Source organism: Ahrensia sp. 13_GOM-1096m (genome assembly GCF_000620605.1).
Taxonomy (GTDB): Bacteria; Pseudomonadota; Alphaproteobacteria; order Rhizobiales; family Rhizobiaceae; genus Ahrensia; species Ahrensia kielensis.
This window is the reverse complement of sequence record NZ_JIAX01000013.1, coordinates 1-57017: the sequence shown is the minus strand read 5'-3', so window position 1 is coordinate 57017 and position 57017 is coordinate 1. Positions and strand designations below refer to the sequence as shown.

General features: G+C 49.1%; 61 protein-coding genes and 1 pseudogene (1 of these 62 running past the window's edge). 16 read left to right on the top strand and 46 right to left on the bottom strand.

What is annotated here, in order from left to right; translation table 11 throughout:
* The 6 genes from N530_RS0111195 to N530_RS0111170 form a co-directional block, all read right to left on the bottom strand.
* Nucleotides 1-621, bottom strand: the 5' portion of a protein-coding gene (locus N530_RS0111195; protein ID WP_018689933.1) for a F0F1 ATP synthase subunit gamma. 264 nt of this gene lie to the left of the window's left edge; only the first 621 of its 885 coding nucleotides appear in the window; the start codon lies at nucleotides 619-621; its stop codon lies beyond the left edge, outside the window.
* A 33-nt stretch (nucleotides 622-654) separates the two neighbouring features.
* Entirely contained in the window at nucleotides 655-2184 is a 1530-nt protein-coding gene (atpA, locus tag N530_RS0111190; protein WP_018689932.1) for a F0F1 ATP synthase subunit alpha, read from the bottom strand.
* Nucleotides 2184-2741, bottom strand: a complete 558-nt coding sequence (locus N530_RS0111185; RefSeq protein ID WP_202899067.1) for a F0F1 ATP synthase subunit delta — start codon at nucleotides 2739-2741, stop codon at nucleotides 2184-2186. The genes atpA and N530_RS0111185 overlap by 1 nt, the downstream gene beginning before the upstream one ends.
* 196 nt (nucleotides 2742-2937) lie before the next feature.
* Nucleotides 2938-3330, bottom strand: a complete 393-nt coding sequence (locus N530_RS0111180) for a DUF4345 family protein (RefSeq protein ID WP_026480765.1) — start codon at nucleotides 3328-3330, stop codon at nucleotides 2938-2940.
* Nucleotides 3330-4232 (bottom strand): DMT family transporter, encoded by a 903-nt coding sequence (locus N530_RS0111175; protein ID WP_051540906.1) that lies wholly within the window; start codon nucleotides 4230-4232, stop codon nucleotides 3330-3332. The genes N530_RS0111180 and N530_RS0111175 overlap by 1 nt, the downstream gene beginning before the upstream one ends.
* A gap of 42 nt (nucleotides 4233-4274) precedes the next feature.
* Nucleotides 4275-5111, bottom strand: coding sequence for a helix-turn-helix domain-containing protein (locus N530_RS0111170; RefSeq protein WP_018689928.1), 837 nt, complete (start codon nucleotides 5109-5111; stop codon nucleotides 4275-4277).
* A gap of 126 nt (nucleotides 5112-5237) precedes the next feature.
* On the opposite strand from N530_RS0111170, the gene N530_RS0111165 reads away from it, so the two are divergent.
* On the top strand, nucleotides 5238-5444 hold the full coding sequence (locus N530_RS0111165) for a DUF2061 domain-containing protein (RefSeq protein WP_026480763.1): 207 nt from the start codon (nucleotides 5238-5240) through the stop codon (nucleotides 5442-5444).
* A 575-nt stretch (nucleotides 5445-6019) separates the two neighbouring features.
* Here N530_RS0111165 and N530_RS0111160 read toward each other — a convergent pair.
* A complete protein-coding gene (locus tag N530_RS0111160) occupies nucleotides 6020-6400 on the bottom strand; it encodes a VOC family protein (RefSeq protein ID WP_018689925.1) in 381 nt (126 codons plus the stop codon).
* A 39-nt stretch (nucleotides 6401-6439) separates the two neighbouring features.
* Here N530_RS0111160 and N530_RS0111155 point away from each other — a divergent pair, with 39 nt between their 5' ends.
* Nucleotides 6440-6982 (top strand): helix-turn-helix domain-containing protein, encoded by a 543-nt coding sequence (locus tag N530_RS0111155; RefSeq protein ID WP_026480762.1) that lies wholly within the window; start codon nucleotides 6440-6442, stop codon nucleotides 6980-6982.
* 21 nt (nucleotides 6983-7003) lie between these two features.
* Here N530_RS0111155 and N530_RS0111150 read toward each other — a convergent pair whose 3' ends face one another.
* Nucleotides 7004-9202: a primosomal protein N' gene (locus N530_RS0111150; protein WP_026480761.1), complete on the bottom strand. Its 2199-nt coding sequence runs from the start codon at nucleotides 9200-9202 to the stop codon at nucleotides 7004-7006.
* A 75-nt stretch (nucleotides 9203-9277) separates the two neighbouring features.
* Here N530_RS0111150 and fsa point away from each other — a divergent pair, with 75 nt between their 5' ends.
* The gene (gene fsa, locus N530_RS0111145; protein ID WP_018689923.1) at nucleotides 9278-9934 is read left to right on the top strand and encodes a fructose-6-phosphate aldolase; all 657 of its coding nucleotides are present in this window, start codon (nucleotides 9278-9280) and stop codon (nucleotides 9932-9934) included.
* Between the two features lie 75 nt (nucleotides 9935-10009).
* Nucleotides 10010-10699, top strand: coding sequence for an SDR family oxidoreductase (locus tag N530_RS0111140; RefSeq protein ID WP_026480760.1), 690 nt, complete (start codon nucleotides 10010-10012; stop codon nucleotides 10697-10699).
* Here N530_RS0111140 and N530_RS0111135 read toward each other — a convergent pair.
* The 7 genes from N530_RS0111135 to N530_RS18655 form a co-directional block, all read right to left on the bottom strand.
* Complete coding sequence (locus N530_RS0111135; RefSeq protein WP_035266987.1) at nucleotides 10696-11598, bottom strand: 1-acyl-sn-glycerol-3-phosphate acyltransferase; 903 nt, start codon at nucleotides 11596-11598, stop codon at nucleotides 10696-10698. The two genes, N530_RS0111140 and N530_RS0111135, sit on opposite strands and share 4 nt — an antisense overlap.
* A 142-nt stretch (nucleotides 11599-11740) precedes the next feature.
* The gene (gene msrA / locus N530_RS0111130; protein WP_026480758.1) at nucleotides 11741-12388 is read right to left on the bottom strand and encodes a peptide-methionine (S)-S-oxide reductase MsrA; all 648 of its coding nucleotides are present in this window, start codon (nucleotides 12386-12388) and stop codon (nucleotides 11741-11743) included.
* Nucleotides 12389-12568: 180 nt separating this feature from the next.
* Nucleotides 12569-13348 carry a succinate dehydrogenase iron-sulfur subunit gene (locus N530_RS0111125; RefSeq protein ID WP_018689919.1) on the bottom strand — a complete coding sequence of 260 codons (780 nt, stop codon included), beginning with the start codon at nucleotides 13346-13348 and terminating at the stop codon, nucleotides 12569-12571.
* 9 nt (nucleotides 13349-13357) lie between these two features.
* Nucleotides 13358-15205 (bottom strand): succinate dehydrogenase flavoprotein subunit, encoded by a 1848-nt coding sequence (gene sdhA, locus N530_RS0111120; protein ID WP_018689918.1) that lies wholly within the window; start codon nucleotides 15203-15205, stop codon nucleotides 13358-13360.
* Nucleotides 15205-15585, bottom strand: a complete 381-nt coding sequence (gene sdhD, locus N530_RS0111115) for a succinate dehydrogenase, hydrophobic membrane anchor protein (RefSeq protein WP_018689917.1) — start codon at nucleotides 15583-15585, stop codon at nucleotides 15205-15207. Before sdhD ends, sdhA begins: the two co-directional genes overlap by 1 nt.
* An 11-nt stretch (nucleotides 15586-15596) precedes the next feature.
* Complete coding sequence (gene sdhC, locus N530_RS0111110; RefSeq protein WP_026480757.1) at nucleotides 15597-15989, bottom strand: succinate dehydrogenase, cytochrome b556 subunit; 393 nt, start codon at nucleotides 15987-15989, stop codon at nucleotides 15597-15599.
* 214 nt (nucleotides 15990-16203) lie between these two features.
* Nucleotides 16204-16536, bottom strand: a complete 333-nt coding sequence (locus N530_RS18655) for a hypothetical protein (RefSeq protein WP_051540905.1) — start codon at nucleotides 16534-16536, stop codon at nucleotides 16204-16206.
* A 123-nt stretch (nucleotides 16537-16659) separates the two neighbouring features.
* Here N530_RS18655 and N530_RS0111100 point away from each other — a divergent pair, with 123 nt between their 5' ends.
* Nucleotides 16660-17607, top strand: a complete 948-nt coding sequence (locus N530_RS0111100; protein WP_026480756.1) for an AEC family transporter — start codon at nucleotides 16660-16662, stop codon at nucleotides 17605-17607.
* Here N530_RS0111100 and N530_RS0111095 read toward each other — a convergent pair.
* The 3 genes from N530_RS0111095 to leuC form a co-directional block, all read right to left on the bottom strand.
* A complete protein-coding gene (locus N530_RS0111095; protein WP_155851976.1) occupies nucleotides 17604-18797 on the bottom strand; it encodes a GGDEF domain-containing protein in 1194 nt (397 codons plus the stop codon). The genes N530_RS0111100 and N530_RS0111095 overlap by 4 nt on opposite strands.
* 142 nt (nucleotides 18798-18939) lie before the next feature.
* Nucleotides 18940-19428: a hypothetical protein gene (locus tag N530_RS0111090; RefSeq protein ID WP_026480754.1), complete on the bottom strand. Its 489-nt coding sequence runs from the start codon at nucleotides 19426-19428 to the stop codon at nucleotides 18940-18942.
* A 280-nt stretch (nucleotides 19429-19708) separates the two neighbouring features.
* Entirely contained in the window at nucleotides 19709-21115 is a 1407-nt protein-coding gene (leuC, locus tag N530_RS0111085) for a 3-isopropylmalate dehydratase large subunit (protein ID WP_026480753.1), read from the bottom strand.
* A 145-nt stretch (nucleotides 21116-21260) separates the two neighbouring features.
* Between leuC and N530_RS0111080 the strand changes: the two genes are divergently transcribed.
* Nucleotides 21261-22154 carry a DMT family transporter gene (locus tag N530_RS0111080; protein WP_026480752.1) on the top strand — a complete coding sequence of 298 codons (894 nt, stop codon included), beginning with the start codon at nucleotides 21261-21263 and terminating at the stop codon, nucleotides 22152-22154.
* A 3-nt stretch (nucleotides 22155-22157) separates the two neighbouring features.
* On the opposite strand, the gene N530_RS0111075 is transcribed toward N530_RS0111080, so the two are convergent.
* The 6 genes from N530_RS0111075 to rimM all read right to left on the bottom strand — a co-directional run bounded on the left by N530_RS0111075 (nucleotide 22158) and on the right by rimM (nucleotide 26839).
* Entirely contained in the window at nucleotides 22158-22985 is an 828-nt protein-coding gene (locus N530_RS0111075) for an amino acid ABC transporter permease (RefSeq protein ID WP_026480751.1), read from the bottom strand.
* Nucleotides 22986-23003: 18 nt separating this feature from the next.
* Nucleotides 23004-23807, bottom strand: coding sequence for a transporter substrate-binding domain-containing protein (locus tag N530_RS0111070; protein WP_026480750.1), 804 nt, complete (start codon nucleotides 23805-23807; stop codon nucleotides 23004-23006).
* Nucleotides 23808-23961: 154 nt separating this feature from the next.
* Nucleotides 23962-24489 carry a 50S ribosomal protein L19 gene (gene rplS / locus N530_RS0111065; RefSeq protein ID WP_018689908.1) on the bottom strand — a complete coding sequence of 176 codons (528 nt, stop codon included), beginning with the start codon at nucleotides 24487-24489 and terminating at the stop codon, nucleotides 23962-23964.
* A gap of 225 nt (nucleotides 24490-24714) precedes the next feature.
* On the bottom strand, nucleotides 24715-25524 hold the full coding sequence (locus N530_RS0111060) for a hypothetical protein (protein ID WP_026480749.1): 810 nt from the start codon (nucleotides 25522-25524) through the stop codon (nucleotides 24715-24717).
* Complete coding sequence (trmD, locus tag N530_RS0111055) at nucleotides 25521-26231, bottom strand: tRNA (guanosine(37)-N1)-methyltransferase TrmD (RefSeq protein WP_026480748.1); 711 nt, start codon at nucleotides 26229-26231, stop codon at nucleotides 25521-25523. The genes N530_RS0111060 and trmD overlap by 4 nt, the downstream gene beginning before the upstream one ends.
* A complete protein-coding gene (gene rimM, locus N530_RS0111050; protein ID WP_026480747.1) occupies nucleotides 26228-26839 on the bottom strand; it encodes a ribosome maturation factor RimM in 612 nt (203 codons plus the stop codon). The genes trmD and rimM overlap by 4 nt, the downstream gene beginning before the upstream one ends.
* Before the next feature lie 81 nt (nucleotides 26840-26920).
* On the opposite strand from rimM, the gene N530_RS0111045 reads away from it, so the two are divergent.
* The 3 genes from N530_RS0111045 (at nucleotide 26921) to N530_RS17950 (ending at nucleotide 29335) form a co-directional block, all read left to right on the top strand.
* The gene (locus N530_RS0111045; protein WP_026480746.1) at nucleotides 26921-27874 is read left to right on the top strand and encodes a tyrosine recombinase XerC; all 954 of its coding nucleotides are present in this window, start codon (nucleotides 26921-26923) and stop codon (nucleotides 27872-27874) included.
* A 74-nt stretch (nucleotides 27875-27948) separates the two neighbouring features.
* Nucleotides 27949-29043, top strand: coding sequence for a TraB/GumN family protein (locus tag N530_RS0111040; protein ID WP_035266982.1), 1095 nt, complete (start codon nucleotides 27949-27951; stop codon nucleotides 29041-29043).
* Between the two features lie 76 nt (nucleotides 29044-29119).
* Nucleotides 29120-29335: a hypothetical protein gene (locus N530_RS17950; RefSeq protein ID WP_035266980.1), complete on the top strand. Its 216-nt coding sequence runs from the start codon at nucleotides 29120-29122 to the stop codon at nucleotides 29333-29335.
* Nucleotides 29336-29573: 238 nt separating this feature from the next.
* On the opposite strand, the gene N530_RS0111030 is transcribed toward N530_RS17950, so the two are convergent.
* The 21 genes from N530_RS0111030 to N530_RS0110925 form a co-directional block, all read right to left on the bottom strand.
* Nucleotides 29574-31208 carry a BCCT family transporter gene (locus N530_RS0111030; RefSeq protein ID WP_026480744.1) on the bottom strand — a complete coding sequence of 545 codons (1635 nt, stop codon included), beginning with the start codon at nucleotides 31206-31208 and terminating at the stop codon, nucleotides 29574-29576.
* Nucleotides 31209-31422: 214 nt separating this feature from the next.
* Entirely contained in the window at nucleotides 31423-31569 is a 147-nt protein-coding gene (locus N530_RS19060; protein ID WP_155851974.1) for a hypothetical protein, read from the bottom strand.
* Complete coding sequence (gene lpdA / locus N530_RS0111020) at nucleotides 31569-32978, bottom strand: dihydrolipoyl dehydrogenase (RefSeq protein ID WP_026480743.1); 1410 nt, start codon at nucleotides 32976-32978, stop codon at nucleotides 31569-31571. Before lpdA ends, N530_RS19060 begins: the two co-directional genes overlap by 1 nt.
* Before the next feature lie 27 nt (nucleotides 32979-33005).
* The gene (locus tag N530_RS0111015; RefSeq protein ID WP_018689899.1) at nucleotides 33006-33512 is read right to left on the bottom strand and encodes a hypothetical protein; all 507 of its coding nucleotides are present in this window, start codon (nucleotides 33510-33512) and stop codon (nucleotides 33006-33008) included.
* A 9-nt stretch (nucleotides 33513-33521) separates the two neighbouring features.
* Nucleotides 33522-34733 carry a 2-oxoglutarate dehydrogenase complex dihydrolipoyllysine-residue succinyltransferase gene (gene odhB, locus N530_RS0111010; RefSeq protein ID WP_026480742.1) on the bottom strand — a complete coding sequence of 404 codons (1212 nt, stop codon included), beginning with the start codon at nucleotides 34731-34733 and terminating at the stop codon, nucleotides 33522-33524.
* Between the two features lie 37 nt (nucleotides 34734-34770).
* Nucleotides 34771-37761 carry a 2-oxoglutarate dehydrogenase E1 component gene (locus tag N530_RS0111005; protein ID WP_026480741.1) on the bottom strand — a complete coding sequence of 997 codons (2991 nt, stop codon included), beginning with the start codon at nucleotides 37759-37761 and terminating at the stop codon, nucleotides 34771-34773.
* 114 nt (nucleotides 37762-37875) lie between these two features.
* Nucleotides 37876-38796, bottom strand: a complete 921-nt coding sequence (gene sucD, locus N530_RS0111000; RefSeq protein WP_026480740.1) for a succinate--CoA ligase subunit alpha — start codon at nucleotides 38794-38796, stop codon at nucleotides 37876-37878.
* Nucleotides 38796-38999 carry a hypothetical protein gene (locus N530_RS0110995; protein ID WP_026480739.1) on the bottom strand — a complete coding sequence of 68 codons (204 nt, stop codon included), beginning with the start codon at nucleotides 38997-38999 and terminating at the stop codon, nucleotides 38796-38798. The genes sucD and N530_RS0110995 overlap by 1 nt, the downstream gene beginning before the upstream one ends.
* 4 nt (nucleotides 39000-39003) lie before the next feature.
* Nucleotides 39004-40197 (bottom strand): ADP-forming succinate--CoA ligase subunit beta, encoded by a 1194-nt coding sequence (sucC, locus tag N530_RS0110990; RefSeq protein WP_018689894.1) that lies wholly within the window; start codon nucleotides 40195-40197, stop codon nucleotides 39004-39006.
* Complete coding sequence (locus N530_RS0110985) at nucleotides 40194-40769, bottom strand: hypothetical protein (RefSeq protein ID WP_026480738.1); 576 nt, start codon at nucleotides 40767-40769, stop codon at nucleotides 40194-40196. The genes sucC and N530_RS0110985 overlap by 4 nt, the downstream gene beginning before the upstream one ends.
* Nucleotides 40770-40778: 9 nt before the next feature.
* Entirely contained in the window at nucleotides 40779-41741 is a 963-nt protein-coding gene (gene mdh / locus N530_RS0110980; RefSeq protein ID WP_018689893.1) for a malate dehydrogenase, read from the bottom strand.
* A gap of 218 nt (nucleotides 41742-41959) precedes the next feature.
* A complete protein-coding gene (locus tag N530_RS0110975) occupies nucleotides 41960-42346 on the bottom strand; it encodes a VOC family protein (protein ID WP_026480737.1) in 387 nt (128 codons plus the stop codon).
* Nucleotides 42347-42348: 2 nt separating this feature from the next.
* Nucleotides 42349-43485 (bottom strand): cell division protein ZapE, encoded by a 1137-nt coding sequence (gene zapE / locus N530_RS0110970; protein ID WP_026480736.1) that lies wholly within the window; start codon nucleotides 43483-43485, stop codon nucleotides 42349-42351.
* Between the two features lie 79 nt (nucleotides 43486-43564).
* On the bottom strand, nucleotides 43565-44137 hold the full coding sequence (locus N530_RS0110965) for an AprI/Inh family metalloprotease inhibitor (RefSeq protein WP_247869192.1): 573 nt from the start codon (nucleotides 44135-44137) through the stop codon (nucleotides 43565-43567).
* Between the two features lie 222 nt (nucleotides 44138-44359).
* On the bottom strand, nucleotides 44360-44785 hold the full coding sequence (gene rpsP, locus N530_RS0110960) for a 30S ribosomal protein S16 (RefSeq protein WP_026480734.1): 426 nt from the start codon (nucleotides 44783-44785) through the stop codon (nucleotides 44360-44362).
* 43 nt (nucleotides 44786-44828) lie between these two features.
* On the bottom strand, nucleotides 44829-46382 hold the full coding sequence (gene ffh, locus N530_RS0110955) for a signal recognition particle protein (protein ID WP_026480733.1): 1554 nt from the start codon (nucleotides 46380-46382) through the stop codon (nucleotides 44829-44831).
* 359 nt (nucleotides 46383-46741) lie between these two features.
* The gene (locus N530_RS0110945) at nucleotides 46742-47551 is read right to left on the bottom strand and encodes a hypothetical protein (protein WP_026480732.1); all 810 of its coding nucleotides are present in this window, start codon (nucleotides 47549-47551) and stop codon (nucleotides 46742-46744) included.
* Between the two features lie 81 nt (nucleotides 47552-47632).
* Nucleotides 47633-48304 (bottom strand): class I SAM-dependent methyltransferase, encoded by a 672-nt coding sequence (locus tag N530_RS0110940; protein WP_026480731.1) that lies wholly within the window; start codon nucleotides 48302-48304, stop codon nucleotides 47633-47635.
* Between the two features lie 27 nt (nucleotides 48305-48331).
* Nucleotides 48332-49216, bottom strand: a complete 885-nt coding sequence (locus tag N530_RS0110935) for an NAD(P)/FAD-dependent oxidoreductase (protein WP_026480730.1) — start codon at nucleotides 49214-49216, stop codon at nucleotides 48332-48334.
* A complete protein-coding gene (locus tag N530_RS0110930) occupies nucleotides 49206-49664 on the bottom strand; it encodes an Rrf2 family transcriptional regulator (RefSeq protein ID WP_026480729.1) in 459 nt (152 codons plus the stop codon). Before N530_RS0110930 ends, N530_RS0110935 begins: the two co-directional genes overlap by 11 nt.
* Nucleotides 49665-49735: 71 nt before the next feature.
* On the bottom strand, nucleotides 49736-50569 hold the full coding sequence (locus tag N530_RS0110925) for a LysR family transcriptional regulator (protein WP_026480728.1): 834 nt from the start codon (nucleotides 50567-50569) through the stop codon (nucleotides 49736-49738).
* A gap of 94 nt (nucleotides 50570-50663) precedes the next feature.
* Here N530_RS0110925 and N530_RS17945 point away from each other — a divergent pair, with 94 nt between their 5' ends.
* From N530_RS17945 to N530_RS0110910, 3 genes are all read left to right on the top strand, one after another.
* Complete coding sequence (locus N530_RS17945; protein ID WP_051540904.1) at nucleotides 50664-51569, top strand: MBL fold metallo-hydrolase; 906 nt, start codon at nucleotides 50664-50666, stop codon at nucleotides 51567-51569.
* A 203-nt stretch (nucleotides 51570-51772) separates the two neighbouring features.
* Nucleotides 51773-52363, top strand: a complete 591-nt coding sequence (locus N530_RS0110915) for a HupE/UreJ family protein (protein WP_026480727.1) — start codon at nucleotides 51773-51775, stop codon at nucleotides 52361-52363.
* A gap of 161 nt (nucleotides 52364-52524) precedes the next feature.
* Nucleotides 52525-53328 carry a lipid II flippase Amj family protein gene (locus N530_RS0110910; RefSeq protein ID WP_018689882.1) on the top strand — a complete coding sequence of 268 codons (804 nt, stop codon included), beginning with the start codon at nucleotides 52525-52527 and terminating at the stop codon, nucleotides 53326-53328.
* Nucleotides 53329-53382: 54 nt separating this feature from the next.
* On the opposite strand, the gene N530_RS0110905 is transcribed toward N530_RS0110910, so the two are convergent.
* Nucleotides 53383-54030, bottom strand: a complete 648-nt coding sequence (locus N530_RS0110905; RefSeq protein WP_035266977.1) for a carbonic anhydrase — start codon at nucleotides 54028-54030, stop codon at nucleotides 53383-53385.
* Between the two features lie 169 nt (nucleotides 54031-54199).
* Between N530_RS0110905 and N530_RS18885 the strand changes: the two genes are divergently transcribed.
* From N530_RS18885 to N530_RS17940, 4 genes and pseudogenes are all read left to right on the top strand, one after another.
* Entirely contained in the window at nucleotides 54200-54361 is a 162-nt protein-coding gene (locus N530_RS18885) for a DUF1328 domain-containing protein (protein WP_026480725.1), read from the top strand.
* Between the two features lie 75 nt (nucleotides 54362-54436).
* Entirely contained in the window at nucleotides 54437-55315 is an 879-nt protein-coding gene (gene dapF / locus N530_RS0110895; protein WP_026480724.1) for a diaminopimelate epimerase, read from the top strand.
* Nucleotides 55316-55493: 178 nt separating this feature from the next.
* Entirely contained in the window at nucleotides 55494-56786 is a 1293-nt protein-coding gene (gene mtaB / locus N530_RS0110890) for a tRNA (N(6)-L-threonylcarbamoyladenosine(37)-C(2))-methylthiotransferase MtaB (protein ID WP_026480723.1), read from the top strand.
* 11 nt (nucleotides 56787-56797) lie between these two features.
* Nucleotides 56798-57017, top strand: a pseudogene (locus N530_RS17940) (signal recognition particle-docking protein FtsY); the annotation flags it as partial.

The following is a 57017-nucleotide window of genomic DNA, read 5'->3' as shown; positions in this document are numbered from 1 at the left end:
ATTAGCAGCTTCTGTCTCGTCAACTTCCGGCGCAGCAGCTGGAATGAGTTGAAGACCCGTTGGCACCTGATTGATCACTGAGCGGAACTCAGAATAATACAATGTACAAACGTCAAACTCACCTGCAGCAAACATCGTCATAACGCGCTTGCCGATAGCATCAGCATTTGCAAAGCCGATATTCTTCACTTCACGCAAATCGATACGGTCAATAATCAACGCTGCAAATTCACGGCGAAGAATATCATAACCTTTTTTACCGACGCAGAGGATTTTCACCTCTTTGCCTTCAGCTTGAAGCTTACGCACATCATCACGCACAAAGCGCGCAATAGATGAGTTAAAGCCGCCGCAAAGGCCACGCTCGGATGTACAAGCGATCAACAAATGCGTCTTATCGCTTCCCGTACCGGTCATCAGTTTCGGCGCATCTTCACCCGATACAGTGGCTGCAATATTAGCAAGCACCGAACCCATGCGCTGCGAATAAGGACGCGCAGCTTCTGCCGCATCTTGCGCACGGCGCAATTTTGCAGCAGCAACCATTTGCATGGCTTTTGTGATTTTCTGCGTTGCCTTAACCGACGAGATGCGGTTTCTAAGGTCCTTCAATGAAGGCATATCTTATAACCCTTACCTAAGAGCCTCGCTAAATTAAGCGAAGCTCTTTGCGAATGCCTCAATTGCAGATTTCAGCGCTTCTTCTGTTGAATCAGTTAGCTTCTGTTCTTTTGCAATCGTTTCGAGAATGGATTTTCCTTCACCGCGCATATGCGTCAGAAGGCCTTGCTCAAACTCACCAACCTTGTTGACTGGAAGCTTATCAAGATAACCTTTCACGCCAGCAAAGATAACAGCAACCTGCTCTTCCGTTTTAAGCGGCGAGAACTGTGGCTGTTTAAGCAATTCTGTCAAACGCGCACCACGGTTTAGCAAACGCTGTGTGGAAGCATCAAGGTCGGAGCCGAACTGCGCAAACGCAGCCATTTCGCGGTACTGAGCAAGCTCACCCTTAATAGAACCAGCAACCTGTTTCATCGCTTTAATCTGCGCAGCAGAACCAACACGAGAAACCGATAGACCAACGTTCACAGCAGGACGAATACCCTGGAAGAACAAGTCCGTTTCAAGGAAGATCTGACCGTCAGTGATCGAAATCACGTTAGTCGGAATATAAGCAGAAACGTCGTTCGCCTGTGTTTCAATAACCGGCAAAGCCGTCAATGAACCAGAACCTTCGTCTTCGTTCAATTTCGCTGCACGCTCAAGAAGGCGTGAGTGAAGATAGAAAACGTCACCAGGATAAGCTTCACGGCCCGGAGGACGGCGAAGAAGAAGTGACATCTGACGATAAGCAACAGCCTGTTTTGAAAGGTCATCATAACCGATCAAAGCGTGCATGCCGTTGTCGCGGAAATATTCACCCATTGTACAGCCTGCAAATGGTGCAAGGAACTGCAGTGGAGCAGGATCAGATGCTGTCGCAGCAATGATGATTGAATAAGGAAGCGCGCCGCGCTCCTCAAGAACCTTCACAAACTGGGCAACAGTTGAACGTTTCTGACCAACAGCAACATAGATACAGTAAAGCTTTTCGCTTTCTGTGCCTGTCTCGTGTGCTGGCTTCTGGTTCAAGAATGTATCAAGAATGATCGCTGTCTTACCTGTTTGGCGGTCGCCAATGATAAGTTCGCGCTGACCACGGCCAACAGGGATCAAAGCATCGATAGCTTTAAGACCAGTAGACATTGGCTCATGAACAGATTTACGTGGGATAATACCCGGCGCCTTAACGTCAACGCGCATGCGCTTTTCAGCTTTGATAGGGCCTTTACCATCAATCGGGTTACCGAGCGGGTCGACAACACGGCCAAGAAGACCTTTACCAACCGGCACATCCACAATCGCGCCTGTACGCTTAACTGTGTCACCTTCTTTAATGTCACGGTCAGCACCAAAGATAACAACACCTACGTTGTCTTCTTCGAGGTTGAGCGCCATGCCACGAATGCCACCAGGGAATTCGACCATCTCACCAGCCTGAACTTTGTCCAAGCCGTAGATACGGGCAATACCGTCACCTACAGATAGAACTTGTCCAACCTCGGAAATCTCAGCTTCTTTGCCGAAATTCTTGATTTGGTCTTTAAGTATTGCAGAAATCTCTGCCGCGCGAATGTCCATCATCCGACCTCTTTGAGCGAAATCTTAAGTGAGGAGAGTTTGGTCTTTAGTGATGTATCGATCTGGCGTGAGCCGATCTTCACTATCAAACCTCCGAGAATTGACGGATCAACTGTTACGTTGAGCGTCACGTCTTTGCCGGCAACATCTTTCAATGCAACCTTCAATTCTTTTTCCTGAGCAGCGGTCAAGTTTGCGGCCACAGTCACATCAGCAGTCACTTCACCGCGGCCATCGGCTGCGATTTCACGAAATGCTTTAATGATGGAAGGCACTGCAAAGAGGCGGCGATTGCCAGCAACTACTTTGAGGAAATTTGTAACAAGCGGGTGAAAACCTGCTTTGGCAGTAATGCCGTTAATTGCTGCCACTTGATCGTCTGATGAAAAGACAGGACTTTCAATAAGGCGCTTTAGGTCGGCACTGCCGGAAACCATAGCTTCGAACGCATCAAGCGATGCTTCGACCTTGGCTGCAGCCTTCGCATCAACAGCAAGTTCATACAATGAACCCGCATAACGCGCGGCAACTTGAGAGGTAGGAGACGATGTAGCCACAGGCAATCACTTCTCTTAGCTAGATAATGTTAAAGGGCTCCAAAACGGATTAAAGCCCTAACACGTTGATTAAATTGTTTTTTTTAAACACTTAGGATCTACAAGCCGCAACCCCTAAGCAAGATGATGGCGATCTAGCATAGGGTTTAGCATGGTGCAAGGTGTTGAACCTACTCTTTTGTCGCATATAAAACGCCTAAAATAGCGCTGTATAGCCATAAATCAGTGGTCCAGCCGCCAATGCGGCCTCCATTGCTATCGAAATCCAGTTAAAACGTGTGTTGCCACGGTCAACGATAATCGAAACCAAACGGCCCAATGCGGTGAATGCCCAGCTTGCGCCCAGCGTCAGCCATAATAGCGGCTGGCTAAAGAGAATCGCTAGAATACCAACGCCAAAATAGAACCCAGCCATTGTCGCACGGCTTTCCGATAAAGCTTCCGGCACACCTTCAGCGGTGCGCAAGCGCAAAATCTTAAATGCCTTGCGCGGTGCCAAGAGAAGAATCAGTCCGAAGCCAATCGTTATATATGCCGATGCGAGCGCAAACCATTCGCCTGCAGGCTCATTAATAATCACTTCTTGCATTATGCCCTCTTTCTAAGTTTGTGTTCGCGGTACCACAGATAAAGGCCAGATCCCGCGACAACCATCATACCCAATACGGTCCAGCCGTCAGGCAGATCACCAAAAATAAGAAACCCGAGCAATGTCATCCATATTATCTGCGTATAGATGAACGGCGTAACCTTTGCCGCATCGGCAAGCTTGCTTGCTTTAATCAAGCCCATATGACCGACCATACCAGCCATGCCCGCCAGAGCAAAAGCAAACCAGTCAGACATGCGCTGCGGCATCTGCGCTTCAGGAATACCAAGCGGTGCAAAGATAAGCACACCAAAGAAGCAGGAATAAAAGATCAAACTTTCCGGCGTTTCAACCGAAGCCAGCTTTCGTGTCAGCACCAGATAGAACGAATTACACAGCATTGAGCAAATGATCAGCAAAATCGGCCAGCTAAAAACATCTGTTCCCGGCCGCACAACAATCAACACACCGATAAACCCGATAAAAATCGCAACCCATCGGCGCGGCCCCGCCCATTCACCCAGCATAGGCCCAGCCAGAACGGCAACCACAATAGGAGAGGCAAGCAGCACAGAAATTGTTTCGGCAAGTTGCAAATATTGAAGCGCAAGAAAATTGAAGCACGTCATCGCAGGCAGTAAAAGCCCACGGCATACCTGCAGCACAGGCCGTTCCATCTTCCATAGTTTTGGATTATTCCACCCCTTAAAGAACAGAAGCAAAAACAGGGCTTGAATCGCAAACCTGACCCAAACAACAAAAAACACGGCCTGCCCACCAACCACAAGCCATTTGGCCGATGTATCAAGCAGCGAAAAACAGAAGAACGAAAACAGCGCAATACCAATTGCAACCGGCGGCATTGGTATTTCTGCGATAGGAGATTTGTTTTGCAAGATCATATGTCCGAATAAGTGCTTCAATCGCTCTGGCAGATTTACCCCTTAAAGAAAAGACCGGATAACCTGCGCCGCCGAGCGTGCATCGACACTGGAGGCACGCACCAACTCATCAAAATGACGGGTTAAACCCTGCACCTGCTTGCGCTCTCGAAACACCATATAGAACTGCCCGACATAAACAGCGGCAATCAGCGGCCCGAAAATCACCAAGGGCGCTGAATGAACTTTTCGGCTAGAAAATAAATAAAGCCGCACAGACGGGTAAAGGTCGCCGCATTGTTTTGCCATATGCATTATCTGCTCAACACGCACATCCTTGGGTATTCCCTCAAAATAGCCCTCGCCGCGCGCCAGTGATTTTACAGTCTCTATCGGCACACAAATTTCATAATCCGACCCCGGCGCCTGCAGCCAATCGGCTGTATCGCGCATCGCCGCGCTTGCCTGTTCAGGCGTTTTGTCCTGAAACAACTCATATTCCCATTCCAGCATAGCGCCGGTTTTCAAAATATCAGGCAGCGTCGTCGGTACAGCGCGAATTTTATGCCCCGCCGCCTCGCGGTGCCAAGCGATCAATTGCTCATCGGCAGGCGTGCGCTGTGCATCGGCAAAATTCAAACCTGCGCTCAGCAATTGCGCTGCCCGCTCAGAGCGATCCGACAAGCCGAGCAACCAATCAGCACTTACACCGAGTGCCGCCGCAAATTCAGCCGCTATATGCGCATTGGGCAAGCGCGCATCTTCACCATTGAGAATTTGCGCAACAGTTGAACGGTCAATGCCTGCATCACGCGACAGCTGTGAACGGCTGATTTTCGCAGCAGTGAGCCGCTCGACAACACGGTCACGAAATAATGCGGCTCTATCCAGTTTGTTCATTTAATCTACTTTGGTGTTTTTTATAAACATTATGGAGTTAATGTTTCACTCTTTCCAAATTCCGGCAAGCCAAAAAACTCGTTAAGTAAATCATATCCGAACACATTCAAATCGAAGGAGTAAACATTGGAACTGCCGCGCAGAACATTTGTCAAAGCCATCACATGGCAATTACTTGGCATAGCGACCATGACCCTGCTTGCGCTTTTTCAATCCGGCAATCTGATTGATTCGATCATGCTTGCACTATCCGCCAGCGCGACAGGCTTTGTTTTCTATTTTATCCATGAACGATTTTGGTCAAAAATACGCTGGGGCCGCAAAACAATGTAATTATTTCTCATTTACGCCTTGAAGACAAAACAAGAACATCCTATCTTGTAATTGTTAATACTTTTAGAAAGGAGTTTTCTTTTGGAAGCGTTTTTCTATAGCCCAACCCATGATGCTTGAGCGTTACATCATTCAGGCTCTTTAAAGGGAATACAGGATTAGCAATGAATGAAAAGCCTCAATTGTAACGAATTGAGGTTCGCAGAAAGTCGGGCGATGCCCTGAGGAGTTTAAAGAAGTTTCGGAGCAGTGCTTCGAACTCCCGCAAACCAACCTCACCATAGCTGGTTGCGAATAAGTTGTGAGATGGCGGTGCTGTGAGCCGCATGAATTTGTCTAACACTTATGGGCGTTATGCGCCTGTCTGGATCCTTAGGCTTTTCATGTTCATGGGAGCCCGCCATCGCATCCACACTCACAAAAAGCTCTGCGGATCGACATCGATCTGCACTTTAACTGACCCGCGCCGAGCAATTTATGAATTCATCTATGACAGAGGCGAATTTTACCCTTTAAAAGAGTTCGGCTGCGGCAATATCCATCTGAATATATGCCGCAGCTTTTGCAGCTGCCAATCATGCGGCTCCATTGGTCAAATCTTGAGCGAGCATCATAGCATTGCCGTCAGGGTCATAGAAGGTTGCTGTCTTTACCATGCCTTCAATCACATCGGTTTCACCATCAAATTTGACTTTGGCCTGTTCCAGCTTTTGCCTTGCGGAATCCAAATCAGCTATGCCGAACACAGGAACACAATTGCCCGGCACGGGTTTAGTGTGCTCTCCAAGACCGATTGTAACCCCTTGAGTGTTTGTTTGCAGTTCTGACCAACCTGCATCGTCTGCGTGGTAGATCGTCTTAAAGCCGAGCATTTTTTCGTACCACGCAGCGCTTACATGCCGATCCTTAACCGATAGCGCGATGTTTATGGTGTTATCCAACGAAATAAGTGACATGGTCTTTCCTTTTGTCATTAAGTATACTAGCTATACTTTATGGACATAAAAACATTTGTCAACATCACATCAAGAGCGTGGGCTCTCCCCATATTGTCGAACCTGCACGCTGGCATTGCTGGGCGGCAGGCAACACTTCTGGCTGCGACAGGCGCGAGCAGAACCGCGTTCACACAAAGTCTGGATCACCTAATCGAATTAGGGCTAATGGAAAGAAACCCCGGTTATGGTCATCCATTGCGCCCTGAATTCCGGCTCACACAACAGGGGATTGCTGCCGCTGCTATTGCGAACAAAATTCAAACTCTATCGGCAGGAGAAGGGCAAGATTTGCTTCGTAAATCTTGGACTTTGCCGGTGCTAACATCGCTTCACGTGCCTTGTCACTTCAATGACATCAAACGAAACCTACATACGATAACCGACCGGGCGTTGTCGCAATCCTTAAAATCCATGGAATCCAGAAGCTGGGTGGCGCGGAGCGTGGATGAGACCGCACGCCCGCCAAGGTCGATATATAGCGCTATAAACACAGGCGCAGTGCTAAGCAGTGTCACTGCGCCTGAAATTAGATTTTCATAATTTAAATTAAGAACACAATGCTTACAAAAAGCTCTGCGGATCGACATCAATCTGCACTTTGACAGACCCGCGCGGACGCGGTGCCTTGCCAATCATCTCACGTAAATAAGCCTGTATATTCGTGCGTGGATCACCGTGGACTAAAATACGGAACCGATGACGCCCGCGCACCATTGCAATTGGTGCTTCGGCAGGGCCAAGCACCATCACATCTTTGGCAATAGGTGCTGCACCGCGCAAAGCGCGGCCATGTTGTTCCGCCTCCAGCCTTGTCGCTGCCGAAATGATCAGCGAGGCCAAACGGCCAAATGGCGGCATTTTACCCCGTTCGCGCTCATCGATTTGTTTTTCATAAAACGCATCCATATCGCCCGATATAATCGCCTGCATAACCGGATGTTCCGGCTGAAAGGTTTGCAGCAAGCCGATGGACTTTTTGCCAGTTCGTCCTGCGCGCCCTGTCACCTGTGATAAAAGTTGAAACGTGCGTTCAGCCGCACGCGGATCGCCATTGGCAAGTCCCAAATCAGAATCAACCACGCCCACCATTGTCATGTTTGGAAAGTTGTGCCCCTTGGCAACAAGCTGCGTGCCGATCACAATATCAGCTTCGCCCTTGGCAATCGCATCCATTTCCAGCCGCAAGCGTTTTACACCGCCCGTCATATCGGATGACAGCACAATAATGCGCGCATCAGGAAAATGCGAAAGCGTTTCTTCGGCGATGCGCTCAATGCCAGGGCCGCACGCAACCAAATGGTCGAAGGTTCCGCATTCAGGACATGATTCCGGCACATGTTCATTATGCCCACAATGGTGGCACACAAGCTGTTTGCGAAAACGGTGCTCAACCAGCCAAGCCGAACAATTACTACACTCGAAACGATGCCCGCAGGCACGGCATAGGGTGAGCGGTGCATAGCCGCGACGGTTCAAAAACAACAAGCTCTGCTCGCCGCGTTCAAGCGTTTCCTGCATCGCTTCAATCAGCGCTGGCGAAATAAACCCACCGCGCTGGGGCGGCGATTTGCGCATATCAATCGCTTTCAGCGTTGGCAGGGCAGCGTCGGCATAGCGCCTATCAAGGCGCTCATATTTATAGCGGCCCTCTTGCGCATTGTGCCGTGTTTCAACCGATGGCGTGGCGGAGGCCAGAATAACCGGATAGCCGCCCAAATGCGCCCGAACAACAGCCATATCGCGTGCGTTATAAAAAACACGGTCCTCTTGTTTATAAGCAGCGTCATGCTCCTCATCGACAATGATCAGTCCTAAATTTTGAAATGGAAGATAGAGCGCCGAGCGCGCGCCGGCCACCACTTGCACTTGGCCTTCGGTCACTTGCCGCCATACGCGTTCGCGTGTGCGCGGTGCCAAATCAGAATGCCATGGCGCAGGTTCGGCCCCGAAACGATCGTGGAAACGCTCAAGAAATACCTGCGTCAACGCAATTTCTGGGAGCAACACAAGCACCTGCTTGCCTTGGTTGATCGCCGCTGCAATGGCTTCAAAATAAACCTCGGTTTTACCCGAGCCCGTAACACCTTCTAAAAGCGTGACAGAAAATTTCTGTTCCGAAACAGTTGCAGCCAACCCTTCGGCAACATCGCGTTGATCGCCAATGAGTTCCGGTTCGCCGAAAGATGGATCAGGCTTGGCAACAATCGGGCGGGCTGGAATTTCAATTTCAGAAAACACATTCTGCTTGGTCAAACCATCAATCACCGAGGTTGTTACGCCTGTGGCATGGGCAAGCCCGCTGCGCGTCCACGCCATTTGCGGCTCTTCTGCGACCTGCTCCATCACCCGCCTGCGCGCATCGGTCAATCGTTCCGGCTGCGTACCGGTTGCGACAATGCCTTTGGTGGGCGGCTCAGGGTCAAATGCGGTCGGCGAGCGAAGCACCATACGTGCCACCATGCCCGGTGCAGACAATGTATATTTGGCAACCCAGTCAATAAAGCGTAACATGTCGGGCGTGATCGGCGGACAATCGAAAACCTGCGTTACTTCACGCAGCTTTGCTGGATCAATCGGTTTGGCATCGGGCAGATCCTCCACCACCAAGCCAGAAACCTGCCGCGGGCCAAGCGGCACCTGTACAATAGATCCAGGTCCGGCAGTTTGGTCAGCGCGCAATGCATAGCTATAAGGGACCGGCGAAGGTGTCGGCACCAAAATACTAATCGTTTTAATTTTATTTATCGAATCGTTCACCATAGGCGTGACCTTGCCGCTAGTTTAGTCTAAACGACAAGTTAGAACCTTCATATAGAAACACAAAGGACAGAAACAATGAAATTCTTTGTAGACACAGCCGATATTGGCGACATCCGCGAATTGAACGCAACTGGCCTTCTCGATGGCGTGACAACTAATCCGTCGCTCATTCTTAAATCTGGTCGCAACATTCTTGAAGTGACTAAAGAAATTTGCGCAGAAGTCGATGGTCCCGTTTCAGCAGAAGTCGCCGCAAGCGATTATGAAACGATCATGAAAGAAGCCGCCGTCTTGTCCAAAATTGCAGACAATATCTGCATCAAGCTGCCGCTCACAATGGACGGATTGAAAGCCTGTAAAGCGCTTACATCTGACGGCTACAAAACAAACGTCACACTTTGCTTTTCTGCAAACCAAGCTTTGCTTGCTGCTAAAGCTGGCGCGACATTCATCTCACCATTTATTGGCCGCCTTGATGACATGGCGATCAACGGCATGGAATTGATCGGCGAAATTCGCACGATCTATGACAATTACGGTTTCTCAACTGAAATTCTTGCGGCCTCTATCCGCACAGTAAATCACGTTAAAGAAGCTGCTCTTATCGGTGCAGACGTTGCAACAATTCCGCCTTCAACATTGAAAGCGCTTGTTAAGCACCCGCTTACAGACAAAGGCCTTGAGCAGTTCACAGCTGACTGGGCAAAAACTGGACAGAATATCGCGGGTTAATTACCGCCTTAAATCTCGGAACTTAAACTAGCTTCGGTCGTTGCATGGATACCCAGCAATAACCGGAGCTTTTTTATGAAAACTTTTCTCATCACGGGCGCATCTTCCGGCATTGGCGCTGCCACCGCACGCCGCGCACGCAATGCAGGTTACCGCGTTGTGCTGGCCGCACGATCAAAATCAAAACTTGAAGAATTAGCAAAAGAGCTTGGCGGACCGGAATATGCCATCGCTGTCGCATGCGATGTGACCCAAGACGGCGATCAAGAAAAGCTCATCAGTACTGCCGTTGAAACTTTCGGCTCTATCGATGTTGTTTTTGCCAATGCAGGTTTTGGCGCAACCGGATCAGGCACAGCTGGCGGTGATCCTGAAAACTGGAAAGACATGATTCTCACCAATATCTATGGCTGCATCATGACCTGCCGCACCGCGCTGGATGAAATCAAAAAGTCAAAGGGCCATTTTATATTAACCTCATCAGTCGCAGGCCGCGTAACGCTAAAAGGCTCAGTTTACGGCGCAACCAAATGGGCGGTCACTGGCTATGGGCGTAATTTGCGCGAAGAAGTCAAAGATGATGGCGTGCGGGTCACATTAATTGAACCTGGCAAAGTGGACACACCATTTTTCGATGATAGTGCGACCGAAGCACTTCACGCCGAAGACATCGCGCAGGCTGTGATGTATGCAGTCTCACAGCCCGAACATGTCAATGTCTCGGAAATATTGGTAATGCCAAACTACGCCAAACAGGACGACTAACCAAAAGGCGAGACAGCTTTTGGGTCATCGCGCAGCGTGATCTCGCAGTGCTTTTGCAATGTCACGGTTAGATCTTGAACATCACCTTCGAGCGCCGATGTATCAATTGGCTGCCCGATTGTCATCTCAAAGGTTTTACCCTTTTTGTTGAGCAACTCATGGAAAATGGTCATGTCGCGCAGCTCCGTATTACGGTGCGCTAAAAGATAGAATAGCCCTGAATTGCGCGCCTTCATATTCATCGGAATAATCGGCACTTTATAGCGTTTGGCCATTTGCAAAGCTGTCGCCATCCAAGGCCGTTCGGTCAGCCCATTTCTAGTCCAATAAGCAATACGGCCAGACGGAAACAGCATGATCGCGCGTTCGTCTTTAAAGGCATTATTGGTTTGCACCAATGTCTGGCGACTTTTCGCCATCGACTTTTGGTCTGCACGCCATTCCACCGGAATGATAATTTCAGAAAGCCGCTGATTGACCCTGATCGCATCGCGATTGGCAAAAAACACCAAATCATCGCGCTTGTTTTTAATCATGTCATAAACGGCAATACCATCAGCAATACCGGTTGGATGGTTCGACACAAGAATGAAACCACCCTTTTCAGGGATGTTTTCGATGCCTTGAACCGGCACATCAAGCGTCAAAAGCTGGCTAACATATTCAAAGCACTCAAGCCCGCTCATGCCCTGCACTTCGTCAGCCATCTTCACAGCCTGCTTATAGTGCAAAACACCATGCAGCGGCTTTTTGATAACAGGCCAAATCCAATGTTTAATCAGTGTATGTCCGCGCTCATTGATCAATTGATCAACGATGTGCAAATCCTCGTGGCGCGCCACGCCCGCGCTACGCTGCGCAAGCATATCGAAAAAAGCCACTGTGGTCTGATTGTCCATAGCCATGTGTTCCGGTTGGCATATGGTCCCCTATCGCTAATTAATGTCACAACCTTATGACACAAGCGCATAGGCCGTAAAACCACCTTGCGTCAATGCATGCGCAAGGCGGTTTCAAATTTTGCTACGAGGCGTGTTATTTTTAGCTGCCATGGCCAGCAACGCCTTGATAAGCAGCATTGCCCCACACTTTTTTAACCGTTTCGTCGCGCCCGCACGCTGCGCGGTACTTCTTATAAGCATCAGCCCGTTTGATAAGGCCAAAGCGCGTCAGCTGATTTTCTTGGCTACGATAATAGTTCTGGTGGAAGTCTTCAGCAGCCGTAAAATTTGGTGCGCCCTTTACAGGTACAGGTAGTTTTTTACCAAGCTGGGCTGATGCATCGGCAAGTGCTGCTTCTGCGGCAGCTTTTTCCTCAGGCGTTGAGGCAAAAAGCGCTGGCGCATAAGTCATACCGCGGTCGCAGAACTGCCCGCCACCATCGGTTGGATCAATCGTGCGCAAAAAAGTCGTCACCAGCGTTTTATAGTCCGTGACATCGGAATCATAATCGATTTTGACAACTTCATAGTGACCCGCATGGCTTTTATAAGTTGGGTTGGGGCTTGTGCCACCAGCAAAACCGGATGTGGTTGCTGTTACGCCTTTAACCTTGTCAAAATCAGATTCAACACACCAGAAACATCCACCCGCAACAACCACTGTTTTGGTTTCAGCAGTGGCAGTTGTCGCTGCACCCGCCGCAAATATTGCGCCAAGTAAACCAGCTTTCAATGTGGATTTGAGCATGCGTAGACTCCATTTAAATTTCATATCTAACAATCTAACGCACAGATTATGCCTAAAGTTTCGAAGCGCAATTAAACTTGGCTTCAAACAAACGTGATCAAGGCATGGCACAAACGACCATAACAAAAAGCCCGCAGCTTTCGGCCACGGGCTTTCAAAAATATAGACTGTGACCGGTGCTTATACGCGCCGCTCAACCATCATCTTTTTAACTTCAGCAATGGCTTTCGCAGGGTTTAGACCCTTTGGACATGATTGCGCACAGTTCATGATCGTGTGGCAACGATACAAACGGAACGGGTCTTCCAGATCGTCCAAACGCTCACCTGTTGCTTCATCGCGCGAATCAATCAACCAGCGATAGGCTTGTAGCAAGACCGCAGGGCCGAGGTAACGATCGCCATTCCACCAATAGGATGGGCAAGACGTTGAACAACACGCACACAGAATACACTCATAAAGACCATCCAGTTTCTGGCGGTCCTCATGGCTCTGTTTCCATTCTTTTTCAGGCGCTGGCGTCGTTGTTTTAAGCCAAGGCTCAATCGAGCGGTGCTGCGCGTAAAAATTCGTCAAATCAGGCACAAGGTCTTTAACCACAGGCAGATGCGGCAGCGGATAGACTTTCACCGTGCCCTTGACCTCGTCCATACCTTTGGTACAGGCCAGCGTGTTGGTGCCGTCAATGTTCATCGCACATGAACCGCAAATGCCTTCGCGGCATGAACGGCGCAATGTCAACGTCGGATCGATTTTGTTTTTGATGTACAAAAGACCATCAAGAACCATCGGGCCGCAATCATCCATATCAATATGATAGGTGTCGATTGTCGGATTGGCATCATCATCTGGCGACCAGCGGTAAATGCGGAATTCACGAATATTCTTCGCACCTTCCGGCTTTGGCCAGCTTTTGCCTTCAGACATGGTCGAGTTTTTTGGGAGTGTTAATTCAGCCATTTTATTTCCTCAATACACCCGTGCTTTCGGCGCGATTTTTGCCAGATCGATACCCGGCTGCAAAAGCTCTGTGTGTACGCCGCGATATTTAAGCGTCACTTCTCCGGCATCCGAAACCCAGCTCAGCGTATGCTTGCGCCAGTTTTCATCATCACGGCCGCCATAAGGACCATCCACATAATCTTCACGTGCATGGCTACCACGGCTCTCTTTACGGGCTTCCGCGCCATAAACAGTTGTGATCGCATTGGCCATCAAGTTTTCAAGCTCTAATGTTTCCACCAGATCAGAATTCCAGATCATCGAGCGGTCGGTGACTTTCAAATCGCTAAGTTGTTTGTAAGCATCGTCCATCCGGCGACAACCGCTTTCAAGCGTTTCTTGCGTGCGGAATACGGCAGCATCTTCCTGCATGATTTTCTGCATAGTCAGGCGCAATTCAGCCGTTGGCGTGCCACCATCAGCATGACGCAGACGGTCAAAGCGCTCCATGATCTTATCGCAAGATTTCTCATTGATATCAGGGATCGCGCTTTCGCGGTCAATCACTTCACCCGCACGAATAGCCGCTGCACGGCCAAACACCACAAGGTCGATCAGTGAGTTAGAGCCCAAACGGTTCGCACCATGCACAGATGCACAGCCAGCTTCGCCCACAGCCATCAAGCCCGGTGTTACACGGTCCGGCTCGTCAGCGGTTGGGTTCAAAACTTCGCCCCAATAATTGGTCGGAATACCGCCCATATTATAATGAACTGTCGGCAGAACCGGAATCGGCTCTTTGGTAACATCCACGCCAGCGAAAATTTTCGCTGATTCAGAAATACCCGGCAAACGTTCGTTCAAGACCGCAGGATCCAAATGGTCCAGATGCAGGAAGATATGGTCTTTATCTTTGCCAACACCGCGCCCTTCGCGAATTTCCATCGTCATACAGCGTGAGACAACATCGCGGGATGCCAAGTCTTTTGCCGATGGCGCATAACGCTCCATAAAGCGCTCGCCTTCGGAGTTAACGAGATAACCGCCTTCGCCGCGCGCACCTTCCGTAATCAGGCAGCCTGCGCCATAAATTCCGGTTGGGTGAAACTGTACGAATTCCATGTCTTGAAGCGGCAATCCGGCGCGTGCAATCATGCCGCCGCCATCACCAGTACATGTATGCGCTGATGTTGCCGAGAAATATGCGCGGCCATAACCGCCCGTCGCCAAAACAACCATCTTCGCAGAAAAGCGGTGGATCGTGCCGTCATCAAGGTTCCATGCAACAACACCGGTACAGGTGCCATCATCATCCATGATCAGATCAAGCGCGAAATATTCAATAAAGAACTGCGCGTTGTGCTTCAGGCTTTGGCCGTAAAGCGTGTGCAAAATAGCATGGCCTGTGCGGTCTGCCGCAGCACATGTGCGCTGTACGGGCGGTCCCTCACCATAGTTCTGCATGTGGCCGCCAAATGGACGCTGATAGATTTTGCCTTCTTCATTGCGGCTAAACGGAACACCATAATGTTCCAACTCATAAACCGCCTTAGGTGCTTCCATCGCCAAATATTGCATGGCATCAACATCGCCAAGCCAATCCGAGCCTTTGACCGTGTCATACATATGCCACTGCCATGAATCCGGCGTCATGTTTTTCAGGCTGGCGGCAATACCGCCCTGCGCTGCAACCGTGTGCGAGCGTGTCGGGAAAACTTTTGAAATACAGGCTGTCTTAAAACCTTGTTCGGCCATGCCAAGCGCTGCGCGCAAACCTGCGCCGCCTGCGCCAACAACAACAACATCAAACTTATGGTCTTCAAATTTATAGGCTTTGCCGGCAGAACCGGTCGCCTTTGAATCTTGCGTGCTCATTAGTTGGCGAAACCCATTTTTAGAATGGCAAAGATGCTGACAGCAGCAATGACAATTGTGAAAAAGATATTGAGGATCAGCAGCACAAATTTGCTGCTTTCTGTGTGAACATAATCTTCAATGACAACCTGCATACCAAGCTTGGCATGATACAAGCCGCTCAAAATAACGAGCAGTAGAATGACCGCAACAAACGGGCTACCAAGCGTTGCAAGCACAGCCTCATAAGGCTGACCAATGGTCGTAACAATAATCCAGACAAACGCCAGCAGCAGCGGCACATTGGCAAGGGCCGTCAGGCGCTGACGCCAAAAATGCTCGGTGCCTGACTTAGAAGCACCAAGGCCGCGAACGCGTTTAAGAGGTGTAAGCATACTCATATTCGATCCCCTTATGTAACGCTAAAACCAACGATCCAGATCAGGACCGTGATGACGATAGATGCAATCATCGAAGCATAAGCAAGTTTGGTTGATGTGTGTTTATCCATCAGGGCGCCAGTGTCCCAAATGAAATGGCGAATACCGCCAAGCATATGAAGCACGAGTGCCCATGTGTAACCAAACATGACAAGAATGCCGAACCATGAGGCAAAAAAGCCGTTTACCCAATTAAAATAGGCTTCGCTTGATGCAGCAGCAATGAGCCACCAAGCAACCAGCAATGTGCCGGTATAAAGAGCAACGCCCGTAATACGGTGCATGATAGACATGACCATTGTCGGGATAGGCTTATAAATAGAAAGATGCGGTGAAAGCGGCCGCTTCGTAGACGTCGAAGACACGAGAAATCCCCCGAGTTAAACTATGGGGCAATCACAAAATTGCCACCTTTGTTGCAAGTCTTTAAACCCGATATTGAAGTACGTCAAAGTCCTGAACCGTTTGAAACGCCTTAATCTTTAAAAAACAGCACCAAAGTATATCAATCCATTCTTGAAATTGATCACAATTGCTCAAAATCAAGAACATATAGGGCCGTGATTCGCATCAAACGCCTTAACGCTGACAATCAGTTGGTGCTTTGCCGCTGGCAAACCAGCTGGCATTGCGCCCTTCAAAAACCAACGCATATCCAGTTTTACTGTAGCGCTCACGTTGACCAGGCGGGTCGGCAGGCAATTCTGTTTCAACACCGCGCGAATCAGACACCAAAAGATTTGCGCCTTCACGGCGCACCGTCATCGTAACACCGCCCGTACAGCGCCATTTCGCTAAAGCTGGCTGTACTGAATTGCCAACACCGCCGCCGCCAGATGACGAACAAGCGCTAAGAGCAACAGTGGCGATGAGGGTTGAAAGACCCATTATTTTGTAAAGATAGCGATTCATCGCACTAAAATACAATGTCCCACAGCACCGCGCAATAGTCTGAATGCTGCAAAACTGAAGCAGATTATTTCCTTGCGGTTTACGCGATAGGCCATAGATTACCCGCGTATAAAGGATACGCAATTGCTCTCTATTTTTTTGGCCGTTCTGCCGGTCTTTATTCTGATCGCTATTGGCTATGGTGCAGTGCGCACAGCCTATGTTCCCAATACTGTTGGTGACGCTCTTAACAGTTTTGCCGTTAAGGTCGCCGTGCCGATGCTTTTATTTCGCGCCATGCTCAACCTTGATTTTGCGGCCGCCTTTTCTGCGCCTGCACTCATTGGGTTTTATACCGGTGCCGTTTCCTGCTTTGTGATTGGCATTATTCTGGCCCGAAAAATCTTCAAGCGTAGGCCCGGTGAAGCTGTATCCGTTGGCTTTGCCGCAACATTTTCCAACTCCGTGCTTTTGGGCGTTGCCATTATTGAGCGAACATTTGGCAGCGAGGCTTTAACGCCTGCCTTTGGCATCATCGCCTTCCACGCACCAAGCCTATATATCCTTGGCATGGTCACAATGGAGCTGATGCGGCGTGATGGGAAATCCTTGGCCACCACATTGAAAACCGCTGGAAAATCCATCCTCGCCAACTCTCTGATGATCGGCATTTTGATCGGCGTCGCCATGAATTTTTCAGGCATTCAACTGCCTGAACCCGTCATTTCTGCTGTTGATATGCTGGCAACCGCTGCCATTCCTGTGGCGCTGGTTGGCATTGGCGCTGCGATGACGAAATATAAGATCAGCGCTGGCCTGTCTGAAAGCATGCTGGTTGCCTGCCTGTCTTTGATCGTGCATCCCGCCATTGCCTTTGGGCTTACCCATTATGTCTTTGGCCTAGAGCCACAAACGGTACGCGCAGTTGTCACACTCGCGGCCATGCCGCCTGGCATGAACATTTACATTTTTGCTGTGATGTATGACCGCGCTGTCAGTTTAGCTGCATCAGCATTTTTGATCTGCACCGCGCTTTCCGTACTCACGGCAACGGTGTGGCTCTATGCCTTAAGCGTTATAATTCCAGTTTAAGAAGCGCGTCGCTCCGCACCTCTGGTCTGGAATTGAACAATTTTAGTGCGCGCAACAACGACGCGGTTACGCCCGCCAGATTTGGCGCGATAAAGCGCTGTGTCCGCTTTGCGCGTTGCTTCGGCAAAGCTTGCATGAGCATCCCATAAAGCGACACCGATACTGACCGTGACAACCTTATTATCAATCGCTGGATGTGTAAGATTGGAGAATGCACTACACGCATACTCCGCCACCAATTTTGCAGTATTCTCGTCTACATTATACAGAACCACATTAAATTCTTCACCGCCCACGCGTGAGACAATCGATTGCTCGACCTTCAGCTCTTTGAGCAGATTTGCACAGGCAACCAGCACCTCATCGCCGGCACTATGCCCAAAAGTGTCGTTGATTTGCTTAAAGTGATCAATATCGAACACCAACACGCCGTGACTTTTAACACCATTGGCAAGCGCATTTTCAAATTTTGGCAGTTTTGCATCCACGCCGCGACGGTTCAGCAATCCGGTAAGAATATCGGTCTCGCTATTACGGCGAAGTTTCAACACGATTTCCATGCCAAACATAGCAAACAAAGCCAGAGCCATAAGCAGCGCTGACACAGATGTTAGAAGTTGGAATGTTACTGCCGAAAGCGATCCAGAATAGGTTTCTTCTGAAAGCGTACTTCCTTCGACCATCAGAACAATTATTGTTCGCAGTTGAAATTGCACAACTGTAAATGCGAGCACCCAATAGATTAAGCGATCTATAGGGCGCTTTTTCATGCCGCGTAATGCAATGACCGGATATCCGAGCAGCAAAGAACCAAAGAAATTCAAGACAAGTGCCCGCACCGCCATGTCATCATCAATGATCATGAAATAATAGGACGTGCAAAGCGCGACCACACCGATAACGCTCAATACAGCCCAAGGCTTTTCTTTTCGGTAATGCGCCATAAGAGCGATAGAAAACAGGCCCGCTGACAGCATATAGGCCAAGTTCGAGACCATATTATCGATGATGCCCGGTATTAAAGTTCGGCAAATATCCAGCACAAAAGCGATAGCGCCAAATAAGTATGAAATTGCAAAATAACGGGCTGAATCCTGATCACTTGTATAGCGATAAATAAGACCAAATCCCATTGTGAAGACAAGGAAAATCAATGGTGTGATCAATTGAAAGTATAATTGGCTGGTCACTATAATCCCCGTGGTTCTAGGCGAACTATAAGGCAAATTATTATCAATTGTTTTAAAATGCCGTGTTTTATCAACAGCATCCAATCAACATGGTTTATGATTTATGAATAGAAACATTCATCGGTCTCTAGGGGCAAAAATCCTAGTCTTCTGAATCGTCACCCTTCAAGTATTTCAAAGGCGCTACAATATGTAAAAGTGTAATATAAATAGCGATTAGCACTGCAATCGGCACCTTCAATAAATTGGGCGCGCTGATCAAATAACTGGCAAAAAACAACCATAGAAAACAGTAAAAGCCCAAATTGCAAAACCACAGTTTGAACAAAAGAAACTGAGTGCCTCTGTCACTTTTATCGTATACGAAACGCTCAATGCTCTTTTTTGTGAAATAAGGTGAACGCAGCATCGCATCGCGGATATGATAAGAGACAAAGCCTGCAGCAATAAGCGGTAAAACGGCAATCCAAAAAGCATTGAAAGAGTTTAACCAAAATGGATTTTCGCGGTTAAGCAGGTTTATCCCACCTATAACCACAGTCAAAGGCACAACCGGTAGCATGCAAGCGATGGCCGCAACGTGCCGACTTGAGTAAAAACCTATCGCTTTTACCTTCGTTTTTTCTGACATCCAGTCGATTTTCTATCTCCGAATTGTTGCTGCAATTAATCATGCGAAACAGCGAGTTTATAGTACAACCCTACATGCACAGAGTTATTTGTACAAAGAATGACGTTATTTATCATTAAAATACAATTAATTACTCAAGTACAAACGAGAGAACAACTTCCAATCATACCCACAAGCAACGCTTCTACTTTGATTACCCATAATCCAATTTACGCCACAGCAGCAAAAAGCCCGCTTCACACAGGGCAAAGCGGGCTTCAAAGTCGGAGATTAAAAATGCTTAAAGTGTGCGAATATCCACAAAGTGACCTGCGATTGCAGCAGCAGCAGCCATTGCAGGCGAAACAAGATGCGTGCGACCTTTAAAGCCCTGACGGCCTTCAAAGTTACGGTTTGAAGTCGATGCACAACGCTCTTCAGGTTTCAGGCGGTCGTCGTTCATCGCAAGGCACATTGAACAGCCCGGCTCACGCCAGTCAAATCCAGCATCGATAAAAATCTTATCCAGACCTTCAGCTTCCGCCATCTCTTTAACAAGACCAGAACCTGGAACGATCATCGCATCAACAGTTGTTGCGACTTTCTTGCCTTCAACAACTTTGGCAACAGCGCGCAAGTCTTCGATACGCCCATTAGTACATGAGCCGATGAACACGCGGTCCAATGTAATGTCGGTAATCTTAGTGCCAGGCTTAAGGCCCATATATTCCAATGCCCGCCATTTAGAAGTACGCGCATTTGCATCCTTGATGTCATCAGGATTTGGCACAACACCGTCAACGGAAATCACGTCTTCTGGCGAAGAACCCCAAGAAACGATTGGCGGCAAGTCAGCGGCATTAAGCACGACAACTTTGTCGTAATGCGCGCCTTCGTCCGTTTGCAATGTTTTCCAGTAATCCAGCGCCATATCGAGCGCTTCACCTTTAGGGGCGCGTGGCTTACCCGTAATATAATCAAATGTTTTCTGATCTGGCGCGATAAGGCCGGCACGTGCACCGCCTTCAATCGTCATGTTACAGATCGTCATACGGCCTTCCATTGAAAGTGCTTCAATGGCTTCACCTGCAAACTCAATCACATGGCCATTGCCGCCAGCTGTACCAATTTCGCCAATAACAGCCAGAATGATGTCTTTGGCTGTCACACCTGCCGGTGCCACACCATCAACACGCACAAGCATGTTTTTTGCTTTTTTCTGGATCAGCGTTTGCGTCGCCAAAACATGCTCAACTTCAGATGTACCAATACCATGCGCCAAAGCACCAAATGCGCCATGCGTTGATGTGTGGCTATCGCCGCAAACAATAGTCATGCCCGGCAATGTGAAACCTTGCTCAGGTCCAACAATGTGAACAATGCCTTGGCGCTTGTCGTTCTCTGAATAATATTCAACGCCAAAATCAGCAGCGTTTTTGGCCAATGCCTCAACCTGAATACGGCTTTCCTCGTTTTTGATGCCAAGGTGACGGTCCGGTGATGTTGGAACATTGTGGTCCACAACAGCCAATGTCTTTTCTGGCGCACGCACAGTACGGTTAGACAGACGTAGACCTTCAAAAGCCTGCGGGCTTGTCACTTCGTGAACAAGGTGGCGGTCAATATAAAGAAGGCAAGTGCCATCATCTGCCTGATGGACAAGATGGTCATCCCAGATTTTATCGTAAAGCGTGCGCGGTCCGGTCATAGCGTTTCGTCCTGAATATACAGTGAAATTGTTAGCGCTGATATGCACCCTACTTTAGGGTCGGGTCAAGGCCACCAATACGGCTTGACGCGCGTGTAATAATTGGCGCATGGCTAATTTTTAAGCACGGGTGAGGCTGCCATTTATGTTTATCTTTGAAGCAGCCGCCATGCTCGCCGCCCTGACATGGGCCTTTACCAGTATTCTGTCCGCCGATCCGGCCAAGCATCTAGGCGCAATCGCTTTTAACCGCTGGCGCATGACAATTGTTTTTGTCGCGCTTATCGCTTGGGCAACGCTGTTCGGCACTTGGTCGAGCATAACAGGCGATGCGTTTTGGGCTTTATTCTGGTCCGGTTTTATCGGTATTTTTCTTGGCGATACCGCTTTGTTCCTAACCATGAACCGCTTGGGCCCGCGCAGAACAGCCATTTTGTTTTCCATGAATGCGCCGATTTCAGTTCTACTTGGTTATCTGTTTTTGGGCGAAGCACTGGCACCGCAAACATTTCTAGGTGTATCCATCACCATTATCGGCGTCATTCTCGCTATTATTTTCGGCAAGAGTAAAAAGCAGCTCCACAAATGGGAGAGCATCACCGGTACGCTTTGGGTCGGCATTTTGTTCGGCACATTGGCAGCCCTTGCACAGGCCATTGGTGCGCTAATTGCAAGACCGATTATGGAGACAGGCGTTGATCCTGTTGCAGCATCGGCCTTGCGCGTTGGCACTGCTGCATTTGGACTTTGGGCCTTGATGCTTCTGCCTCATAAAAACTTCAAACAGGCCAATCCGGGCAGCGTTTCCATTTGGACACAGGTAGCTTTATCCGGCCTTCTCGGCATGGGCCTTGGCATGACCCTGCTGCTCTTTGCGCTATCGGGCGGAAAAGTCGGTGTCATCACAACCTTGTCGGCAACAACGCCAGCACTGCTATTGCCAATTTTGTGGTGGCGCACCAAAGAAGCCCCCGCAATCGGCGCATGGATTGGTGCTATTCTTGTTATTTTGGGGAGCGCGCTGATTTTCAACGCTTAAATATCAGCGCTCCTGCGCTTTGCGCAATTTCTTTTCAATTTGGCGCAGGCCAAGCGACAACCCGATTGTCAGCACCAAATAAATATAAGCCACGATAGAATAGGTTTCAAAAAACCTGAATGAGCCAGACGCATAGATTTTGCCCATCTGGGTAAGGTCTGCAACGCCAAGCACAGACACCAGCGACGAATCTTTCACCATCGCGACAAAGTCATTGCCAAGCGGCGGTAATATCGTGCGGATTGCCTGCGGGAAAACAACCAAGCGAAAACGCTGCCAAGGCGACAGACCCAGCGCTTCAGCCGCTTCAACTTGGCCTTCATCAACCGACAAAATACCGGCCCTGAATACTTCTGCAATAAAGGCTGAATAGCCAATCATCAGCGCTAAAATTGCCCGCCACATCAACGAAATATCGCGGGTGCGAAATTCGCCCATCACGCCCGCCTCTTGCAGTGGTCGCGTTATCGTATCGATAAGCCAAGCCAGTGCAGGCGCGCCAACAAAAGCAATATAGAAAAGCAGCACAAGCATCGGAATGCCGCGTATGACCTCGACATAAAACCGTGCGATTTGTCGAAGTACAAGCGATTTCGACAGGCCCATCAGCGCGAAAATCAAGCCAAGCATCGTCGCCAGAAAGAACCCAACAAGCGTTACAAAGACCGTAATATAAATGCCTTTGGAAACAGCGTTCGCAATTTGCGAATAAAGCTGGTTTGTTGCGATAACATAAGCCAGCGCAACCGCAATAGCGCCAAGCGCGACAAGCCAATAAGGAAAGTCGCCGGACTTTTTGTCGGGCGACTTGTGTTTTTCAGGTTTTAACAAGAGCGGATATACCTAGGCCTATTCACCAAGCTTATAATCAAGGAACCATTTTTTGTTGATTGCATCAATCGTGCCATCAGCTTTCATCGATGCGATAGCCGCATTGATCGGCGCAACATTTTCGGAACCTTTTGGAAAAATGAAACCAAAATTATCTGTGCCAAGCGCTTCATCATAAAGCTTGAGTGCACCGTCAGATGCATCAACATAACCTTTACCGGCAACACCGTCTGTCAGCACCACATCAACATCGCCAGCGCGCAATGCCTGAACCGTTGCACCAAATGTTTCCATCAGCTTGATGCGCGGATTGGCTTCATCACCATCAAGCACATCGTACACCGCTGTGTAAAATGGTGTTGTGCCCGGCTGCGCGCCAACCAAACCATCTTCAAATGCTGCAAAGCTTTTAGAATCGGTGAAACGATCTTCATCGCCGCGCACCAGCATGAACATTTCAGACACCAGATAAGAGTCTGAGAAATCCACTTTTTCCTTGCGGTCTTCTTTAATGGAAATACCCGTCATGCCCATATCATATTGGCCATCGGAGACCGCTTGGATCATCGCATCCCATGACGTGTTTTGATATTCGATTTTGGCATTGAGCCGCTTGCCGATTTCAGCAACAGCATCATATTCCCAGCCGATTTGTTCGCCTGTTTTCGGGTCAATGAACTGAAGTGGCGGATATGCATTTTCAGTCACAACAGTAATTGTCTTACCGCCCAGATCAGGCAGATCCTGCGCGGATGCAGAAAAACTTGCGCTCATGCCAACAGCCATAGCTGCCATAGATAAGAATACGCGTTTGGTAATCATCGGAAAGTCCCCATCTGTCACAAAGAGAATGGCTGTATTTAGCTTGTACGCAAAATGGACCGCGATACTAATCCGCGCAAGGCCTCCCAATGCGATTCAACAAAAAAGGCGCACCTTTCAGCGCGCCTTCTTCAAAAATCAGTATTTAAAAGACTTATGCGTCTTTGTTTTCTTCTGCTGCGCTTGCCGCTGCTGCTTCAGCTGCTTCTGCCGCTGCTTTTTCAGCCGCTAGTGCTTCTGCTGCTGCAACTTTTTCAGCTTCTTGCGCTGCTTTTTGATCGAGCATTGCCTGACGCTCAAGATCGTTCAAACGCTTAGCGCGAACACCAGTGTTTTCAACAATACGGGCTTTCTTACCGCGTAGGTTACGCATGTAGTAAAGTTTCGCACGACGTACTTTACCGCGGCGAACGATTTCAACAGCCTCAACCAATGGTGAGTAGATTGGGAACACACGTTCCACGCCTTCACCATAAGAAATTTTACGCACTGTGAAGTTTTCAGAAAGGCCTGCACCTGAACGGGCAATACATACGCCTTCATAAGCCTGCAAACGTGTACGCTTGCCTTCTGTAACGCGAACCTGAACGCGTACAGTATCACCTGGAGAAAATTCTGGGAATGTGCGTTTTTCGTCGATTTTCGCGCGCTGCTCTTGCTCGAGCTGCTGAATAATATTCATCTGTCTTTTCCTGTTCTTTTGAACTGCCAGAGCGCTCGACGAACGGCCCACAATATTTTTATCGTGTAACCTGACCCAGAAGGTCGGAGCGGTAGTCATGCTCGTAATTGCTAATTGACGTCATTTTCGGATCTTTGTCCGAGTTGAGCGCGCACATACATCAGATAATAGGCTTTGTCACCTATTTGGACGCATTTTTATTGCGCAAAGCCTCAATGCCCTAATTTAACTTCGTTTCGACATTTCAATTATCTCAGGCGTCACCTGAATAGGCCTATTGATGTGTAGTTCTGAAATTTTACTAAGTGCATCTATAGATTCTGGGTCATGTTCAATTGTCACGTCAAACTTTTCATGGAGAGAGGCCTTACACGTTTCCGCCCAGTCAAGTATTTCTTTTGCCAAGTTTCCATTTTTAGCCGCATCGAATGGATCAGAGAATACGTGCGGAATTTTATTAAGTTCATTACGGCTCTCAAAGTATCTCTTCTGGTCGACAACTTGAGTTTTAAGTTCTTCTTCAATACTATTCGATACTTGGTTCAAACCGCTTTGAACTTTTTCAATTATCGAGGGATATTGCGTCATAGAGAGGTCGAATAAAAAGTAGGTATCCAATTCTTCTTTAAGGTCGGAGAAATCAATTTCTTGGCCTATTGATCTGTGTTGACTAACAAGCTCATCAAACAATGCAAAATTGCTTTCCCAACCTTCATCATTGTCGAACCGTCCACCTTTAATTTTCTGAAGAACGATTTCACGGCTGTATATTGCAACGACAGATTTCAACTGTTCAATTAAATCTGCCGCTTCTTTTTGTTTATCTTCCCACAACTCAGCTTCAAATCCCAATCCTTTAAAACGCTTGAACCGTGCAAGATTTCCATAAATGAAGGAAAAGAATGCCAATGCAAATACAGCAGACGCTTCTGGCACAGATGGCTTCAGTAGGAATTGGAATCCAAAGAATAGTAAAGCCGCACCTATAAGATAAAAAAGGATACGCTCCCATTTGTTCTTCAATATTTTCATCATGATTTATTCTTAGTCGAATTATGCCAACGATCAAATAGATCAGGTCGGCGTTCTTTGGTCAGCTTTTCAGCCTGTTCGCGCCGCCATTCTTCCACTTTCCCATGATTACCAGAGGACAAAACGTCGGGAATGCTCAAGCCTTCCCACTCAGCCGGACGGGTATAGTGCGGATGCTCTAGCAAGCCAGTCTCAAAGCTCTCTGTCTCGCCCGATATGTCATTGCCCATCACACCGGGCAGCAGACGCACAACGCTATCAAGCAGCACTTGTGCTGCAACCTCGCCGCCCGACAAAATATAATCGCCGATAGAAACTTCTTCCAGATCACGCGCATCAATCACCCGTTGATCAAGCCCTTCAAAACGCCCACAGACAATCACTACACCCGGTCCGTCTTTCAAATCGCGTACACGCGCCTGCGTGAGTGGTTTTCCGCGTGGGCTCATCATCAGCCGTGGACGCGGATCATCCGGCAATGACACGCTATCAATCGCACGGCCCACAACATCGGCGCGCAGCACCATGCCTGCCCCGCCGCCAGATGGCGTGTCGTCCACATTCTTGTGCTTACCTTCCGCAAAATCTCTAATTTGCGTAACGTCCAGTTCCCAAATTCGATTATCGAGCGCACGTCCGGCCAAAGACTGCCCAAGCGTGCCTGGAAACATTTCGGGATAAAGCGTGAGAACCGATGCGCGAAAGCTCATTCCTTAGAGCCCTCAACATCAAGCCCTTCATTATCAGGATCGCCTTCACGTTCTTTTGAACCTTCCGGCGGCACAATAATTTCAGATGGTGGCACCAGCGTAATCGCCCAGCGCTCCATATCAATGGTCGGCACAACCGCTTTGGTAAATGGATAAAGATCGGTCTTATTCGAAAGCCCGCCATTTTCATTCAGCATCGCGATTTCAACCATATCGCCAGCACCAAAGTTCGGCACAGCCATAACCGCACCAATATGGGTGCCAGCGGCATCAAGAACATCCATGCCGATTAAATCTTCAACATAGAACTCGTCATCATCCAGCATGTCATCGGGCAATTGTTCGCGGTCAACATAAAGCTCGGTGCCGTTTAACGCCTCGGCGGCGTTACGGTCTTTGACCTGTTTAAATGTCACAACGACAACATTTTTCGCGCTGCGAATATCGGCAACATCAAAAGCGCGGCCATCTTCGGCATATAAAGTGCCGTAATCGCCCAGCGCTTCGGGGTCGCCCGTATAGCTTTTCACGCGGCACTGTCCTTTGATGCCATGGGCTGCACCAATGACACCAAGAAGAACCGGATTTTCAAGATCGTTTTTACTCATAATGCTCGGATAATGGTTTTTGGCGGCCAAGCCAATACAAATCGCAACGATGCGGTAACCTTGCCGCATTACAATGGCCCCATGAACAACAACCCGAACAGTGCATTGCTTCTGCCCGCATCGCCAAAGCTCTTGGCGCATCGTTCTGCTTGGCTAAAAAAACTTGGCCAAGAAAGGCGTTTGTCCGAACACACGCTTGATGCCTATGAGCGCGATACACGCCAGTTCCTATTCTTCCTTTCGGAATATTTCGGTGACACGGCCGATCTAAAATCTGTGGCCAATTTAAAGCCGATGGATTTGCGCGCATTTTTGACCCGAAGGCGCCAAAATGGCGCGGGTGCACGCACATTGGGGCGCGGCCTTGCAGGTGTGCGTTCTTTTCTGCGTTATTTAGAAAATGCTGGCCTTGCCAATGCGACAGCCGCAAGCGCCATGCGCGCCCCGCGCCAACCAAAATCGCTACCCAAACCATTAACCGCGACGGACGCTTTGCGCGTTGTCTCTGACAGCGATCAGCTAATTGAAGAACCTTGGGTGCGGGCGCGCAATATCGCTATTTTAACATTGCTCTATGGCTGCGGCCTTCGCCTTGGCGAAGCGCTTTCGCTGGATGGCATGGCACTGCGCAATGAAAACGCCAAATCAATCGCCATTACCGGCAAGGGCAACAAGACCAGAACCGTGCCGCTTTTGCCAGTCGTTTTCAAAGCGGTGAACGCATATCGCAAGCTTTGTCCTTATGATCTCCATCAAGGCGCACCAATGTTTCGCGGTGTGCGCGGCGGTGCGTTGCAACCAGCTGTTCTTCAACGCGATATGCGGCGCTTGCGCGGTGCACTTGGCCTGCCAGACAGCGCAACACCCCATGCACTCAGACATTCATTCGCCACGCATTTGCTGGCCTCTGGCGGCGATTTGCGCACAATTCAAGAGCTTCTTGGCCATGCCAGCCTTTCCACCACGCAGGTCTATACGGGCGTTGACACCAAGCATTTGCTCGATGCGTATCGCTCCGCCCATCCCCGCGCTTAAAAAACGGATAAATAGGCTAAAACGCACCTTTTGTTTTAACCAAATAATCGTCTTTTCATGACTATTCTATCACCATGAAAACACATCACACCCGCACCGCCGCGATCGTTGATCGCATTTCAGATGCCTCGCTTGTTATTATTGGCGCGATTCATGCCACCGTGCTCGCCGTAACAATGCTGCTGGCTTTTACCGCAACACAGGCAAAAGCCGAGGCACCAGCAAAAACATGCGGAGGTAATAACCTCATGCAAAAATTTGCCGCCGATAATCCTGAACGCTTTGCGGCGATTGAAAGCGAAGCGGCCAAAGTACCCTTTGGTGAAGGTCTTTTATTCAAGCTTGAAAAAGACGGAAGCGCGCCATCTTATCTGTTTGGCACGATGCACATGACAGACCCGCGGGTTATCTCCTTACCAAAAGCTGCCCAAGCAGCACTTGATGGCGCTGATATTGTTGCCATTGAAAGCACTGAGATACTTGATCCTGCCGCCGCGCAAGTCGCATTAATGGCAAAACCAGAACTAACAATGTTCGTTGACGACAAGCGTCTATCCGACTTCCTGAACGAAGAAGAAAAAGTCGTTCTAGCCAAAAACCTTGCTGAACGCGGTATGCAGCTTGCGCTTATCGACCGAATGAAGCCTTGGCTTCTAACCGGCATGTTTGCGCTGCCAGAATGTGAGTTTGAGCGCAAACAAGCAGGCGAACCTTTTCTTGATTTAGCCTTAGCCCAGAGCGCCGAAAAGGACGGCAAAGAACTTGTCGGCCTTGAAACACTGATTGAGCAATTTGATGCAATGGCATCCCTGCCGATGAAGTTTCACGTTAAAGGCTTGATCGACACATTGGCACTTGGTGACACCGTCAAAGATGTGACCGAGACAATGATCATTCTTTATACCGAAGGCAAAACTGGCACTGTCTGGCCAATGCTACGTGCTGTATCAGATATGGCTGGCCAAACGGATACAGCGTCCAGCGAAGGCTATGCGCAGTTTGAAGAAACAATGGTCAATACGCGCAACAAAACAATGTTGAAGCGCTCAACGCCTCTTTTAGAGCGCGGCAATGCGTTCATTGCTGTTGGCGCATTGCACCTGCCAGGTGAAAACGGCTTGGCTCAACTTTACAAAGATGCAGGCTACACTGTCACTGCCGTTCAGTAGATTCTTCTCTTGCCAAAAGTGATATTGGGAACCTTTTTACCCCTCTGCAGTTTAAGGGGTATAAAAGGAGAATATCATGGTTGACGAAAAACGGGATACAACAGTCGTAAAGTCTGGTGGTAGCGGCGGATGGATCGTTGCTGTGCTTGTCTTGCTCGCAGTGATTGCTGGCGGCGCCTATTTATATTCAGGCGGCGCAGTGGACGGCTCTAAAGATGTCAATATCAGCGTTGATGTACCTGATGTGGTTGAAGAAGCCGTACCCGATGCACCTGCACCGGACGCGAATTAAACGTTCCAATTTCACACAAATAATTAAGGCCCGTATCTGCAACGATACGGGCCTTAATTTTATCACGAAATAACGTCAGCTTATTTAGGGAACGAACCAAGCCGAACTGCGTTTACAAGTAACAAGACGCCATAAAAGAACGCTTTGACCTCCAGTTAAAAGCAATAAGGCTTCCTTCCAAATTAAAGCCAAACGGCGTCAAACCCGGTGATTTTCCCCGATCACCGGGTTTTTGTGTCTAGCTTTTTCCTTCGCGCAGGCTTTGCATCAAGCCTATTAACAGGCTCACACACATCACCAGCAGGATAATTGCGAACGGGAACCCAGTCGAAACCGCCATCGCCTGCAAAGCATCCAATGCTTGGTTACCGCCAACCAGCAACAATGTTGCAGCAACGATACCCTCAAACGTACACCAGAATACACGCTGAGCAGCGGGCGCATCAGTTTTACCACCAGCCGTGATCGTATCGATAACCAGCGATCCAGAGTCAGATGATGTCACAAAGAACACCAAGACGAGGATGATGCCGATAAATGACGTGATGCTTGCCAATGGCAATGGTTTCAGCATTTCGAACAATTTGAGTTCTAGTGCTGCATCTTTAACCGGTGCAGATGCATCAGCGATAACTTGGCTGATTGCCGTACCGCCAAAAGCGCCCATCCAAAGGATAGAAACCACAGTTGGGATAACGATAACGCAGAAGATGAATTCGCGGATCGTGCGGCCACGTGAAACGCGGGCAATAAACATACCAACGAACGGCGACCAAGAAATCCACCATGCCCAATAAAACGCGGTCCAGCCTTGGCTGAAATTCGTGTCTTCGCGGCCAAATGGCATCGACAATGGAATGATTTCTTTAACGTAAGCAGCACCGCCATAAATGATCGTTTCAAAGATCGTTGCCGTTGGTCCAACAGCAATAATGAACAACAGCAACAATGCTGCCAGCCCGATATTGATCTCGGAGAGGACTTTAACGCCCCCATCCAATCCGCGCAGAACAGATACAAGTGCCAGTCCTGTGATGATTGCGATCAAAAGAACTTTCGCGCCATTGCCTGTGCTCCAGCCAAACAGATAATTAAATCCGGCAAGCGCTTGCTCTGTGCCAAAGCCAAGCGACGTAGCAAGGCCGAACAAAGTTGCAAAGACCGCCATAATATCAATGACGTGTCCAGGCCAGCCCCAAACGCGTTCACCCAAGATCGGGTAGAAAGCCGAACGCAATGTAAGCGGCAAACCACGGTTATACGTAAAGAACGCAAGCGACAGCGCAACAACGGCATAAATCGCCCACGGATGCAGTGCCCAGTGGAAGATCGTCGCCGCCATGCCAAGATCACGTGCAGCCACGATGTCACCCGCTGCAGCACCAAGCGGTGCCCAGTCGGTACGTGCAGCACCCTCAACAGTCGTGCCGCCCATGGATGACGCAAAGTGCGACATTGGTTCTGACACACCAAAGAACATCAAGCCGATGCCCATACCGGCAGCAAACAACATCGCAAACCAGCCCATATAGCCGTAATCTGGTGTTGCATCATCGCCGCCAAGGCGAATTTTGCCCAAAGGCGTAATCATCAACGCGATACAGAAAAGTACGAAGACGTTACCAGCCAGCAAAAAGAACCAGTCGAATTTTGACGTCAGCGTATTGCGCAACCAACCAAAAAACTCCGCAGCGTTTTCCTTGAACATTAAAGTAACAAGAACAAATGCTACGACCGAAAGGCCAGATATAAGAAATACCGGATTGTGAATATCCAGTCCAAGTGGTGTGATATTGTTTTGTCCGATTTCGTAGTCTGTATCCACCGGATGTGGAACATCTTCTACGATTTCAGCAGCAGTAGGTTCTGCCATGATTAACCCTCCTCTGTTTAACGCGAATGGGTTCATCAAAGGATTTCGAAAAACCCACCATATACGAGGTTAGTGTATTGTGCAGGCAATCCCTAGCACCTGAATGCGAACAATGAGACCCTCTAAGCGACAATTCGGTGGAAAACCGCAAGAAACCATAGTTCTGACATAAAACTGTACAGCGAAATCTCTGGTTATGCGTGAAGCAGCGTCTCTAATTCAGCTTTGTCTCATTCAGCTTTGTGAGCGCTGAATCAAAAGGCTGGTCAACCACGACGCTAAAACCATCAGCCCAATCCCCATCCGGTAAAACCGGATGAGGTAAATTGACGTTCACTTCATGAACGCGCGGGCTCATCATTACATATGGATCGGCTTGCCAAATGCAGTTGCCAATGCAGCTTCGCGTACAGCTTCACTCATTGTTGGGTGCGCATGACATGTACGTGCCAAATCTTCTGACGAACCGCCAAATTCCATCAAGACTGCCGCCTCATGAATAAGTTCGCCAGCGCCTTTGCCGATAATATGAACACCAAGAACACGGTCGGTTTTCTTATCGGCGATAATTTTCACAAAACCTTCCGTTGCCAGCATTGCGCGGGCTCGGCCATTGGCAGTGAAAGGGAATTTGCCTGAAGTAAATTCAACGCCTGCAGCTTTTAGCTCTTCTTCGGTTTTACCAACAGAGGCAACTTCTGGCTGGGTGTAGACAACAGATGGAATAACATCGAAGTTCACATGGCCTTTTTGACCTGCCATAATTTCGGCAACGGCCATGCCTTCATCTTCAGCCTTATGCGCAAGCATCGGGCCAACAACAACATCGCCAATCGCGTAAATTCCATCGACATTTGTTTTCCAATGACCGTCAATGGCCACGCGGCCGCGATCATCAAGCTTAACGCCTGCTTCTTCCAGCCCTAGATTTTCGGTGTACGGTTTGCGCCCCGTTGCAACCAGCACGATGTCAGCTTTCAGCGTTTCAGCATCGCCGCCTTTAGCTGGTTCAAATGTTACTTCTGCGCCTGATTTAGCTTTCGTAACGCCGGTCACTTTCGCACCCATTTTGAAATTCATGCCCTGTTTTTCAAGCATCTTCTGGAACTGCTTGGAAACACTCTTATCCATGCCAGCCAAAATCGTGTCGAGATATTCAACAACCGTGACATTGGCGCCAAGGCGCTGCCATACAGAACCAAGCTCAAGACCGATCACGCCGCCGCCAACAACGACGAGGTTCGCAGGCACTTTTGTCAGATCAAGCGCACCCGTTGAAGAGACGATAGTCTTCTCATCAAACGCAACTTCAACGCCCGGAATACCCGCAACGTCAGAACCAGTAGCAATCACAATGTTCTTTGTCTCAAGGCTTTGGTCTTTACCGTCATCGCTTGTGACAACAACTTTGCCAGCGCCTGCAATTTTGCCCGTGCCAGTAAAAACATCAACCTTGTTCTTTTTCATCAAAAAGCCAACGCCATCAACATTGGCCTTAACCGTCGCATCCTTATGCGCCAGCATGTTTTTCAGATTGAGCTTTGGCGCACCAACATCAACGCCAAGCGCTGCCATTGAATGGCCCGCTTCATGAAAAACTTCAGAAGCATGCAGCATCGCTTTGGATGGAATACAGCCAATGTTCAGACATGTGCCGCCAAGCGTCGCACGTTTTTCAACGATTGCGACTTTAAGCCCAAGCTGCGCTGCTTTGATTGCACAAACATATCCGCCAGGGCCGGAGCCGATTACTACCACATCATATGACATATCAAATTCCTTTCGCGCCTCTGCGCCTTATTCCATACAGCCCGAAAGCTGAAAAATTTCTGCGGGACGTTTCGGCCCACTTATTTCTTTCCAAGCCGGGTGCATCCACACATCGGCGGTAAAATTCGGTAAAACAATAGTTTCAGCGGCAGGCTTGCCTGCCGCCGGTAACTCACCAATCAGCCCTGCATTATCAGCGCCATAAACTACACTTTGATAGATCGTACATTCATCAAGATCATCGAGCGGAATATCACCATCAGGACAGCCATAGCGCACGATCATTTCAGCTTGCCCAAGACCATGCGTTTTCTCAACGAAAGCATCCAGAATAATCGGCGTTTCTTGATCATCATTGGCTTGCAGCAAAAGTCCAATCTGATGAAATCCCATCTCGGCATTACTATTGCCGCTGAACTCCAAAAGATTGCCATTGTCAGCTTCATAAACCGCCAGTTCTTGCGGGCACGCAGCGTGGGTAATGGATGGCAACACTGCCACCCACAAACCAACCATGCCTGCAAGAAGTCTCATGACCGCTCCTTAAAGATCAAGCACCAGACGTTCTGGGTCTTCCAAGCTTTCTTTAACGCGCACAAGGAATGTCACGGCATCTTTGCCGTCCACAATGCGGTGGTCATAAGAAAGCGCCAGATACATCATTGGACGAATGACAACTTCGCCGTTCACAGCCACTGGACGTTCTTGAATTTTGTGCATGCCCAAAATACCGGACTGCGGTGCGTTCAAAATCGGCGATGACATCAGCGAGCCATAAACGCCGCCATTGGAAATCGTGAATGTACCGCCCTGCATATCAGCCATAGAAAGCTGGCCATCGCGTGCGGCTTTGCCAAGACGTCCGATTTCTTTTTCAACATCGGCAATGCCCATTGCGTCCGCATCGCGAACAACGGGCACAACAAGGCCCTTCTCTGTACCAACAGCAACACCGATATGGCAAAAGTGCTTGTAGATAAGATCAGTGCCATCAATCTCAGCATTAACCGCTGGAATTTCCTGCAATGCATGACAAACAGCCTTCGTGAAAAAGCCCATAAAGCCAAGTTTCACACCGTGTTTTTTCTCGAAAAGATCTTTATACTTTTTGCGCATTTCCATAACGGCAGTCATGTCGACTTCGTTATAAGTGGTCAGCATTGCCGCTGTATTCTGCGCGTCTTTCAAGCGTCTCGCGATTGTCTGGCGAAGGCGTGTCATTTTCACGCGCTCTTCACGCGATGCATCATCGCCCGATGCTGCGCGTGCAGCCTTCGGTGCAGCCGGTGCTTCTGGCACACGGTTTAATGCTTCAAGCACATCGCCTTTTAGCACCTGACCGCGTTTGCCTGATCCATCAACATCATCTTTAGAAATGTTGTTTTCATCCAACAATTTTGCCGCAGACGGAGCTGCAGGCATGTCGCCTGATTTTGTTTCAGAAGTCGATTTTGCAGGTTCAGACTTTGCTGGCGCTTCTTCTTTTTTGTCTTCTTTTGGTGCGGCAGTCTTGCCCTCACCAGCTTCCATCATGCCAAGGAGAGCGTCCACTTCAACCGTGTCACCTTCTTGCGCAGTGATTTCGCTTAACGTGCCAGCAGACGGTGCAGGCACTTCTAGCGTTACTTTGTCAGTTTCAAGCTCAACCAATGTTTCGCCATCGCTAAATGCTTCGCCAACTTTTTTGAACCATTTGCCAATAGTTGCTTCTGAAACGGATTCACCAAGGGTTGGTACGCGAATTTCTGTGGCCATTATTCTATCTCTCTTAAATTAAAATGAGTTGGTCAGCTTACTCAGATAAAGCATCATCAAGGAAAGCCGCGAGCTGCGCTTTATGCGTGGACATCAAGCCTGTTGCCGTTGAAGCCGCCGCAGCGCGGCCCGTATAGCGAATGCGCTGATGCTTGGCATTAATATGCGCCAACACCCATTCCAAATACGGATCAATGAACGACCAAGCGCCCATGTTTTTCGGCTCTTCCTGACACCAAACCATTTCTGCGTTTTTAAAGCGTGACAATTCATTGATCAGCGCTTTGGCAGGGAATGGATAAAGCTGCTCGATACGAAGCAAATACACATCATTAATACCGCGTGCTGTGCGTTCTTCTTCAAGGTCGTAATAAACCTTACCCGTACAAAGAACGACACGGCGGATTTTGCTGTCTGTGACCAGTTTGATCTCATGGTCTTTGCGATATTCCGCATCATCCCATAGCAGACGGTGGAATGCACTTTCACCGGACATTTCTGCCAAAGTTGAAGTCGCCTTTTTATGACGCAGCAAAGATTTTGGCGTCATCAAAATAAGCGGCTTACGGAAGTTACGCTTCATCTGGCGGCGCAGAATGTGGAAATAGTTCGACGGCGTTGTACAGTTCGCCACCTGCATATTATCTTCCGCACACATTTGAAGGAAACGCTCCAAACGTGCTGATGAGTGTTCTGGACCTTGGCCCTCATAGCCATGTGGCAACAAGCAAACCAAACCGCACATACGCAGCCATTTACGCTCACCCGATGAGATGAACTGGTCAAAGATAACCTGCGCGCCATTGGCAAAATCGCCAAACTGCGCTTCCCAAAGTGTTAGCCCGTTTGGTTCAGCCAATGCATAGCCATATTCAAAACCAAGCACCGCTTCTTCCGATAGCATGGAGTTGATGACTTCATAACGCGCTTGACCCGCTTTGATATTGTTCAAAGGCGTGTAGCGTGTTTCGTCCTGTTGGTCGTAGAGAACCGAATGGCGCTGCGAGAATGTACCGCGTTCACAATCCTGACCGGAAAGACGCACGCCATACCCTTCAAGCGCAAGTGAGCCAAATGCCAAAGCTTCGCCCATCGCCCAGTCGATACCTTCGCCAGTATCAACCATTTTCGCACGGTTATCCATGAAGCGTTGAATGGTTTTATGAACCTTCAAATCATCCGGAACCGTCGAGAGCTTTTTGCCGATCTCTTTTAGCGTTTTCATTGCCACAGCGGTTTTGCCAACACGGCGCTCGTCTTCATTGCTCGCACGTGCCAGCCCAGACCATGCACCGTCCAGCCAATCGGCCTTGTTCGGCTTATATTCGTCGCCCGCTTGAAACTCTTGTTCCAAATGGTCACGCCATTCAGCTTTCTGCTGATCGACTTCATCCTTGGTCATAACACCATCGGCGGCCAATTTATCAGCGTATAAAGAAACGGTCGTGTTGTGGCTGCGAATGTTCTTATACATCAGCGGCTGTGTGAACGACGGCTCATCGCCTTCATTGTGACCAAAGCGGCGGTAACAGAACATGTCGATGACAACCGGCTTATGGAACTTCATGCGGAATTCAATCGCAATCTTGGCCGCAAAAACCACCGCTTCAGGATCATCGCCATTCACATGGAAAATCGGCGCTTCGATCATTTTCGCAACGTCAGATGGATAAGGCGATGAACGCGAGAAATACGGGTTCGTCGTAAAGCCGATCTGGTTGTTGACTATGAAGTGGATTGTACCACCAACGCGGTGCCCGCGAAGCGCAGATAGGCCAAGACATTCAGGCACAACACCCTGTCCAGCAAACGCTGCATCGCCGTGCAATAGCAATGGCAATACTTTAACGCGCTCGACAAGCGGCACGATCTCAGCACGGTGCGATCCACCAGCAAGCTGGTCCTGTTTGGCACGGGCTTTACCCATAACAACAGGGTTTACGATCTCAAGGTGAGATGGGTTTGCTGTCAGCGACAAATGGACAGAATTGCCGTCAAATTCACGGTCAGAAGAAGCGCCGAGGTGATATTTCACATCGCCTGAACCTTCCACATCATCCGTCATAAACGAGCCGCCTTTGAACTCGTTAAACAAAGCGCGGTGCGGTTTGCCCATCACCTGTGTCAGCACGTTCAAGCGGCCACGGTGCGGCATGCCCAAAACAATATCTTGCAGCCCAAGCTGGCCGCCGCGTTTGATAATCTGCTCAAGCGCTGGGATCAGCGATTCACCGCCATCAAGACCGAAACGTTTTGTGCCTTTATAACGCACATCCAAAAACTGCTCGAAGCCTTCTGACTCGATAAGCTTCTGCATGATCGCTTTTTTACCCTCATCGGTAAAATCAGCGCCCTTGCCTGGCCCTTCAATGCGTTCCTGCAACCAGAGTTTTTCCTCTGGATTGGAAATATGCATAAATTCGACACCCATTGTGCCGCAGTAAGTGCGCTTACAAATATCAACGATTTCGCGCACTGTCGAATATTCAAGACCGAGCACATTATCGATGAAGATTTTGCGGTCATAATCAGCTTCTTTAAAGCCGTATGACGCAGGGTGCAGTTCTTGATAATCTTCGCGGTTGCCAGCAATGCCGAGCGGGTCAAGATTGGCATGCAAATGACCACGCATACGGTAGGCACGGATCATCATGATCGCGCGCACAGAATCGCGCGTTGCTTGCAAGACATCAACATCAGACAATTTGCCCGGTGCAACAGATGCCTTGTCTTTGATCTTTTTCTCGATCTGGGCTTCAACAGCGCCCCAATTGCCATCAAGCGCAGATGTCAGTTCGCCATTGGCATCAATCGGCCAATTATCACGTTCCCAAGATGCGCCCTGCGCGTTCTTGCGAATGTCTTCCGGCGCATCCTTCAAATCCTTGAAGAATTCCTTCCAGTCATCAGACACCGATGACGGATCGTCCTGATATTGCGCATATAGCTCTTCAATATAGTGGGCATTGCCACCATACAAAAATGAGGTCAGCGCCATTATGTCGTTTTGATTATCGGTGCGTGCCATTTCGATCGCCTTGCTTTCAGGATCTTCCGCAAATTTGTATTAAGGGTTTCCCCTCAGGTTCTCTTTCCCCCGAATTGTGGCGGGGGAAAGTCATTTTGGTTCGCTAGCGCGAACTTAACCCTTCAAAACACTTACAAGTGTTTCGCCAAGTTTTGCCGGTGATGGTGAAACGCGAATACCCGCAGCTTCCATCGCCTTGATTTTGTCTTCCGCGCCGCCTTTACCGCCGGAAATCACGGCACCAGCATGGCCCATTGTGCGGCCTGGAGGTGCTGTGCGTCCTGCAATAAAGCCAACCATTGGTTTTGAACGGCCTTTTTTGGCCTGCTCTTGAAGCCATTCGCAGGCTTCTTCTTCCGCAGAACCGCCAATTTCACCAATCATGATGATTGATTCTGTTTCAGGATCATCAAGGAACAGATCGAGCATATCGATGAATTCTGTGCCTTTAACCGGATCGCCGCCGATACCAACAGCCGTAGACTGGCCAAGACCTTCATTGGTTGTTTGGAACACGGCTTCATATGTCAAAGTGCCTGAACGGCTCAAAATGCCAACAGAACCTTTTTTGAAAATGTTGCCCGGCATAATGCCGATTTTACATTCGTCAGGTGTCATAACGCCTGGGCAGTTCGGGCCGATAAGACGTGATTTAGATTTGTCGAGCTTGGCTTTAACCTCAACCATATCCATCACCGGAATACCTTCAGTGATACAGATGATCAGCGGAATTTTCGCGTCGATCGCTTCAATGATCGCAGCGCCCGCACCTGCTGGTGGAACATAAATCACAGAAGCATTGGCTTTGGTTACTTTTTTAGCTTCCGCAACGCTTGCGAAAATCGGCAATTCAGTGCCGGCAGCTTCGCCAGCGCCTTCGCCTGCAGTCCAAGTTTCGCCGCCTTTTTTCGGGTGAATACCCGCGACCATTTTTGTGCCGAAATAGGCAAGCGCTTGTTCCGTGTGGAATGTACCGGTTTTACCGGTCAGACCTTGGACAAGAATTTTCGTATTTTTGTCGATTAGAATGGACATTAGTGTCGGTCCTTTAATAACTGTTTGATCTCACGAAGTTCGGCAATCATTTCACGGTTCGTATCCGCTATTTCTTGGTTCACCGCGTTCACTTCATGAACATGTTTTTGATAATGACGGTTCGTCGCACGTAAGAAAAGAAACAGTCCCCCGAACAGGACAGCAAAAGGAAGCAATGTTCCGATCAGGGGGCCAGCTTCCATTCAATTAGCCTTTAATCGCTTTCACGATTTTCTGAGCCGCATCATCAAGGTCATCAGCTGCGATCACATCAACATCAGAATCGTTGATAATCTGCTTGCCTTTTTCAACATTCGTGCCTTCAAGGCGCACAACGAGCGGCACTTTAAGACCAACATCTTTAACCGCCTGAACAACACCTTCTGCGATCACATCACATTTCATGATGCCGCCGAAAATATTGACGAGAATGCCTTTGACCTTCGGGTCAGCCGTGATGATTTTAAACGCTGCGGTCACTTTTTCAGTTGTCGCGCCGCCGCCCACATCAAGAAAGTTCGCTGGCTCTTCGCCATATTGCTTGATGATGTCCATCGTTGCCATTGCAAGACCAGCACCGTTCACCATGCAGCCGATATTGCCGTCGAGAGCAACATAGGCAAGATCATGCTTAGACGCTTCGATCTCTTTGTCGTCTTCTTCGCTCAAATCGCGTAGTGCCATAATGTCTTCATGACGGAACAATGCGTTACCATCAAAAGAAACCTTCGCATCAAGAACGCGCAAACGGCCGTCTTTCATGACGATCAGCGGGTTCACTTCAAGCAAAGACATGTCTTTTTCAGTGAAAGCTTTGTAGAGGATCGGGAAAAGTTCCAACCCGTCTTTAGCGGCCTCTTTAGTCAGCTTCAAAGCACGGTTGATTTTTCTAGAATCCGCATCGGTCATGCCTTTAAGCGGATCGATTGGCAGTGTGAAGATTTTCTCAGGTGTCTCTTCAGCAACCGCCTCAATGTCCATACCGCCTTCTGTGGAAACCACAAATGCCGGACGACCAACGGTGCGGTCGATCAGGATAGAAAGGTACAATTCGCGTTCAATGTCCGCACCGTCTTCAATGTAAAGGCGGTTTACTTGCTTGCCTTCAGGGCCAGTCTGTTTTGTGACCAGCGTGTTGCCGAGCATGTCTTTGACGTGTTGAACAACTTCTTCAACAGAACGCGCAAGACGAACACCGCCTGCAGCTTCTTCGCCAAGTTCTTTGAACTTGCCTTTACCGCGGCCACCAGCGTGGATTTGGCTTTTAACCACATAAAGCGGTCCAGGCATTTTCTTTGCCCATTCTTCAGCTTGTTCAGCTGAATAAATTGCAACGCCACCAGCAATCGGTGCGCCGTAAGAATGTAGAAGGCGCTTTGCCTGATATTCGTGAATGTTCATTTTTCCACTTTCAGAGTATTTTCGAGTTCTTGTACATCTTCGTTGATATAAACTTGGTGTATAGTTAAATTGTTCAAGCCTCGGTTACTGAGGCCTATATCTTCGCGCATAGCCAAAAAGATATTCCCGACTTTTCTAACTACCCCAATAGAGTTAGGTTCTGGTGATACACTATCTGCTTTAAACTCAGCTATTGTTTTCAGCACCTTAGGAGACCCATAAAAGATGCACTCCTTCGTGAGCTTCATCCATTGATCCTTAAACACTTGATCAGTTTCAGGATTATAATTTTCGTCCTTTGACTGCTGCATTAGATTGAAGACCATTTCAAAAAAAACTGAGTATACTTCAATTTTCTTATCTCGGTGGGCTTCCCTCAATGACCGGGTACGTTCTTTCCAGTATGTGAAAAGAATACCAAAAACTGCTATTGTACCTGCGATTATGGATGTTTGAACAGATTTATCGGCTTTGAGAAAAACCTCGAAAAACCAATCAATGAGATACCACCCTACAGCTAAACTAAGCAGTAGAAGCAGTATCCCTAAAGCTATTTCCCTTCGCTGTGTCACAGAGCTACATCACTTCAAGCTTGGCGCGATGTTTTCACATGCTTCACAAAGACCCGCGACGCTCTCAACCGAATTGTCGAACATTTTCTGCTCAGCTTTGTTCAGGTCGATCTCGATGATCCGCTCAACGCCGCCAGCACCGATAACGGTTGGCACGCCAACATACATGTCTTTAACGCCGTATTGGCCAGACAAATGCGCAGCACATGGCAGAACGCGTTTTTTGTCTTTCAAATAGGCTTCAGCCATCATCACAGCAGACGCTGCCGGTGCATAATAAGCAGAACCTGTTTTAAGAAGGCCAACAATTTCGCCGCCGCCTGAGCGTGTGCGCTGAACGATCTCATCGATACGCTCTTTTGTTGTCCAACCCATTTTAATCAGGTCAGGAATATTGATGCCTGCAACCGTTGAATAACGTGTGAGCGGCACCATTGTGTCGCCGTGGCCACCAAGAACGAATGTGTTGATATCTTCAACAGACACATTGAATTCTTCTGAAAGGAAATAGGTAAAGCGCGCTGAGTCCAAAACGCCCGCCATGCCGCAAACTTTGTTTTTCGGCAGACCAGAGAATTTTTGCAAAGCCCAAACCATCGCGTCGAGCGGGTTGGTGATACAAATCACAAAAGCGTCCGGTGCATATTTTTTGATGCCTGCGCCAACCTGCTCCATAACTTTCAAGTTAATGCCAAGAAGGTCATCGCGGCTCATGCCCGGCTTGCGCGGAACACCAGCTGTTACGATACAAACATCAGCGCCTTTGATGGCTTCGTAATCATTGGCGCCAGTGAATTTTGTGTCGAACCCGTCAACAGGTGAGGATTCGGCAATATCAAGGCCTTTGCCCTGAGGAATGCCTTCAGTAATGTCGAAAAGAACAACATCGCCGAGTTCTTTCAGGCCGATCATGTGGGCCAATGTGCCACCGATCATACCGGAGCCGATGAGTGCAATTTTATTGCGTGCCATAATGATAGTTTTCCATATCGCTTGTGGTTATCAAGGTGCGAAAAGAGGCACTGGCAAAGCTAGGCACTCTCCCGCAGTCCTAGTGTTGGTGACTCGCATTGAATAAAAAATCAACCGAAAAGTGAGAAACCAATATTTTCAATCGTTTAGATATTGCGGGAATTACGTAAACGTCAATCAAAACAACAATTGAGACGTTCAAATCAGTTGGCAAATGATCAAATCGGTTGGATTAAATCCCACAGATTTCCAAATGGGTCGCTGAAAACGACGACATGGCCATAAGATTCGCGGCGCGGTTCTTCCGTAAAGGTAACGTCCGCATTTCGCATGGTTTCATAGCGACTTATAAAGTCATCTGTTTGAAGAAAAAATGACACACGCCCACCATTTTGATTTCCAACGGCAGCAATCTGTGACGCACCCTCAGCCTGCGCGATAACCAGTGCAGTTTGTGCGCCCTTGGGCGCAATCTTAACCCAGCGCTTTGTATCGCTAAGTTTCGTGTCTTCAAGCAGGTCAAACCCCAGCACACCGACATAAAAATCAATCGCCTGATCATAGTCTGGAACGGTCAATGTGACCGCAGATATAAAAGAGCCCATGTTCAACCCTCCATCCAATTATCGGATCGCATCTCGATCAGCCGCGATGCGGTACGGTCGAACTCAAATCCTTCAGTGCCGGATTTGGAGTTATAAAGCTCAGTCGGTTCAGCCTCAGCAGACATCACCAGCTTGGTATGGGTATCATACAGCGTATCTATCAAAGTAATAAACCGCTTCGCCTCATTGCGCGTGGTCATATCCATAATCGGCACATGATCAACAAACAGCGTGTGATAGGCGCGAGCAATCGTCATATAATCGCGCGCACCAAGCGGCTTGGCGCACAGATCATCAAATGTGAACCGTGCAGCGCCAAGGCCCGTCTGCGGCACCTTCACCTTGCGCCCTTTAACCTCAAGCGTCATTGACCTTGGTTCAGGACCAGCAATTGATTGCCATAGATCGTCCATACCAGCGTCAGACACCGCATTGATCGGCGAAAAATAGCGCTCTGACAAAGCCAGCTTTGACAGGCGGTAATCTTGATCCGCATCAAGGCTCGTCACATCGGTATGACGCTTTAGAATATCAATAAACGGCGTAAACAGGCTGCGGTTCAAACCGTCCTTATAAAGACTATCCGGCACCACATTAGAGGTCGCAACCAGTACGACATTTTGCTCAAACAGCGCTGTAAAAAGCCGCGATAAAATCATCGCGTCGGCAATATCAGTGACGGAAAACTCGTCAAAACAAAGCACCTTGGTTTCTGACGCTATATCATGCGCAACTGGCACAATAGGGTCGGTATCTTTGACCGTTCCGGCTTTCACCTTATCGCGGTACAGGCCAATGCGGTCATGCACATCGGCCATAAAATCATTAAAATGAGCGCGTCTTTTCTTCTTTTCAGGGCATGCTTGAAAAAAGAAATCCATCAACATGGTTTTACCACGGCCCACCGAGCCGTGAATATAAAGACCGCGAACAACGTTCTTCTTCGGTGCTCTTTTAGCAAACAGCCAGCCGAGCGAAGAGGACGAAACGGCCAAACGCGCAGAACCAATGCGCGCGTTCAGATCATCAAGCTTATCGGCTAAATCATGCTGCGCGGCATCATCCATAATGACACCATCGGCAACAAGTTCGTTGTAACGCGCACGAACTGAATCGCCCGGCAAGATACGTTCAGGCATGGCTCAGCGTCCAATATGTTCTAAAGCAAATGCAGGAAAAATGGGCACCGATTTTCCGTTCAAAATTGCGTAAAGACAATTAGCGTGAAAGGCTAATGGCGCTACCGCCGCTCGTTTGCCCGTCATACCGAGTTGCACCGGATTGGAACAAGGTCGCAACCTGATTGCCATTGGTATCGCTCAACACGACCTTATTGCCTGACACGTTCCACGCCGAAACAGCAGCAGCATCACCAGGGCAACCCCGTGAAGCTGCGCGGAAACCGCCCGTCCACTTGGTCAAAGCCATAAACATCTGGCAGTTAGAGCCGCCGGTTGAAACTTTCCACGCACCAACCAATGCTTCTTTTGTAACAGGCGCATTGGTTGAAACATTTTGAATGCTGGACGGGTTTTTCAAATTGGCCACATCTGTTCCATTTGGATTGGATGCATTTGCAGGCGCAGTCGGGAAATTACCGTTTTGCTGGGCATTTGGTTGCGCAGGCGGCGGCAATTGATTGCTTGTCACCGTACCGGCAGGCGCAGGTGTCAGCGGTGCAGGCTGCGATTGTGTTTGCAAAGCGCCCATACGCGAACTCTGACAACCAGCCAGTACAACACCTGCAACCAGTAAAACCGTGATCGGCTTAATGGATGAAATCCCCATCATATAACTCCAAATTGGCAATAAAATTACCTGTCCCGATTCAACTACATACCGTCATAAAATGGCGAAACAAGGAAATTCGCAATAAATGTTTCTCAAATAAACGGTCATCGGCGCGAAATTGCGCGCGTCATGCGCTTAATGTGCAACGCTTACGTTAATGAATAGACAACAAAAAAACGGGGCATCGCTGCCCCGTTTGTCATAACCGTAATATACGGAAACTTATTCTTCTGCAGGTGCTTCTTCAGCTGGTGCAGCCGCAGCTTCAGCAGCTGCTGCTTTTGCCGCTTCTTCAGCTTCTTTTTTATCAAGCTCTTTTTGCTCTTTTTCAGCAATACGCTCTTGAGCAGCTTTACCAGGCTTACCTTTGTTAGGGTTGTTGCGCTCATCGCGTGTCGCAAGACCAGCAGCAGCCATAAAGCGCAAAACGCGGTCTGTAGGCACAGCGCCGTTTTCTACCCAGTACTTGATACGCTCTTCGTTCAGCTCAACACGAACCGCATCGCCATCTTTTGGCAACATTGGGTCCCATTTACCAACACGCTCGATGAAGCGGCCATCGCGTGGCGCGCGAACGTCAGCAATAACGATGTGGTAGTAAGGACGCTTTTTTGAACCAGCGCGTGCAAGACGAATTTTAGTAGCCATTTTAGTTTTCCTTATTTGTATTCTTTAAAGTGTGATTGTTTCGTTATTTCTTTTTCGGCAGGCCCGGCAAACCACCGCCGCCTAAACCAGGTAATTTCGGACCACCAAGGCCCGGCAGTTTCGGCATGCCGCCGCCAAGACCCATTTGCTCAGCCTGCTTTTGCAGGTTTTCGATTTCTTTCGGGCTCATGCTGGACAGATCAGGCATTCCAGCGCCCATGCCGCCCGGCATTCCGCCGCCCATGCCCATTTTGCCAGCAAGACCGCCCATCATCTTGCCCATCATGCCGCCGCCTTTTTTGCCCTTCATGGATTTCATCATGTCGGCCATCTGGCGGTGCATTTTCAAAAGCTTGTTGATTTCAGCAGCGTTCGTGCCAGAACCAGCGGCAATACGTTTCTTGCGGCTATGTTTTAAAATATCAGGGCGCGCGCGTTCATGCTTGGTCATAGAACCAATGATCGCAAGCTGACGGTTAAAGATGCTGTCATCCATTCCGGCCGCAGCCATCTGGTCTTTCATCTTGCCCATGCCCGGCATCATTCCCATGATACCGCCCATGCCGCCCATTTTCTTCATCTGATGCAACTGGTCCGCAAGATCGTTCATATCGAACTTGCCTTCCTGCATCTTCTTGGCCATTTGGGCCGCTTTTTCTTGGTCGATATTCTCGGCGGCTTTTTCAACCAGCGAAACAATATCGCCCATGCCCAAAATACGGTCGGCAATACGCTTGGGATGGAATTCTTCCATCTCGTCCATGCGCTCGCCCGTACCAATCAGCTTGATCGGTTTGCCCGTAACAGCACGCATAGAAAGAGCAGCACCGCCGCGTCCATCGCCGTCCATACGGGTAAGCACAAGGCCAGTAATGCCCACACGCTCGTCAAAGCTTTTGGCAAGATTAACCGCGTCCTGACCCGTCAACGAGTCAGCAACAAGCAGAATTTCGTGCGGGTCCGCATGTTTGCGAATATCCGCCATCTCGATCATCAGCGGCTCGTCAATATGCGTGCGACCTGCCGTGTCGAGGATAACAACATCGTAGCCGCCAAGCTTACCAGCCTGCACCGCACGTTTTGCGATATCAGAAGGCGACTGCCCTTCAATGATCGGTAGGGTAACCACGTCAACCTGTTCACCAAGCTGGCGAAGCTGCTCTTGGGCCGCTGGACGGCGCGTATCGAGCGAGGCCATCAAGACCTTTTTCTTATCGCGGCCTGTCAGGCGCTTAGCAATTTTTGCAGAGGTCGTTGTTTTACCAGAACCCTGCAAGCCCACCATCATAATGACAACAGGCGACGGCGCGTTAAGGTCGATTGTCTCGCCTTCGCTGCCGAGCATTTCAACCAGCTCGTCATGAACAATCTTGACGACCATCTGGCCCGGCTTGACGGATTTAACAACATCAACGCCAACGGCTTTTTCGCGCACGCGATCGGTAAAATCACGCACCACTTCCAGCGCAACATCCGCTTCGATCAGCGCACGGCGAATCTCGCGCAGCGCCGCTGCCACATCCTTGTCGGAAAGCGCGCCGCGGCCTGTGAGGCCAGAAAAGATCGAACCTAAGCGGTCCTGAAGTGATTCAAACATATTTGTTCCTGCTCTTCATTTCACACCATGTGAAACCAAGATAAGCATTTCGCAGTTTATTTCCAACTTGATGGAAACAACCTGCGCCTTTTGTTCTGTCGCGTTTCCGGGCGGCGAACCGGTGTCCACTTCGCCTGAAACGCTTTGCAACTTGTTAAACCCCGCGCACATAGCCAAAAAGCACCCGAGGGCGCATCGCGCTGTCGGGTGTTGACCTCCGGCATCATAAAGATTTTACGCACCGGTCAGTGGCTCGGCGTTTAAAAATATCGCTGAACAGCCGCGCTTATGGCCAAGAAGTGCGCCAGAGTCAAGAGAATGGCAGAAACAACAAGTATCGGTTTGTTTCCTTACTCGTCTTATACTGAAGGTATTGATCGTAAAGATACAACACACTTAGCCACAGACGATTGCTTCATAATCAACGTTCCTGAAACACATCGTCCATCATCAGGGTGCCATTGCACATTTTGACGGTAGGGTTTGACGAGTCGGCGGTTTGCGTCAAAAGATATCAAAGGATTAGGCGGGGCAGATAATCGATCATATATTTCCCTCTTATCTACCATATGTTTTTCTGCAAGAATCTCAATAGCTTCTTCAGATGGCTTTAAATCTGCGTGCATTGAGGCAATAATTCCGTCGAAGACTTTTTTTATTTTCCCTCCAGGGTTTTTGAGAGATTCTGGCACCCAAAGCTCGACGTAGAGTTCAAAATTTCCAACTACCTGCGGCATTTCAACGGGCTTTGCAGCAGTTGCAGCCCACCAAATGTCGAAGGGGTTTCTCATTTTATCAAGATCGAATTCTATTAGTGGGGAATCCGGGCGCTCAGGCGCTTCAGTAAAACTGTACTCGCTTAAATGGTCATAAAATTCACCGTCCGGCGATGGTTTAGGTAAGCTTTGTGTAAGGCGAAACATTATCCCGTTACGTGAGCTCCTTGCAAAGGATGCTTCCCTTACATTGTATATCAAAACGTTCTCTATATCTGCCTTGATCGGATTGACTGTAGAATGTTCGCACAAAAGAATTTGGGATGCCTGTGGTTCAAGCCTACGTATAACAGACGATAATTTTGGACGCATTTCACATCCTAGTTTTTCATGCTGTAAATGCTTTAAAGACCAAAGTTGGACCGATTTTTCATCACTTTGCAGGTTGTACATTCTCAAGCCTTCCTCAATTTTCCATTAGTTAAGCATGGCACGAATGGCTGCGCGTAACAGCATCAAGTCATAACACAGATCTCACACCTTCTTGCACACCCAACCCTTAAAGGTGAATGCAGTATAAAACATGTCGATGTCCTCAAATCCCGCATCGCGTAAAACGGCTTCATCCTCATTGGGCGACAGGACGGGCAGTTTTCTCTTCATCATTCCAATTTGCTGCAACCCAATGGGCGATGCGCCTTTTGCATTGGTAAAGGCCGAATAACGCGAAAGCCATTTATCTGTTTCTACTGGCGGAAAACTATGGTGCATCACCACCAAAGGAGCGCCGCGCTTTAAACGTTTTGCCATTTGCGTCACAGTTCTGCGCCGCTCTGCTTCCGGCAAAAAATGCAAAGTCAGCAGACACGCTGCCCCATCATAAGGGCCATCGGGCGCATCATCGATATAACCTTCATGAAAGCGAACCCGCGAAGCTAAACTGCCCAGCGTATGATGTGCCTGATTGAGCATCACGTCCGACGGGTCAACACCGTCAAACTGCCAATCTGGCTGCAATTGCGCAAAAGCTTTTAGTTCAAGCCCGCCGCCTGCACCCAGCACAAGAACACGCCCGTTTGTCGGCACATGTTCGGCCAGCAAAAGCCCCGCCATAAGGTGCATATCCCCCAAGCCAGGAATTTGCTTGCTCACCCGACCAGCATATTCTGCCTCATGAGCGCCGGACAGCGCAGGATGATCCGTCATCAAACCAACCTTTTTGCTCAACTCATTTTAAGGCCAAACAAGCGAACGGTGCACCATCACGCCTGCCATGGCCCCATCGCCTACAGCAAGTGAAACAGAATGGGGAATACGCGCCGTATTACCGCAGGCAAAAATGCCTGTGACAGAAGTTTCTTTCGTCTCATTGGTTTGTATCTGAATGCCCATCATCGTTTCTTCCAGCGCACATCCAGCATCCTCAGCAAGCGGCGTTGATGGCGAACAGCGCGACGCTGTAAACATGCCGGCAAAATTCAAAACGCGCCCATCGGCAAGATGCACATCTGCCACGCCTGTAATTTTATCAATCGGCGTTTCTTCAATCACAGCGCCCTTGTCTTCTAAAGAGCGCCTTGCAGTAGCATCAAGCGCAAAAGCCCCGTTGATGAGCAGCGTCACTTGACCCCACTCCGTCAACATTTCAGCTTGATGTGATGACTTTTCTCCCGTCGCAATCACACCGATTTGGCCTTCGTTAAGTTCATAGCCATGGCAGTAAGGGCAATGAAAAACAGATTGCCCCCAACGCTCTGCCAAACCATCAATGGGCGGCAATTCATCGGCAACACCCGTTGCCAGCAAAATGCGGCGCCCGCGATAATTTTCGCCCGCTTTCGTTAAAACAGAGAATTGATCTTTCTCACCTGAAATTGCGACAGCCATATCTTCAACGAAAGTCGCCGTTGGATATGCTTCAACTTCATCGCGTGCGGTGCGTGCAATCACAGCAGGGTCGACACCATCTTGTCCAAGAAACCCATGTGAGTGGCTGGCAAAACGGTTGCGCCGCTGGCCAGCATCAATAATCAGCACCGATTTACGTGCCCGCACAAGCTGCAAAGCCGCAGCCAAGCCAGCATAGCTGCCGCCAATGATGATGACATCATGATTCATTTTCTAGTTCCTTTTGTTGGTGCCACTGCGCATGACGGCGTGCAAAATCTTGAGCCAAATCAGCCAGCGTAATTTCTCCAAAACGCTTCAACAGAAGGGCTTCGGCTTCTATAAATGTGTCTTCAAGCGCAGCATTAACCGCCTGTTCGACAAGGCACTGCGAATCCTCATTAGAATTTCCGATGGCAAAAATTGCAGGCTCACCAAGCGTCTCATGCAATTGGCGCAGCGTAACAGACGACAAATCCACAGCGATGCGCCAACCACCGGCATGGCCGCGCTCAGAAGTGACAATTTTAGCATCACGCAAAAGCCCCATCGTCCGGCGCACGACAACGGGATTGGTGCTCAAACATTGCGCAAGCGCATCAGAGGTCATAGGTTCATCATGCTCTGCCATATGGAGAAGCGCATGCAAAACGGCGGAAAGGCGGCTGTTCTTTTTCATGTAACATTAATTGTTACGATTCGCGATAAATGTCAATCACAGACATGCTTTATTCCGTGCTCCAAACGATCTCACATTTTAGCATTGTTCTTCGTGAATGCGCTGATGAGGAAATCCTTGAAAAGCTGAATGCGCTTGGTCTGATGATACTTGTCATGATAAACAAGAAAAAGAGGCAACGGTTCTTGCGGTCCATCCGGCCCCTCACCTTCTTCCAATAAATTCCCCTTGATAGCTTCTTGGCATGTCGGTCGGGGAAGATATGCGCGCGCTTGCCCACTTATTACGAACTCAAGTGATAACTCAAAAGACCCTGTCGCAAGCCCTTCCTGTCTATTTATCTCACTTGATCCTTTTGCGATGGGACGCAAAATTGGCAGCCCTTCATCGTTGATGTGGCCCAATGGGCCAACAAAAATAATTTCCGTGTCTATGAGGTGACGGGCAATAAGACTATCGCTACCCGGCGCGCGACCGCGCAAAGCCAAATCAACCCCCTCCTCAATGAAGGAGACAGGTCGATCATCCACAAACACCTTGATCGAAATATCGGGATAGAGAGAGCGGAATTCTCTAACAATCTCAGCGAACGGCTTTTTCGGAAAAGCTGTTGGAATCGAAATGCGTACTTGTCCTGACGCTTTTTGCGCGCGCCCTATAATTTCATCAGCAAGCGACATTTCTTTCAGTGCTCTGCGGCAATGCAACAAAAATTGCTGCCCCTCGGCGGTAAGTGCGACAGTCCTTGTCGAACGGTCAAGCAAGCGCACGCTATAGCGTGCCTCAAGCGATTTCACGCGTGTCGTAACTGTTGATGCAGGTACACCGAGTCGCCGTCCTGCATCCGAAAAGCTCAAGCAATTGGCAACTTCAACAAAAGTTTCGAGAGTTCGTAAGTCAACCACTATTTAATATTTCCGTTTAATATATTCAAAATTTCACGAATTATCTGAATTGAAAATCTGCGGTATGTCAATGCGCAAGACCAAGGAGATACTAATGAACAGACGTAATTTTCTCAAAATGGGTAGCGCTATTGCTGCAACTTCCACACTGCCACCACTTCAGGCGATAGCAAGAAATACAACTTCCGATATATCTGTGAGGTGGCTTGGAGCAGCTATGATGGAACTTAATATCGGCGGGTTTCGCATTCTCACAGACCCATGCTTAGGCGAAGGCAAGAAAGCGTTTCAAATGCCGGACCCCAATGAGATGTTCGACCTTTCAAAAGGGCCTACTGTGAAATTCCACGAGCGGTTGACAATATTTCCAGGTACAACAGTATCTGAATATGACCTCGTCCTTTTAAGTCATGCACATGAAGATCATTTCGACCAAAAGGCGCAGGCATGGCTGGGTAAAAACAACCCTTTATTATGTCCGGCGCATGACGTCGATGCTTTGACCCGAAAAGGTTTTTCAGCATCCGCACTGGCTCACGGTGAAAAACGCGTTTTCACTATGGCTGACACCACCGTGACAATCACGTCAATTCCAGCAATTCACTCTCTCAACCAAGGTATTTCAGATATTTTGGGGCGCGGTAACGGCTATTGGATTGAAGCGACGGTCCGTGGGAAAATGACCAACATCTATTGGGCAGGCGACACATTTTTGGCTGATCCGATTTGGGACGCGATTAAAAACCGCGCGACACCCGACTTGTTTATACCCCACATTGGCGCTGTTGGCATGAATGGTGCTCTGGGTCAGGTATCTATGAACGGTCAGCAAGCCGTAGATTTTTCTTTACGCATTAAAACCGCCATGGTTCTGCCTGTCCACCATTCAACTTATGCGCTTTATCAAGAACCTATTAGTGAAATGATTAAGTCACATGATCTAGCAAACACCCAATCCTCTTTACATGTACTTACGGAGGGTTCTGCGTTGGCGCTTTAGCCAGACCTGCCCTATGAATCAAAGTGCTTTAAGCCAGTCCTCTTTACAAACCCGCTCAACCAATTGAGCGGGAATATCATTTATAATATATGGCAGCTTCAGCAAAAATTCGTTTCGAACTTTCGCAAGTTCAAAAAATGTGAAATACCTAAACAGCACGACCCATTCTGGGGTGCTTGAACGACTTAAACAAAGGTTCCGATATGAAGAAAATACTTATTTGCCTACCGTTGATGCTCTTAACCGCAACACCCGCATTCGCTCACTTAAATCCCAATGAGCATGGGTCATTTGCAGCTGGTTTTTCACACCCCCTATTTGGCACGGACCATATTCTTGTCATGATTGCTGTTGGCCTTTGGGCTTGGCAAATTGGTCAAAGAGCGCTTTGGATTGTGCCAAGCGCCTTTGTTGGCACGATGATTTTCGGCTTTGTTCTGGCTCTAACAGGCCTCCAATTGCCTTTCGTTGAGCCTGCTATTCTGGCATCCGTCGTCGCATTGGGTTTATTGGTGGCAATGGCCGTCAAAGTCCCTGTTTATCTTAGCGCTGCTATCGTCGGCATTTTTGCCCTGTTTCATGGTTTTGCCCATGGCGGTGAAATCGGATTGGCAACGCAGGCCAGTTACGCTGCCGGATTTGCCATTGCCACAGCTGTTCTACATGGCTTCGGCATCGCAATTGGCTACGGTCTCAATGCTGCCTTTAAAGACAATACACGCATTGCAGTAATCATCACGCGCGTGCTTGGCGGCCTGACATTCGTCGCCGGAATCGGCCTTATGACGGCTTAAAAATCGCCTTCATGAGCGGGCCTTAATCAAAGATCCGCTCATGACAAAATTGGTAAGGCCATATTGGCCACGACTAAACGTTCGAATTTCAGTATCATTCCGCATTGCCGCACTTTATAGAGCGCAAGGCCCTATACAGGCACCAGCGAGGATAGATTTTCGTGGACGTTCAGCTTCTAGCCATTCTCTTTCTCACCTTCATCATCCACCTGATCGGCACGCTCGCCTATGGGTTTCGGATCGCAGGCGTTCGCAGCCGCCAAATTGCCATAGCGTTCTCGATTTTCAATGTGATGGTGCTCGTGTCGCGGATTTCCAATTCGTTCCAAGGCCCATTGCTGGCAAAGCGCGTTGAAAACACAATCAACGCCCATGCGGTGCATAATCTGCTGAATGATTTCATGCTCATCTTGCTGGCTGCATCCGCTGCCACCATCATCGGCGGCCTGCTCATACCCACCGTTCAGCGCTTTGGCAGCGTTGCGGTTGAAAGCTTCCGCAAAAACCGCTCCATGCCTGCATTAATTATACGGCTGGCGACACCGCGCGGCATTTCCGCAATCACATCCTCTGTGGCGCTGCCGCGCTGGCAAAATATTACCCAATTGTCGATCAAAAGTGAATTTCCAGCCAAGATCATCATCTTAAATGTGCTTGCCACCGCGCTTTGGACGGTGGGCGTATTAGCGTCGATCTATGCAGGCTATCTGGAGCCAGAGTTTCGCGTCACCGCAAGCAGCCTGTCGGCTGTCATCAACGGGCTGGCGACAATCATGATGTTTATTCTGATCGATCCCTATCTAGCAGGCCTGACCGATGATGTTGCAGGCGGGAAAGTCAGCGAGAATTACTACCGGAAATTCATCATATGGATGGTTTTAAGCAGACTTGCAGGCACGATACTCGCGCAATTGCTGCTTGTACCCTCCGCGCAATTAATCGCTTGGCTTGGCCGGATAATTTAATATGGCCGGCGTAAAACATCTGCATATTGCGTTATCACCAAACGCAAATGCCGATTATTCAGCTTGGGGATTATCTTGGCGTTTAAAATCGCCCGTATCATTCATGGTCCACAATTCGCCAGTAGAAATATCAAACCACGCACCATGCAGTGTCAGCTTGCCTTTACCATGAAGAATATTCACGCAAGGAAACGTCTTCAAATTCTCAATTGAGTTGCGAATAGAAATACGCTCCAGCGCCGTCTGGCGTTCCGCGCCTGTCATATAGGCATTGGCACCCACAGCTTCAGCAGCAGGCGCAAGAAGGCTCACCCATTTGCCGATAAAATCACCTGGTGAAAGCGGTTCCATATCCGGCGTTAGAGCAGCAGAAATACCGCCGCAGCGCCCATGCCCCATCACAACGATATGTTTTACCCGAAGGCTTTGCACCGCAAACTCAAGCGCGGCAGATGTCGAGTGAAACTCACCATCTGGCGTATAGGGCGGCACGAGATTGGCAACATTGCGCACCACGAACATTTCGCCCGGATCAGCGCAAAAAATCGTTTCAGGCGCCGCGCGGCTATCACAGCACGCAATCACCATTGTTTCAGGCTTTTGGCCTTTTTCTGCAAGCTCACGTGCAAGTTCACGCTGCTCCGGCAATCTGCCGTTCGCAAAATTTTGATAACCGTCGAGGAGGTGCTTGGGAAATGTCATGGCTCTCAAATATAACGGCGCGAAAAATTTGGCAATAGTCTCTGACAGTTCATCTTAAAACCCTGACCAAGCCCAATCTTTCCCTATCTATAGAAACAAAAAACGACCTGAGGGAACCCAATGGCCAAATGTGCGTTAAATAAGGCAATTACAATACAAGGGTGAAACTATGATTAAATGGATCCTCATACTCCTCGTCGCAGCCGCAGTTCTTGGTCTCTTGGGTTTTGGCCGTCTTTCAGGTGCTGCTCTTAGTGGCGCAAAACTATTAATTGGTATTGTGCTTATTTTGTTCTTGCTCATGCTGTTCGGCATTCTCGTCATCGCTTAGCAGGCAAAAGAAAACACTTTGAATTTAACAAGCGTTCGCTCATATAAGCATAAATAACACTGAGCGGACGCGATCATGTCATTTGACGTCAATTTTGCGAAAATGAACGGATTGGGCAACAGGATCATTGTTGCCGATATGCGTGGACGTGCGGACAAAATTACCCCGCAAGCAGCCATTGAGCTTAACGCGCAAAGCGACACTGGTTTTGACCAGATCATGGCCATTCATGACCCGAAATCTGAGGGCACCGATGCCTATGTGATGATCCTCAACAATGATGGTTCAGAAGCAGAAGCTTGCGGTAATGGAACCCGCTGCGTCGTATCAGCGCTCAGCGCCGAAACCGGAAAAAACCATTTCACCTTCGAAACACTTGGCGGCATTTTAACCGCTGACGAGAGCGACGACGGTATGGTTTCGGTTGATATGGGCCGCCCGCGTTTTCGCTGGGACCAGATCCCGCTGGAAGAAGAGTTCGGTGACACGACCGGCATTGAGCTACAAATCGGGCCGATTGATGCGCCGGTACTGCACACGCCATCGGTTGCGAATATGGGCAATCCCCATGCGATTTTTTGGGTTAAAAAAGATGTCTGGTCTTATGATCTGGACAGATTCGGACCCTTGCTTGAAAACCACCCGATTTTCCCCCAGCGCGCCAATATTTCTATCGCGCAGGTGCAAAGCGATGATCACATTATCATCCGCACATGGGAACGCGGTGTTGGCTTAACGCAAGCCTGCGGCTCTGCTGCCTGTGCAACAGCTGTTAGTGCTGCGCGCAAAAAACTAACGGGCCGCGATGTTAAAATCACGGTGCCGGGCGGGGATCTATTTATAGAGTGGCGCGACGATAGCCACATTATCATGACAGGCCCGACCGAGTGGGAATTTGCAGGCAAGCTTGATGCCCAAACCGGCAAATGGATACGCCTTGTCGAAGATGCCTAGCCTTATTGGAAATTGGCGCATTAAATTCCCATATTGATGCCTAACACATCACAATTGTGCTGCTCTAGCATGCAGCTTAACGCTTGATTTGCATATCGGCGCTATGTCTGGCATTTGGCGCAAGTGCCTTTTAAAACCAAATTATATAAGGCCAATGCAATTTTAAACCGCGAAACGCATGACAATTAAGACACTCACATTTGGCTGCCGCCTAAACGCCTATGAAGGCGAAGTGGTAAAGCGCGAGGCAGAAGCCGCAGGTCTGGGCCAGCTTGAAGGCGGCGCAGTGATTATCAACACCTGCGCGGTTACCGGCGAAGCCGTGCGCCAAGCCAAGCAATCCATTCGCCGTGCCCGCCGTGAACAGCCAAACGCCCGCATCATCGTTACGGGCTGCGCCGCGCAAATCAATCCCGATGATTTTGGCGCGATGGATGAAGTTGATCTGGTGATCGGCAATGAGGACAAACTCAAAGCCTCCTCCTACCGCGCATTGCCGGAATTCGGCGTCAATCAATTCGAAAAAGTCCGCGTCAACGATATCTTCGAGGTGACGCAAAACGCACCCCATATGGTCGATTCGATTGAAGGGCGCACCCGTGCTTTTGTTCAGGTGCAAAATGGCTGCGATCACCGCTGCACATTCTGCATTATTCCCTATGGCCGTGGCCAATCGCGTTCCGTGCCCATTGGCGGCATTATCGATCAGGTCAAACGGCTAGCAGATAATGGCTACTCGGAAATTGTCTTAACCGGTGTTGACCTCACAAGCTTTGGACCGGACCTGCCCGGCAAACCATCGCTCGGCGTTCTGGTGCAAAAAATTCTGGTGCAAGTACCATCGCTTGAGCGTCTGCGCCTCTCATCGATTGATTCCATTGAAGCCGATGAAGCATTGTTTGACGCTATTGCATCCGAGCAGCGCTTGATGCCGCATTTCCATCTGTCGCTGCAACATGGCGATGACATGATCTTAAAGCGCATGAAGCGCCGCCATCTGCGCGATCATTCCATCGAATTTTGCCAGACCGTGCGCGATCTTCGCCCTGATGCTTCATTTGGTGCAGACATCATTGCGGGCTTTCCAACCGAAACCGAAGCAATGTTTGAAAACGCATTATCGATCATTGATAATTGCGGCCTTGCGCGGGTTCACGCCTTTCCATTCTCGCCGCGCGAGGGAACACCCGCTGCCAAAATGCCCCAACTTGACCGCGCGCTTATCAAAGAGCGTGCCGCGCGCCTCCGCGCAAAAGCTGCAAGCGCTTGGCAACAACATTTAAAGAAATTTGATGGCACGGTGCAAACAGTACTGTTTGAGAAAGATGGCATCGGGCGCACACAAGATTTCACCCCCGTTTTTGTTGACGGTTCTGTGGCCCGCGCTGGTGCAATTTGTGCGGTTCAGGTATTAAACAATGATGGTGAGCGCCTTATTGGGCGTCATGCAGCGCCTGTCGCCGCGCAATAGGAATTTTATAAATGGCATTCGGGTTTATCAAAAAGGTATTTTCTTTTGGCAAAAAGACGGTTGAGGAACAACCAGCCGAAGTGCCTGAAGAAGAAACACAGCCAGATGACACGGCACCAGAAGCTGAAACGATAGAAGCGGCCCCCGAAGCCATTAAAACCGAACAAATCGCAAGGCCAGAGCCAGAGCCAGAGCCAGAGCCAGAGCCAGAGCCAGAGCCAGAGCCAGAGC

Bases quoted from the DNA above. Each gene is read 5' to 3' on its own strand.
- atpA (WP_018689932.1), bottom strand. From the start codon at position 2,184: ATGGACATTCGCGCGGCAGAGATTTCTGCAATACTTAAAGACCAAATC.
- N530_RS0111180 (WP_026480765.1), bottom strand. From the start codon at position 3,330: ATGCAAGAAGTGATTATTAATGAGCCTGCAGGCGAATGGTTTGCGCTC.
- N530_RS0111175 (WP_051540906.1), bottom strand. From the start codon at position 4,232: ATGATCTTGCAAAACAAATCTCCTATCGCAGAAATACCAATGCCGCCG.
- N530_RS0111170 (WP_018689928.1), bottom strand. From the start codon at position 5,111: ATGAACAAACTGGATAGAGCCGCATTATTTCGTGACCGTGTTGTCGAG.
- N530_RS0111160 (WP_018689925.1), bottom strand. From the start codon at position 6,400: ATGTCACTTATTTCGTTGGATAACACCATAAACATCGCGCTATCGGTT.
- N530_RS0111155 (WP_026480762.1), top strand. From the start codon at position 6,440: ATGGACATAAAAACATTTGTCAACATCACATCAAGAGCGTGGGCTCTC.
- N530_RS0111150 (WP_026480761.1), bottom strand. From the start codon at position 9,202: ATGGTGAACGATTCGATAAATAAAATTAAAACGATTAGTATTTTGGTG.
- fsa (WP_018689923.1), top strand. From the start codon at position 9,278: ATGAAATTCTTTGTAGACACAGCCGATATTGGCGACATCCGCGAATTG.
- N530_RS0111140 (WP_026480760.1), top strand. From the start codon at position 10,010: ATGAAAACTTTTCTCATCACGGGCGCATCTTCCGGCATTGGCGCTGCC.
- N530_RS0111135 (WP_035266987.1), bottom strand. From the start codon at position 11,598: ATGGACAATCAGACCACAGTGGCTTTTTTCGATATGCTTGCGCAGCGT.
- msrA (WP_026480758.1), bottom strand. From the start codon at position 12,388: ATGCTCAAATCCACATTGAAAGCTGGTTTACTTGGCGCAATATTTGCG.
- N530_RS0111125 (WP_018689919.1), bottom strand. From the start codon at position 13,348: ATGGCTGAATTAACACTCCCAAAAAACTCGACCATGTCTGAAGGCAAA.
- sdhA (WP_018689918.1), bottom strand. From the start codon at position 15,205: ATGAGCACGCAAGATTCAAAGGCGACCGGTTCTGCCGGCAAAGCCTAT.
- sdhD (WP_018689917.1), bottom strand. From the start codon at position 15,585: ATGAGTATGCTTACACCTCTTAAACGCGTTCGCGGCCTTGGTGCTTCT.
- N530_RS18655 (WP_051540905.1), bottom strand. From the start codon at position 16,536: ATGAATCGCTATCTTTACAAAATAATGGGTCTTTCAACCCTCATCGCC.
- N530_RS0111090 (WP_026480754.1), bottom strand. From the start codon at position 19,428: ATGTCAGAAAAAACGAAGGTAAAAGCGATAGGTTTTTACTCAAGTCGG.
- leuC (WP_026480753.1), bottom strand. From the start codon at position 21,115: ATGACCGGACCGCGCACGCTTTACGATAAAATCTGGGATGACCATCTT.
- N530_RS0111080 (WP_026480752.1), top strand. From the start codon at position 21,261: ATGTTTATCTTTGAAGCAGCCGCCATGCTCGCCGCCCTGACATGGGCC.
- N530_RS0111070 (WP_026480750.1), bottom strand. From the start codon at position 23,807: ATGATTACCAAACGCGTATTCTTATCTATGGCAGCTATGGCTGTTGGC.
- rplS (WP_018689908.1), bottom strand. From the start codon at position 24,489: ATGAATATTATTCAGCAGCTCGAGCAAGAGCAGCGCGCGAAAATCGAC.
- N530_RS0111060 (WP_026480749.1), bottom strand. From the start codon at position 25,524: ATGATGAAAATATTGAAGAACAAATGGGAGCGTATCCTTTTTTATCTT.
- trmD (WP_026480748.1), bottom strand. From the start codon at position 26,231: ATGAGCTTTCGCGCATCGGTTCTCACGCTTTATCCCGAAATGTTTCCA.
- rimM (WP_026480747.1), bottom strand. From the start codon at position 26,839: ATGAGTAAAAACGATCTTGAAAATCCGGTTCTTCTTGGTGTCATTGGT.
- N530_RS0111045 (WP_026480746.1), top strand. From the start codon at position 26,921: ATGAACAACAACCCGAACAGTGCATTGCTTCTGCCCGCATCGCCAAAG.
- N530_RS0111040 (WP_035266982.1), top strand. From the start codon at position 27,949: ATGAAAACACATCACACCCGCACCGCCGCGATCGTTGATCGCATTTCA.
- N530_RS17950 (WP_035266980.1), top strand. From the start codon at position 29,120: ATGGTTGACGAAAAACGGGATACAACAGTCGTAAAGTCTGGTGGTAGC.
- N530_RS0111030 (WP_026480744.1), bottom strand. From the start codon at position 31,208: ATGGCAGAACCTACTGCTGCTGAAATCGTAGAAGATGTTCCACATCCG.
- N530_RS19060 (WP_155851974.1), bottom strand. From the start codon at position 31,569: ATGATGAGCCCGCGCGTTCATGAAGTGAACGTCAATTTACCTCATCCG.
- lpdA (WP_026480743.1), bottom strand. From the start codon at position 32,978: ATGTCATATGATGTGGTAGTAATCGGCTCCGGCCCTGGCGGATATGTT.
- N530_RS0111015 (WP_018689899.1), bottom strand. From the start codon at position 33,512: ATGAGACTTCTTGCAGGCATGGTTGGTTTGTGGGTGGCAGTGTTGCCA.
- odhB (WP_026480742.1), bottom strand. From the start codon at position 34,733: ATGGCCACAGAAATTCGCGTACCAACCCTTGGTGAATCCGTTTCAGAA.
- N530_RS0111005 (WP_026480741.1), bottom strand. From the start codon at position 37,761: ATGGCACGCACCGATAATCAAAACGACATAATGGCGCTGACCTCATTT.
- sucD (WP_026480740.1), bottom strand. From the start codon at position 38,796: ATGTCCATTCTAATCGACAAAAATACGAAAATTCTTGTCCAAGGTCTG.
- N530_RS0110995 (WP_026480739.1), bottom strand. From the start codon at position 38,999: ATGGAAGCTGGCCCCCTGATCGGAACATTGCTTCCTTTTGCTGTCCTG.
- sucC (WP_018689894.1), bottom strand. From the start codon at position 40,197: ATGAACATTCACGAATATCAGGCAAAGCGCCTTCTACATTCTTACGGC.
- mdh (WP_018689893.1), bottom strand. From the start codon at position 41,741: ATGGCACGCAATAAAATTGCACTCATCGGCTCCGGTATGATCGGTGGC.
- N530_RS0110975 (WP_026480737.1), bottom strand. From the start codon at position 42,346: ATGGGCTCTTTTATATCTGCGGTCACATTGACCGTTCCAGACTATGAT.
- zapE (WP_026480736.1), bottom strand. From the start codon at position 43,485: ATGCCTGAACGTATCTTGCCGGGCGATTCAGTTCGTGCGCGTTACAAC.
- N530_RS0110965 (WP_247869192.1), bottom strand. From the start codon at position 44,137: ATGATGGGGATTTCATCCATTAAGCCGATCACGGTTTTACTGGTTGCA.
- rpsP (WP_026480734.1), bottom strand. From the start codon at position 44,785: ATGGCTACTAAAATTCGTCTTGCACGCGCTGGTTCAAAAAAGCGTCCT.
- ffh (WP_026480733.1), bottom strand. From the start codon at position 46,382: ATGTTTGAATCACTTCAGGACCGCTTAGGTTCGATCTTTTCTGGCCTC.
- N530_RS0110945 (WP_026480732.1), bottom strand. From the start codon at position 47,551: ATGTACAACCTGCAAAGTGATGAAAAATCGGTCCAACTTTGGTCTTTA.
- N530_RS0110940 (WP_026480731.1), bottom strand. From the start codon at position 48,304: ATGACGGATCATCCTGCGCTGTCCGGCGCTCATGAGGCAGAATATGCT.
- N530_RS0110935 (WP_026480730.1), bottom strand. From the start codon at position 49,216: ATGAATCATGATGTCATCATCATTGGCGGCAGCTATGCTGGCTTGGCT.
- N530_RS0110930 (WP_026480729.1), bottom strand. From the start codon at position 49,664: ATGAAAAAGAACAGCCGCCTTTCCGCCGTTTTGCATGCGCTTCTCCAT.
- N530_RS17945 (WP_051540904.1), top strand. From the start codon at position 50,664: ATGAACAGACGTAATTTTCTCAAAATGGGTAGCGCTATTGCTGCAACT.
- N530_RS0110915 (WP_026480727.1), top strand. From the start codon at position 51,773: ATGAAGAAAATACTTATTTGCCTACCGTTGATGCTCTTAACCGCAACA.
- N530_RS0110905 (WP_035266977.1), bottom strand. From the start codon at position 54,030: ATGACATTTCCCAAGCACCTCCTCGACGGTTATCAAAATTTTGCGAAC.
- N530_RS18885 (WP_026480725.1), top strand. From the start codon at position 54,200: ATGATTAAATGGATCCTCATACTCCTCGTCGCAGCCGCAGTTCTTGGT.
- dapF (WP_026480724.1), top strand. From the start codon at position 54,437: ATGTCATTTGACGTCAATTTTGCGAAAATGAACGGATTGGGCAACAGG.
- mtaB (WP_026480723.1), top strand. From the start codon at position 55,494: ATGACAATTAAGACACTCACATTTGGCTGCCGCCTAAACGCCTATGAA.